Source organism: Actinomadura sp. ATCC 39365 (assembly GCF_054392275.1).
The window spans coordinates 714,831-770,567 of sequence record NZ_CP184335.1 but is presented as its reverse complement, the minus strand read 5'-3'; the positions used below and the strand labels follow the sequence as shown (position 1 = coordinate 770,567).

The window sequence follows — 55,737 nt, the reverse complement described above, 5'->3', positions numbered from 1 at the left end:
GGCGTGACCAGGCCGGTCAGGGGGATGAGGTTCGTCACGCCGCCGACGATGATGAACACCTGCCAGGCCAGGATGAACGACAGGCCGCCCGCCAGCAGCTTCGAGAACGGGTCGCGGGCCACGAGCGAGGTGCGCAGGCCGCGCTCGACCAGCAGCGCGTAGAGCATGAGCAGCGCCATCAGGCCGGTCAGCCCGAGCTCCTCGCCGGTCGCGGCGAAGATGAAGTCGGAGAAGCTCAGCGGGATCAGGTCGGGGTGGCCCTGGCCGAGCCCGGTGCCGAGGATGCCGCCCGCGCCGAACCCGAACAGCCCCTGCATGATCTGGTAGCTCTTGCTGCACATCGGGTCGCCCGGCGGGTCCTCCAGGCAGACGGGGGCGGTGCCGTAGTAGACCGGGTTGCTCGGGTCGAGCCAGGCGTCGAAACGCGCGCCCACGTGGTCGAAGACCTGCCCGGCGAGGAAGGCGCCGCCGACGAACAGCAGGATGCCGATGAGCACCCACGAGGTGCGCTGGGTGGCGATGTAGAGCATCGCGATGAACGTGCCGAACAGCAGCAGCGAGGTGCCCAGGTCTTTTTCGAAGACCAGCACCAGCAGGCTGAGGCCCCAGGTGACCAGGACCGGGCCGAGGTCTCGGGCCCGCGGCAGGTCGATGAAGAGCAGCCGCCGCCCGGCCAGCGCCAGCACGTCACGCTTGGCCACCAGGTAGCCGGCGAAGAAGACCACCAGCGCCAGCTTGGCGAACTCGCCCGGCTGGATGGAGAAGCCGCCGATGCGGATCCAGATCTTGGCGCCCTGGACCTCGCTGAGCGAGCCGGGCAGCAGCGCCGGGATCGCCAGCAGCACCAGGCCCACCGCGCCCGCCGTGTACGTCAGGCGTTGCAGCATGCGGTGGTCGCGCAGCACGATCAGCGTGATCGAGAACATCACGACGCCGACGCCGGTCCACATGATCTGGTTGGTCGTGGAGGCGCCGCCCATGTCGGCCGACTCCAGCCGGTAGATCATCACCAGCCCGAGGCCGTTGATCAGCGTCACCAGCGGCAGGATCAGCGGGTCGGCCCATGGCGCGAACTTGGCCAGCACCAGGTAGGCCGCCAGCATCAGGCCGCCCAGGCCCAGCCCGTAGGCCAGCATGCCGGCGGGCACCTTGCCGTCGACGGCCAGGCCGACGTTGGCGTAGGCGCCCATGATGATCAGCACCGCCATGGCGAGCAGGACCAGCTGGGCCACCCGCCGTTTGGCCGGCATCGGGACGGGGGTCGCGAGCATTTCTGCCATTTATTGCGATTTCGTCTTGGTGGCGGAGGGAGTCGGGGACGTGGCCGTGGTGGAGCTCGTGTCGCCCGCGTCGCCCTTGTCGTCCTGGGAGAACTTCAATCCGTTTATCTTCGTCACGCCTTCGTTGACGTCGGTGACGGGTATGCCGCTCTTGATCAGGGCCTGGTCCGCCGGGGACAGCTTGGAGAGCGGACGGCCGGTGCGCTTCTCCACGTGGAAGAACTCGATCGGCCCCACCTCCTGCTTGATCCCCTGGAAGATGACCACTTCGTCGCCCCTGGCACCGACGAAGAACTGGTCCTGGGTCCACTGCCATCCGAGGTAACCGCCGGCGCCCAAGGCGACGGCGCCCACCCCGAGCACGGTGACCAGCACGGGCCACACACGACGGCGCCGCCCCGACCGCCGGGTCGCCTGCGCGACCGGCTCATCGAAGTCGTCACCGTCGGCGATCGCCGGCTGGGGTGCGGTCACCGCGCTCACTCGCCCCGGCTGGGTCTCCGGGGCGCCTCCTCGCAGCCTGGTCATCCCCGCGGCGCCGACGACCGCCGCCTCCACGGGAACTTCCTGGCCGTCGCTGATCTCCAGCACGTCGGCGAGCACGCACGTGATGTTGTCGGGCCCGCCGCCCCGGTTCGCCAGATCGATGAGCTGGCGGACCACCTCTTCGGGGTCGTCGATGTTGGTCAGCGTGGCGTGCAGCGTCTCGGCGCTCACCACGCCCGACAGGCCGTCAGAACAGAGCAGGTAGCGGTCGCCCACCTGCGCCTCGCGCAGCGTGAGGTCGGGATCGACCTCGCCGCTGCCGTCGAGCGCGCGCAGCAGGATCGATCGTTGGGGGTGCGTGGCCGCCTCTTCGGGCGTGATGCGCCCGTCGTCGACGAGCTGCTGCACCAGGGTGTGGTCATGGGTGATCTGGTAGAGCTCGCCGCGTCTCAGGAGGTAGGCGCGCGAGTCGCCCACGTGCACCAGGGCGACCTGGGTGCCGTTCCAGAGCATGGCGGTGAGCGTCGTGCCCATGCCTTTGAGGCTGGGATCCCGCCCGACCATCTCGTGCAGCCGGCGATTGGCGTCGCGCACCGCTGCCTCGATGGCGTTGAGCAGGTCACCCCCCTGTTGGGCCTCTTCCAGAGAGGCCATGGCGGCGATGGCGACAGAACTCGCCACCTCGCCGTGTGCGTGCCCGCCCATGCCGTCGGCGACGGCCAGCAGGCGGCCGCTAGCGTACGCCGAGTCCTCGTTCCCTTCGCGGAGGAGGCCGACGTCCGAGCGGGCGGCGTAGCGGAGTGCGATGGTCATTTGCGCAATTCAATGACTGTCTTGCCGACGCGGATCGGAACACCGAGCGGCACCGGGGTCGGACGGGTGACTTTCGAGCGGTCGAGATACGTGCCGTTGGTCGAACCGAGATCTTCCACGATCCACTGACCGTCCTGAGGGAAGAGCCGGGCATGCCGGCTGGATGCGTAGTCGTCGCTGACTACCAGCGTGGCGTCGTTCGCCCGGCCAATGGTGATGGGCGTCTCCGTGAGGTTAATGGTGGTGCCCTGCAATGGGCCACCGGTAACGATGAGCTGGCGTGGCTCGCCCTTCTTGCTCTTGGGCTTGGCCACCGGTTTGGCGGGCTTCACGGCTTTGCGCGGGCCCGCGGGAGCCGTGCGTGAACCGAACAAGTCAGTCCGGATCACGCCGACTGCGGCAATGACGAAAAACCACAGCACCGCCAGGAAGGCGAGCCGGATCAGCAGCAGCGTGAGCTCGGACATGGACCGTCTGTCTACCCCTAATCGCGCCGGAACACCAGAGTCGTGCGTCCCAGCGTCACTCGCGTGCCGTTCTGGAGCTCGATTCTGCGTACCGGCTGGCCGTTGACGAAGGTGCCGTTCGTCGAACCGAGATCGACGAGCGCCACGAGCTGGCCCTCGACGCGCAGCTCCGCATGGTGCCGCGAGACTCCCGGATCGACAAGACGAAGATCGCAGTCGGTGCCCCTGCCTAGCAAGGTCACCGGAGTGGTGAGCTCGTAGGAGCGGTCGCCCTGCGGGTCGTCCTGGGTGGAGACGAGCAGCCTGGGCCGCCCGTTGAAGGCCCCGGGCCTGGACGGGGGCAGGTCGCTCGCCGGCTGGCGGATCTCGTCCTGCTCGACCGTTGCGCCGCGGATGACGCCGGACCGGATGCGGAACAGGCCCACAGCCAGGTCTCCGGCGGTCTCGAAGCGCACCCGGACCGGTCCCACGAAGGAGTAGCCCTGTTCCTTGGCGTACTCCCTGGCGAGGTTGGCCAGCTCGTGGCTGATGCTGTCGGCGTAGACCTCAAGCCGTTCGCTGTCGGTCGTGGACAGTTCCACCACGAAGTCGTTGGGCACGAGCGTCCGGCCTTGTGCGACGATCGCCGCCCGCTCGTCCATCTCCCGCTGAACCGCGCTGGCGACCTCGACCGGCTGAAGGTCAGATTTGAACGCCCGCGCAAAGGCCCCCTCAACCAAGCCTTCGAGCCTTCGCTCGAAGCGCTGAAGGACTCCCACCGGGTACCTCCCTTCTTCCCTGCATATGATCGCGGCCCCAGACGCTTCCGGCGCCCGGTTTCCGCTCGTCCCACGTGGCGGCGTCGTGACGCTCGTTGCCAGTCGCGCCCAGCTCCTCCGCTCCCGTGTCTTATGCGATCGTATCCGGGTTCAGTACCAGTGGCTGTTCCGTGCTACTGTTTCTCCGCACCCACAAACGGGCGGGTGGCGGAACGGCAGACGCGCACGGTTCAGGTCCGTGTGTCCGAAAGGACGTGAGGGTTCAAATCCCTCCTCGCCCACTTGGTGACTAGGGGACCCGAGGAAGCCGACCTTAACAGGTCGGCTTCCTCGGGTCCCCTCGTCATATCTGCCCGGGGGATAACCCCCGGACCCCCAGGGGGACAAGCGTTCGGGGGATTCTCCCCCGGACCCCCATCCATGGTGGTGGCTCATCTCCTGGGGCTGGCCCCCTGGTTCCTGGGTCTGGCCCACAGTTTCGTACGGGGTCCTGGTGCGCAAGGGTCCTGGGATTTCTTTCTTGTGACGTGGCTCCTGGACTTTAGGCCGGGGAGCTTGCAGAGAACTTTCTGGTGGCTTGCGTGATTTAGGTCACATTGGTTTGGTGGGCGGGTTCGGGTGATCCTGAGGGCTACGGCAAACTGTGGCCGCTGGGTTTCTGTTCAGGGGGTTGCCGCACATGGATGACTCGATGGTTCAGCTGCTCACGCCCTCTGGTGAGCGCGTGGAGCATCCGGAATATCCGCTGGTCGTCTCGGATGATGAGATCCGGGATCTTTATCGGGATCTCGTGGCCGTCCGGCGGATCGACTCCGAGGCCGTCGCGCTCGCGCGGCAGGGCGAGCTGGGGCTGTGGACGTCCCTGCTCGGGCAGGAGGCCGCGCAGGTGGGCTCCGGGCGCGCCATCGGGGATCTGGACGCCGTCTTCCCCTCCTACCGGGAGCACGGGGTCGCCTACTGCCGGGGGATGGACCCCCTCGACGTGGTCGCCATGTGGCGCGGCGTCAACCACGGCGGCTGGGACCCGTCCCGGCACAACTTCTTCCTGTACACGATCGTCATCGGGACGCAGGCGCTGCACGCCACCGGTTACGCGATGGGCATGCAGCGCGACGGCGTCATCGGCACCGACAAGGCCGGGGCGACCATCGTCTACTTCGGCGACGGCGCCACCTCCCAGGGCGACGTGAACGAGGCCTTCGTCTTCGCGGGGGCCTGCCACGCGCCGATCGTGTTCTTCTGCCAGAACAACCAGTGGGCCATCTCCGAGCCCCAGGAACGGCAGTCGCGGATCCCGCTGTACCGCCGGGCCGAGGGCTTCGGGTTCCCCGGCGTCCGGGTCGACGGGAACGACGTGCTGGCCTGCCTCGCGGTGACCCGCAAGGCGCTGGCCGACGCCCGGTCAGGGCAGGGGCCCACGCTCATCGAGGCGTTCACGTACCGGATGGGGGCGCACACCACCTCCGACGACCCCACCCGCTACCGGGCCAAGGACGACGTCGAGGCGTGGCGGCGGCGCGACCCCATCGAGCGGGTCAGGGCGTACCTGACCGCGGCCGGCACCGGCGACGACTTCTTCCTGGAGGTCGAGGCCGACGCCGCCAAGGTCGGGGCCGAGCTGCGCAGGCGCCTTCTCGAACTCCCCGACCCCGCCCCTTCGGCGATCTTCGAACACGTCTACGCCGAGCCGCACGCGCTGATCGAGGCCGAGCGGGCCCAGCACGCCGCCTACCTCGACGGGTTCGCCGCCGGGGAGTAGGCGCGCGAGGCGGCCTTGGTGTCCAGGAGCTCGCCCAGCAGGTCCGTGAGGCTCACCATGCCGATGACCGCGCCGCCCTGGCCGGTGACCAGCGCCAGGTGCGCGCGGGCCTCCTGAAGGGCCGTCACGGCCTCGGGGACCTGCGTGACGCACGCGAGCCTCGGCAGCGGCCTGGCGAGCTCACCGGCCGTACGCGTGGGCTGCAGGAGGGCGTCACGGGCGTGCAGGACGCCCTCGATCCCGGCCGGACCGCCCACCAGCAGCCGCAGGTGTCCGCTGCCCGCCGCCCTGGCCCTGATCTGGGCCGAGCCGGCGGCCGGGGGCACCTTCACGGCCCGGTCGATCGGCACCATCAGGCGCTCGATGCCCTCGGCCTGCAGCCGCAGCGCGCGGGTGAGCAGGTCGTGCTCCTCCCGGTCGAGCAGGCCCATCCGGCCCGACTCGCCCACCAGCATGGCGAGCTGCCGGGGCGTCCTGGTGGTGGCCAGCTCGTCACGCGGCTGCACGCCGAACAGGCGCAGTATCAGGTTGGTCAGCCCGTTGAGCGACGACAGCAGCGGGCGCATGAGCTGCGTGAACCCGCGGAACGGCAGCGTCAGCACCAGCGCCGCCCGCTCGGGGTGCGTCAGCGCCCACGACTTGGGCGCCATCTCGCCCACCACCATGTGCAGGAACGTCACCAGCGCCAGCGCGATCGTCAGCGCGATCGGCATGCGCAGCGACTCCGGCACGCCGACGGCGGCGAAGACCGGCTCCAGGAAGTGCTCGATGGCCGGCTCGGTGACCTGGCCGAGGCCCAGCGTGCACAGCGTGATGCCGAGCTGCGCGCCGGCCAGCATGAGCGAGAGCTGACGCCCGCCGCCCACGGCCGACTTGGCCGCGACCCGGACCAGGCGGTTGCCGCCCGACGCCATCTCCTCCAGGCGGTGCCGCCTGGCGGAGACGAACGCGAACTCGGCGGCCACGAACAACGCGTTGAAGAACAGCAGCGCGAGGCTGACCAGGATCATCGTCATCGGGACGCCTCCGCGTGCTGCACGGGCGCGAGCCGCACCCATTCGGGCACCCGGCGGTTGAGCGACATGACGGTCAGCTCGGCCAGGTGCTCGGCCGCGTCGTCGGCGAACGGGTCGGCGTCCCCCTCGATCGGGACGGTCACCACGTCGCCGGGGTCGGGCATCCGGCCCAGCCGGGCCAGCACCAGGCCGGCGAGGGTGTCGTAGTCGTCGCTCTCCGGCAGTGCGACGCCGGTGGCGCGCTCGACCTCGTCCAGCCTGAGCCAGCCGGGCACCTCCCAGACGCCGCCGGGCTGCTCGACGGCGCCCGCCGGCTCGGGGTCGTTCTCGTCGACGAGCTCGCCGACCAGCTCCTCGGCCAGGTCCTCGACGGTGAGCACGCCGGCCAGGCCGCCGTACTCGTCGATGACGCAGACGATGTCGTCGTTGGCCGCGCGCATCCGGTCGAGGACGGCGGGCAGCGGCAACGAGTCGGGCACCAGCAGCGCGGGGCGGGTGATGCTGCCGACCAGGCCCTCGTCCAGGCCGGACTCCAGCAGCTCGCGCACGCCCGTCACGCCCACCACGTCGCCGTCGTCACCGACGACGGGGTAGCGGGAGTGGCCGCGTTCGCGCATGACCTCCAGCAGGTCGGAGATGGGCTGGGAGTCGCGCAGCGCCACCACACGGGGGCGCGGCACCATGATCTCCTCGGCGCTGTGGTCGCCGAACTCCAGGGCGCGCTCCAGCAGCTCCGACAACCTCGGGGGCAGCTCGCCCGCCTGGGTCGACTCCTCGATGATCCGGGAGAGCTCCTCGGGGGTGGCCCCGTGCTCGACCTCCTCGACCGGCTCGATGCCGACGCGGCGGAGCAGCCCGGTGGCGGCTGAGTCGAACAGCTTGACCACCGGCCCCACGACCGTCAGGTAGACCAGCGTGGACCCGGCCAGGAACTTGGCCACCGTCTCGGGCCTGGCGATGCCGAGGTTCTTCGGCGCCAGCTCGCCGAGCACCATCTGCACCACGGTCGCCACGAACACGCCGGCGGCCACGGACAGCCCCGTGATCGCGGCGTCGGGCAGGCCCGTGGTGTCGAGCCAGGGCCGTACCAGGACGGAGATGGCGGGCTCGGCCAGGAAGCCGACGAGCAGTGCCGTGACGGTGATGCCGAGCTGGGCGCCCGAGAGCATGAACGAGAGCCGGGAGGTCACCTGGAGCGCCTTTTCGGCCTGGGTGTCACCGGCGGCGGCCTGCTCGCGCAGGAGGCCCCGGTCGGCGGCGACGAAGGCGAACTCCTGGGCGACGAAGTACCCGGTGGCGGCGGTGAGGAGGAAAAGGGCCAGCAGGCCGAGATAGGCGCTCACCTGAGTGAGCCCTCAGAGGAACCCGTGCCGAGGCACGGGCCAAGACTCCACGAGTCCGGAGCGGACACGATCATCCCTTCGATAGAGGTCGTCCATAACGCTAACGACGCAGTCCGCGTCTATGTTTCCGCAGTGACTCTCCGCTAGTTGTGTGTACTTATCCGTGGGAGAAACTTGGTGAGATGTCTTCACTGCCAGGGGGTTGGACGTAGCGTCTATGGCATACCGAAGGGAAGAAGGCGAAGTGTCTGAGGACGACCGTACGCGGGCCATGCGCTCGCCGGGCGACGGCCGCCCGCTGCCACCGAGGCCCGGCGACGGGCCGCGCTCCGGTGGCGCACCCGCCCACCGGGTCCCGCCAGGCGTGCCGAACGCGGCCACGTCCAAGCTGCCCGCCTACTCCGACGAGCAGCAGTCGCCGCCGCCTCCGCCACCTCCCCGATCGGGAAAGGTCTACGGACGCGAGCGTGCCGGGAACAGCCCGGTCAAACCGCTCAGGGCGGCGGGCGACCCCGCGCCGAAGGAGCCGCGCGGGCCCAGGGGGCCGCGGGTGCGCGGCCGGACCGTCCTGAAGATCGTCGCGGGCCTGGTCGCGCTGCTCCTGGTGGCGGCCGTGGGCCTGTTCTTCTGGATCAACTCCCGGCTGGCGGGCATCGACGGGGTGCTCGACGAGTACAAGGGCCGGCCCGCCGACACTCCCGGCACCAACTGGCTGCTGGTCGGCTCCGACAGCCGCAAGGGCCTGACCGCGGCCGAGCGCAAGAAGCTGGCCACCGGGCGCGCGGTCGGGCAGCGCACCGACTCGATGATGCTGCTGCACATCTCCGACAACGGCGACAAGCCCACCCTGGTCAGCCTTCCGCGTGACTCGGCGGTGACCATTCCGGGGCGCGGGCGCGACAAGCTCAACGCGGCGTACGCGTCCGGCGGGCCGAAGCTGCTGGTCCGCACGGTCGAGACCGTCACCGGCGTGCACATCGACAACTACATGGAGATCGGCTTCGCCGGCTTCGTGGACATCGTGGACGCGATCGGCGGCGTCGAGATCAACGTCCGGGCCGACGTCGACGACCCCAAGGCCGGGCTCAAGCTCAAGAAGGGCACGCAGGTGCTCAACGGCTCCCAGGCCCTCGGCTACGTACGCACCCGCAAGGGCGGCGCGCTGCCGGACTTCGAGCGCACCAAACGGCAGCGGCAGTTCCTCGGCGCGGTGGTGAAGAAGGCCGCCAGCCCGGGCGTGCTGATCAACCCGTTCACGTCGATCCCGCTGGCCATGAGCGCCACGGACGCGGTCGAGGTCGACTCCAGCACCGGCGCGTTCGACATGCTCTCGCTGGGGCTGGCGATGGGCGACAGCCCGGTCACGACCGTGGTGCCGTTCGGCGGGAACGAGATCGTCGCCGGCGGCGGCGCGGCGATCAAGTGGGACCGGCTCAAGGCGCTGGCCCTCTTCGACGCGCTGAAGGCCGACAAGCCGGTGCCGAAGGAGATCGTGGACGCCGGTTGACCTGCCCCGCGAGGCGCGAGCCTCGCGGGGGCGGCCCTGCCCGGCTGGCCCCGCCCGGCTCAGCTCGTGGCGGCGACGATCGCGGCGGTGGAGGCGGTGACGGCGACGGCCGCGGTGATGGCGGTGATCGTCTTGGCGACCGCCTGACCGGCCCACTCGCCCTCGGCGATCTCCTTGACGCGCTCGCGGTCGGCGCCGGGGAAGGCTTTGCGGTCGAGCTTGGCCGCGTGCATGATCGCGATCAGCGTGGCGGTGCGCTCGTCGGGGTCGGCGCCCGCGAGGACGGACGTCACGCGTTCGCGCACGTCGGCCTCCACCTGGGGGTCCGACTCCGGCCAGCGGGTGGTCGGGAAGATGCCCAGCACCCGGCCGCGCTCCTCGGCCAGCACACCCGCCTCGGCGAGCCTGGTGAGCAGGCGCCTGCGCAGCTTGTCCGTCTGCAGCCGCTGCACCCACCACGCGGGCTTCCTGGCTTTGCCGTCCTCGGCCATGCGGGCGAGGGCGGCGTCGAGCTCCGCGTCGCCCAGCGGGGTGGGGTCCTTGACCGTCACCTTGTCGTCGGCCAGCTCGACGCGGCCCGCGGCGGCCAGCTCGGCGAGGATCGCGCCGCCGAGCGCGGGGTTGAGCTGGACGCCCCCGATGAGCTGCTTGCCCTCTTCCTCGTCGTGGGCGAGGAGGAGGAGTTCTTCGGCAATCGTCACGGTCATGCCCCGACACTAACCTCCCAGCATGAGCATTTCGGAAAGACTTCACGCGATCGGCCGGCCGCTGCTCCAGGCGCAGCTCGACCACCCCACGGTGGCCGGCATCGGGCGGGGCGACCTGCCGGAGCCGGTCTTCCGCTCCTGGCTGGAGCAGGACTACCTGTACCTGCTGGACTATGTGCGGGTGTTCTCCAGGCTGGCCTGGCAGGCGCCGGACGGGCATCTGGGGGACCTGGTAGATCTGGCGCATGCGACGTACCACGACGAACTGCGGCTGCATCGGTCGTTGTCGGCGGAGTTCGGGGCCGATCTGGACAACGCGGTGAAGGGGCCGGCGTGTGCGGCGTACACGGCGTTCCTGCTGGAGGCGGCGGGGTCGTACGGGGAGGGGTTGGCGGCGCTCTATCCGTGCATGTGGGGATATTCGAGTCTTGGGAAGATCCTTGCCGAGAATCCGCCCGCCGAGCCGCGGTACCGGGCCTGGGTGGACACCTACGCAGACCCGGCGTTCGCGGCGCTGACCGTACGGATCGGGCAGATGATCGACGAGGCCGACCCCGACCCCGTACGGGCGGAGGCGCTGTTCGCCGAGGGCATGGCACACGAGCTCGCCTTCTGGGACGTGCCGTAGTCGCGTGCCGGCCCGGTGCGCGCCATACCCTGGTGGCATGCCGGAACTTCCCGAGGTGGAGTCGCTCACGAACTTCCTGCGCGAGCGGGCGGTCGGCCGTTCGATCGCCGGCGTCGACGTCGTCGGCTTCCAGGCGCTCAAGACGTTCGACCCGCCGGTCACCGCGCTCGGCGGGCTCACCGTCACGGGCGTGTCGAGGCACGGCAAGTTCCTCGACCTCGACTGCGACGGCCTGCACCTGATCATCCATCTGGCCCGCGCCGGCTGGCTGCGCTGGCGCGACGACCTGACCGGCGCGCGGCCGGTGCGGCCGGGCAAGGGGCCGCTGGCCGTACGCGTACGGCTGGCGCCCGACGACGACGGCCTGGCCCCCGGGTTCGAGCTGACCGAGGCAGGCACGCAGAAACGGCTGGCCGTCTACGTCACCGACAAGCCGGAGGACGTGCCCGGCGTCGCCGCCCTGGGCCCCGACCCGCTCGACGACGCCTTCACCGTCGAGGCGCTCAAACGCATCGTGGGCGGCAACCGCACCCAGATCAAGGGGCTGCTGCGCGACCAGAAGGTGATCGCGGGCATCGGCAACGCCTACTCCGACGAGGTGCTGCACGCGGCGAAGATGTCGCCGTTCAAGATCGCGGCGACGCTGACCGACGCGCAGATCGCCGACCTGCACGAGGCCATCGTGACGACGTTGCGCGACGCCGTCGAACGGGCGCACGGGCTGGCCGCCAAAGACCTCAAGGCGGAGAAGAAGTCCGGGCTGCGCGTGCACAACCGGGCGGGCCAGCCGTGCGACGTGTGCGGCGACACGATCCGCGAGGTGTCCTTCGCCGACTCCGCGCTCCAGTACTGCCCGACCTGCCAGACGGGCGGCAAGCCGCTGGCCGACCGGCGGATGTCGCGCCTGCTCAAGTAGGGTCCCGGGCGCGGGATGATGGAGGCATGACCGTTCCTGAGATCGAGGCCACCGCCGTTCCCGACGACGCCTACCTGCTCGACGTCCGCGAGCAGGACGAATGGCTCGCCGGCCACGCCCCCGAGGCCGTGCACATCCCCATGTCGCAGATCCAGGGCCGGGTCGAGGAGGTGCCCGCCGACCGCACCGTCTACGTGGTGTGCCGGGTCGGCGGCCGGTCGATGCAGGTCGCGGCGTGGCTCAACCAGCTCGGGCGCGACGCCGTCAACGTGGGCGGCGGCATGCAGTCGTGGGAGTTCGCGCGCCGTCCGATGGTGAGCGAGACCGGGCAGGAGCCTTTCGTGGCCTGAATGCCCCACTGTGGCGGTTCTGCCGCCATTAAGGCATGATGAGGGCGCCAACTGCATAGTCGCGGGAGCTCGGGGTGCCGGGCTGAGAGGGCAGCAACACAGCCGCTGCCGACCGCCTGAACCTGTCCGGATAATGCCGGCGTAGGGAGTGTGCGATGACGCATGTCGTCGACGAAGTTCCGCTGACCCTTGACGGCGCGCCCCCCAAGACCCTCGGCGTCCTCGACCAGGGCGCGCTCTGGGCCAACCTCGGTGTCAGCCTTCTCGGCTTCTCCGGTGCGCTCGTCCTGATCGACCCCCTGGGCGGCGCGCCGCTCAGCCTCGTGGCCGCGCTCACGGCCGCCGTGGTCGGCAGCCTCATCGGCACGGCCATGGTGGGCCTGTCGGCCATCCCCGGCACGCAGACCGGGCGGCCGGCGATGGTGCTGCTGCGCGGGCTGTTCGGGGCGAAGATGTCGTACGTCCCGTCCGTGCTGAACATCGTGCAGATGCTCGGCTGGGGGGCCTTCGAGCTCTGGGTGATCGCCAAGGCCGCGAACGCGATCTTCGGCAGCGTCCCGTACCAGGTGTGGGTGGTGGCGGCGGGGGTGCTGACCACCGCGCTCGCCGTCTGGCCGCTCGGGTCGATCAGGCTGCTGCGCCGGTACGTGACCGTCGGCGTGATCCTGTCGCTGATCTGGTTCACCGTGTCGTTCCTGGGCGAGGCGCCGACGTACACGGGCGGGTCGTGGACGGCCTTCGCCCCGGCCGTCGACTACGTCATCGCCCTGTCGGTGTCGTGGGTGCCGATGGCCGCCGACTTCGCCAGGCACTCGCGTTCCAGCCGGGCCGCCTTCACCGGGGTCGTCGGCGGCTACACCGTCGCCCAGGTGGCCTGCCTGGCCCTCGGCGTGTACGCGGTGGCCATCGCGGGCGCCCGGGCGGTCCAGGCCGACGGCATGGTCGTGTTCCAGCCGTTCGTCGCGGCGCCGCTGGGCGCGCTGTTCTTCGGCATCCTGGTGCTGCGCGAGACCGACCAGTCCTTCGCCAACGTCTACTCCACCACCGTCTCGCTGCAGAACCTCATGCCGAACGTCGACCGCCGGATCGTCTCGACCGCGATCGGCGTGCTCACCACCGCGATCGCCCTGGTCGTGGACGTCACCTCCTACGGCGCGTTCCTCGGGGTGATCGGCGCGGTGTTCGTGCCGATGTTCGCGGTGCTGGCCGTCGACTACTTCGTGCTCGGCGGCGCCGCCCGCTGGAACACCGCCGAGGACGCGCCCTCGCGCTGGCTGATGCTGCTGCCGTGGGCGCTGGGCTTCGCCGCCTACTGGTTCACCACCTCGACGCCCACGGTCGCCGGCTGGGACGGCTTCTGGGCCTCCGCCCGCGACGCCGTCGGCTTCACGAGGGAGCCGTGGATGAACGGTGCGCTCGGCGGCGCGCTGGTGGCGGCCCTGGTGACGCTGCTCATCGGCGTGCTCGGCCGACGCCGGTCAGCGGCCCGCTGAGGCCCGGCGTTCGACGTTGAGCAGGTGCTGCTTGGCGGCCACGCCTCCGGCGTAGTCGCCGAGCTCGCCGTCCTCACGGACCACCCGATGACAGGGCACGATCACGCACACGGGGTTGGCGCCGACCGCGTTGCCGACCGCGCGAAGGGCGCGCGGCCGTCCGATGCTCGCGCCGATCTCCTCGTACGTCGTGGTCGTGCCGTAGGGCACGGCCATGGTCTTCTGCAGCACGGTACGGGCGAACGGCGTGGCCAGCGCGAGGTCCACCGGCGTGGCGAAGGTGCGCAGGCGGCCGGAGAAGTACGCGTCGAGCTCCCGGCGCACCGGGTCGAGGCGGCGGGCGTCGGGCCCGATGAACGTGCCGACCTCCTTGGCCACCCGCTCGAACACGGTGTTCTCGGCCTCGAAACTGCAGGCCGCGATGCCCTTGCCGGTCACCGCGAGCACCAGCCTGCCCACCGCGCCGTCGTAGGTGCCGAACGCGATGTCCGGTGGCCCCTCGCCCTTGTAGGTGCTGGAGGTCACTCTCAGCAGGGCATCGAGGTCGCTGCTCGACATGCCTCTCACCCGTTTCAGCCACCGGAATCTTCGTGAGCGCAGCGTATCGGACGGATCGCCCGTCAGACCCACCACGCCACGTGCACTATGGAGGTGTGGGGTACGCATGGGTCGGTAGTGACGAGGAGATCGCTCGTGCCGTGCTCGCCGGCTCCCCCAACGCCGTGGTGGCGCTCGACCGCGACCAGAGCGTGCTGGTCTGGAACCCGGCGGCCGAGCATCTGTTCGGCTGGACGGCGGCCGAGATGCTGGGGCGCCGGGCGCCGATCGTCCCCGACGAGCTGGCCGCCGAGCACAACGCGGTGCTGGAGCGCGTACGCACCGGGGGGCAGGTGTCGCTGCGCACCAAGCGCGTCCACAAGGACGGCAGGTCGCTCGACCTGCGGGTGGACATCAACGCCCTGCGCATGGGCAACTCCGTGGTCGGCTACGTCCTGGCCCACCATCCCGCGCGGGCCGACGAGGTCGCCGGGCTGCGCATGGAACGCCGGGCCAGGCTGGTGCGCCGGCTCACCGACGTGGTCGGCGACATCAACTCCGAGCTGGAGCTGCCGGCCGTGCTCGACCGCATCTCGGCCAGCCTCACCGAGCTGACGGGCGCGGACGCGGGCGGGTTCGTGCTGATCGAGGGGGAGCGGCTGCGGCTGGTCAGCACGTACCGGCTGCCGGAGACGCTCAGGGGCACCACCACCGGCCTGCGGACGAGCCTGGTGGACAAACTCTTACGTACGGGCAAGACCGTCATGCTGGAGTCCCAGGGGCTCGGCGACCTGGTGTGGGCCAGGCTCAACGGGCTGCACACGATCGCGCTCGGCCTGGCCGCGGTCGGCGGCCGTCCTTACGGCGCCCTCTACGCGCTGTTCGCCGGTCCCGCACCCGGCCACCTGGAGCTGGAGCTGCTCGAACTGCTGGCCGGGCACGCCGGCATCGCGGTCGGCAACGCGGTGGCCTACCAGGAGGCGGTGCGGCAGCGGGCGCACGAGCGGGCCGTGTTCGACGCCAGCGCCGACGGCATCGCCGTGCTGGACGACGCCGGCCGGGTCGTGCGCTGGAACCCCGCCGCGGCCGAGCTGACCGCCTTCCCCGCCGACGCGGTGATCGGCGGCCCGCCGCCGTTCCCGCTGCCCAGCCCCGGCGAGAAGCTCACGTTCCAGATGGAGAACGGGCGCTGGCTGGACGTGGTGAGCGCGCGGATCGAGGAGACCGGCGAGATCGTCATCGACTTCCGCGACGTCACCCAGGCCAAGGAGCTGGAGGAGGCCAAAGACCTCTTCCTGGCCACGACCAGCCACGAGCTGCGTACGCCGATCACGATCGTGCGCGGGTTCGCCGGCACCCTGGACGCGCGCTGGGACAAGATGAGCGACGCGGAACGGCGCTCGGCCGTGCACACGATCGCCGAGCGGGCCGGATCGTTGGGGCAGCTCATGGACCACCTGCTGCTGGGGGCCAGGGCGGGCGCGGACGAGCTGGCCGTGCGGATCGAGGCGTTCGACCTCGCGGCCCGGATCCACGCGGCCACGCTCGGCCTTCCCGTGTTGTCCGACCGCCACCGCGTCGAGGTGCGCATCCCGGACGGATTGCCACCGGTGCTGGGTGACGCCCTGGCAACCGACATCGTTTTGGGGCAATTGCTGGAGAACGCGTTTAAATATTCCCCAATGGGTGGATTGATCTGTGTTGAAGCTTGGCCTGAGGACGACGGCGTGGTCGTAGTGGTGGATGACGAGGGGGTCGGAATCGCACCGCCTGACCGCGAACGGATCTTTGAGCGCTTCGTCCAGGTGGACAGCGGGGACCGGAGACGCTTTGGTGGAGTGGGGCTCGGCCTCTACATCGTGCGCAGTCTGGCCAGGGCGCAGGGGGGAGAAGTGAGTGCTCAATCGAGGCCCGGAGGGGGTACGAGAATGCGCCTGATCCTGAGACGTGCTTCCCCTATCCGATCCGACACACCGATGCGGTAACGAGGTGGTCACAGTTGAGCTGATCTATCGTCCAATGTGTACAAGCTGTGATCGAGATGCGGTTTCTGCGATTGGCTAACGGGGCATTTCGGTCGTACCGGGGAGTGTTCCCGCGGGGGGCACAGGGAACGGGGAGGTGGGTGTGTCAAGCGTGGTGCTGCTGCCGTACGCGCCGTCCAGCGTCGCCGTCGCCCGCCAGCGTCTGAGCACTGACCTGCAGGATTGTGGGGTCTACACCGCCGCGATCGACGATGCGGTGCTCGTGGTGAGCGAGTTGCTGAGCAACGCGCTGCGGCACGCGCATCCGCTGCCTTCAGGCATGGTGAGGGTCGCCTGGATGCGTAGCGACGATCACATAGAGGTGGCGGTCAGTGACGGGGGTGCGGCGACAGAGCCGCGGGCGGGACGCCCGACCCTGTCTTCGCTCGGGGGCCGGGGGCTGGGGATCGTCGAATACGTGGCCGAGAGCTGGGGGGTTCGTCACGACGGTGACACGACGACGGTGTGGGCCATCCTGCCCGCACCCAACGGGGCGGCGGTGAACGGGCAGGTCGCGGCCCTGAAGGAGGCCGGTTAGGCGGTTCTGGCCGCCAGTACGGCCCGTTCGGTGACGGCCCATGCCGTGGACACCAGGAGGTACAGGCCGGCCGCCAGGGGGAGCACGAGCACGGCCAGCGCGGAGCCGTACGGCAACAGCGGCATGACCTTGCGCAGCAGCTCCGGCTGCTCCTCCGACACCTTGATCGAGCGTGCCGACAGCCATGCCAGCAGCACGAGCCCCGCGATCACGATGACAAAGACCGAAACCGGCCAACTGATCAGACCGAAATTGGCCACCACGCCCGCGAGCTGCTGGCCCAGCGGTGCCCCGAACAGAGTGTGACCGGCCAGTGCCGTCGGATGCGTGGCCACCCTGAACATCAGCCACATGAACGGCAATTGCGCCAGCATCGGCAAGATCCCCGCGAACGGGGACGTGCCCTCCCGGGCGTACAGCGCGGTCAGCTCCTTGGACAACCGCTCGGGATCGCGCCCGTGGCGCTTGCGCAGCTCCTGCAGCTTCGGCGCGAGCCGCTGCCGGACCTGGCCGGCCCGCGCCTGGCGGACGTTGAGCGGCAGCAGGACCAGACGTACGGCGAGGGTGAACAGCACGATGGCGAGCGCGGCGTGGCCGCCGGACACGCCGATGACGAACGTGACAAGTGAATCGATCATGAGCCCTTCAGACATGACGACGGACCAGGGCTCACACATGACGATGAGCCCCGCTTTGACGGGAAGCGGGGCTCGCCTAAGGCGCTCGTGGACGCGGGCGTCCGGCCGCGTCGGGATCGCGCAGCCGCTGGAAGGCGGTGCGGCGCGCGTAGGTCAGCGGGAAGCCGGGAGACTCACCGCCGAGGGTGGGCAGCAACGTGGCCGCCCACGTGGCCAGCAGGAGGATCGCCATCATGGTGATCCCCACCAGCCACGGATCGAACAGGAACGACGTCACTGCGACGAACGGGACTTACCGACGACGGTGACCGCGATGAAGACGACCAGGGCGACGACCCCGACGATCAGGACCAGCTTGAACAGACCCGCCAGCAGGGGCAGGAGGAAGTTGAACAGCACGAAGAGACCGAGAAGGGTCCCTAAAACGAGCATCACGACTCTACTCATGAGGCCACCGTACGTCCTCGGGGCATGATCCGCGAGGCTTACGAACCTGTGACGTACATGTCCCCCACGTGGGGCTCAGCCGTACGGTGAGACGGTGAACACCCGCATCCTGGTGGTCGACGACGATCCGACCGTGTCCGAGGTCGTGGCGCGCTATCTGGAGCGCGACGGGCACGAGGTGGAGTGCGTGGGCGACGGCGCCGAGGCGCTGCGCAGGGCCCTGGCCGACCCGCCCGACCTCATGGTGCTCGACCTGATGCTGCCCAGGATCGACGGGCTCCAGGTGTGCAGGAAGCTCAGGGAGCGGTGGCCGGTCCCGGTGATCATGCTGACCGCGCTCGGCGAGGAGATCGACCGGGTGGTGGGCCTGGAGACCGGGGCCGACGACTACGTGACGAAGCCGTTCAGCCCACGGGAGCTGGCGTTGCGCGTGCAGTCGGTGCTGCGCCGGGCGCGGGGGGCGTCCGTCACGGCCGGCACCGGCGTGCTGCGCGACGGCGACCTCGTCGTGGACGTCGGCGCCCACGAGGTGCGGCTCGGCGGCACGCAGGTGATGCTGACGGCCAGGGAGTTCGACCTGCTGGCCTACCTCATGCGCAACCCGCGGCAGGCGTTCAGCCGGTCGGCGCTGCTCGACCAGGTGTGGGGATGGTCGTTCGGCGACTCCTCGACCGTGACCGTGCACGTGCGGCGGTTGCGGGAGAAGGTCGAGGCGGACCCGACCGAGCCGCGGCGGATCGTCACCGTATGGGGTGTCGGCTACCGGTACGAGCCACAGGAGAGCGCGGGGTGACGCCTCCCGAGCCCTGCCTGGGCGGGACGTGCCCGCCGGCCATGGTGTCGGTGAGCGAGCTGCCCATGGTCGTGGCCGTCTCGGCGGGACTGGGGCTGCTGGTCGCCGCCGCCGGCGTATGGGCCATGGGACGGCTGCGGACCAGGTCGATCGGGGTGATGCTGGCCGTCGTCGTGGTGGTCGCCGTGGCGGCGACGCTGGCGGGCGTGGTCGCGATCACCATGAAGATGATCATCGAGGGGGCGGTCAAGGACTTCGTGCTCAGCGTGGTCGCGGTGGGCGGCCTGGTGGGGCTCGGGGTCGCGTTCGTGCTGGCCAGGCGGGTGGTGGGGGAGAGCAGGCGGCTGGTGGCGGCCGTGCGCGACGTGCCGTTCAGGGCGCCGCTGGGGTTGCCGGCCGAGCTCCAGGAGATCGCGAGCACCCTTGAGGAGGCGTACGCGCGGGAACGCGCGCTCGAAGGCGCCCGCCGGGAACTGGTCGCCTGGGTGAGCCACGATTTGCGTACGCCGCTCGCCGGCCTGCGGGCCATGGCCGAGGCCCTGGAGGACGGCGTGGTGGCCGATCCCGCGACGGTCGCGCGCTACCACGGCCAGATCAAGCTGGAGGTCGAACGGCTCTCGGCCATGGTGGACGACCTGTTCGAGCTGTCGCGCATCCACGCGGGCGCGTTGCGGCTGTCGCGGGCCAGGATCGGGCTCGCCGACCTCGTCGCGGACACGCTGGCCGGGGCCGAGCCGCTGGCCAGGGCCAAAGGGGTGGTGCTCACGGCGGAGGCGACGGGGGCCGTGCCCGTGGAGGCCGACGCGGCCGCGCTGGGCCGGGCCCTGCGGAACCTGGTCGTCAACGCCATCCGGCACACGCCGTCGGAGCGGGCCGTGGTGCTCCGGGCCGGGGTGGACGAGCAGGGGATGGCCTGCGTCTCGGTGGCCGACGGTTGCGGGGGGATTCCCGAGGAGGATCTGCCTCGGGTGTTCGAGGTGGCGTTCCGGGGGAGGCCGCGCGTACGCCCACCGCCGACGGCGGCGCCGGGCTCGGGCTGGCGATCGCCCAGGGGATCGTCGAGGCGCATGATGGGATGATCGGGGTGGTCAACGAAGGACCGGGGTGCCGGTTCGAGATCCGATTGCCCCTGGTGTCCGGAAGTTGACGTTCCCGCACGGTGTCCTGCCTCGATCTTCCGCTGTGGTCTCGCTCCTCGATCGTGGGTCGCCCGGGTCTGGCCGCCCGGGTCAGGCGGGTTCGGGGAGCGCGGTGTCGCGTTGCCCGAACGACTCCGACATCGCCCGGAACGTCGGGCAGGGCCAGCGCCACATGCAGCTCCGGCACCGCAGGATCGGGTTGGCGGTGTCGCTCGTGATGCCACCCGCGTCGCGCGGCTGGTGCAGGTCGAGCAGCCGCAGCCCGAGCTCGGCGAACCTGAGCAGGTCGGCGCGGGAGCCGGCCAGGAAGTCGAGGTCTTCGCTCGCCAGCCTGGTGCGGATCGGGACGTAGCCCTCGTGGTTCAGCAGACCGCGCAGGCGCGCTGCTTCGTCATGCCATGACGTGGCCTTTTCTGTGCGGATGAGGATGGTCTCCAGACGTTCCCGGAGCCCCTGACGCTGAGGATCTTCAGGTTTCTCTGCATTCATCGATACGAGGCCCATGGGGCGGGCCACAGCCCCTCCTTCTCCGTGAAGCGCTGCCGGTTCCGGTGTCACGCTGTCAAGCTTCGCGTACTCTCCGTTTTGATGGAGCCCAAACGGAGGACAAAAACCTGTCGTTCCCCTCTCGGCGTGACAACGTGACCGGAAGCCTCCGCGCCGCTAGCCTGCCCATGTGGAGCTCAAGGTCTCGACTCGATCACATGCCGGGTGCGCACTCGTTGCCATCACCGGAGAAATCGACCTCTATACGGCGCCTCACCTGCAGGCCGAGTTCACTCGGCTGCTGCAGGACGAGCCCAGCCGGGTGGTCATCGACATGTCCGCCGTGGATTTCTGCGACTCCACGGGGATGAACGTGCTGCTCTCGGCGCTCAAGCGCATGAAAGAGCGGGGAGGTGTGCTGGAGGTGGCCGCGCCGCGTCCGGCCGTCCGCAAGATCCTGCAGGTGACGGGGCTCGTCTCGGTGTTCACCGTGCATGACGAGCTGCCGCAGGAGTGCCTCATCACCGAGGGATCATGACGCAGGCTGACACGGCTGTCGTCATTCCCGCGGTGAACGAGGGCGATCGCATCGCCGCCACCGTCGCCGCGGCGTCCCGCCTGCCGGGTGTCGATCTCGTCGTGGTCGTCGACGACGGCTCGACGGACCGCACCGGCAAGGTGGCGCGGGCGGCGGGCGCGCGGGTGGTCCGCCACAGCCGCAACCGCGGCAAGGCCGCGGCCATGGAGACGGGCGCGGAGGCCGTACGCCTCCTCGACGAGGACCGTACCCCTCGCCACCTGCTCTTCCTCGACGCCGACCTGGGTGACACGGCGAGCGCCGCGGCGCCGCTGGTGGAGCCCGTGCGCGAGGGCAAGGCCGACATGACGATCGCGCTGTTCGGCACGCGGGTGAAGCTCGGCGGCCATGGGTTAGTCGTGCGCGTGTCCAAAGACGGCATCCGCCGCGCCACCGGCTTCGAGGCCGCCCAGCCGCTCAACGGCCAGCGTTGCCTGACCAGAGCCGCCTTCGAGGCCGCCCGGCCGCTGGCGCACGGGTTCGGCGTGGAGACGGCGCTCACGATCGACCTGCTGCGCAAGGGGTTCAGGGTCGTCGAGGTCGAGGTCGAGATGTCCCATCGGGCCACCGGCAACGACTGGCGGGCCCAGTTGCACCGCGCTCGGCAGTTGAGGGACGTGGCGCTGGCTCTGGCGAGCCGGGAGCCGGTGGTCGTCGAAAATCTTGGCAAACTCCGTCCTAAGCGGTGATTTCGGGCTCCGGGTTATCCACAGGCGTGGATGATCTGGGGCTGGGGCCGTGACGAGTGTGCTGGAATTTGCGGGTGACTTCGGAGAGACGCCGCAAACAGGCACAAGCCCCACCTTTCTGGGTGGCATCGCTGCGGCTTCCGTGGTCTGCCGCCGACCGGCGCCGGTTCTCGGCGGGCGGCGGCGGGGTCGGCGCGTGGGGTGGGCGGCCGGTGTTCGCCCGTGCCTCCGCGGCCGGTGGGCGGGCGGCGGCGCCTCGACCGGGGCGGCTGCTCGACGCCGTTCGAGCGCGGCTCGCGGTTCCCGGGCTGGTGATGATCGCGGTCTCGGTGCTCCTGACGATCACGATCGGGTTGCTCGGGCCTTCTCCCATGGTTCCCGCGCTGGGCGGGCCGGGGTGGCAGCCGCCGTACTGGCTGGATGCCCGTCCTGATCCTTATGCGGTGCTCGTCCTGGCCGCCGCGGCCCTGGTCATCGGCGGGGTCGGGCTGCTGGCGGCGCTGGCCGCCGGGCCGCGTCCCGGGCTGCGTGCCCGGCCCCTGGTGCTGCTCGGCTGTCTCGCCGCGGGGGTGCTCGCGTTCCTGCCTCCCTCGGGCTCCGGCGACCATCTCAACTACGCCGTGTACGGCCGGATGGTCACGCTGGGGCTGAGCCCCTACACGCACGGCGCCGACGACCTGCCGGGCGATCCCATCGCCGACGCGGTCGAGCGGCCGTGGCGCGAGGAACCCAGCGTCTACGGGCCCGTCGCCACCGCTCTCCAGGCGCTGGCGAGCTGGATCGGCGGCGACTCGCTCCGGTTGACCATCTTCGTGCTGGCGGTGTTCAACGCCGCCGCCTTCGTCGTCACGGCCCTGCTGATCGACCGCTTCACCAGGGACGACCCCGCCCGGCGGCTGCGGGCCGCGCTGTTGTGGGCGGCCAATCCGCTCCTGCTCTACCACCTGGTCGCGGGCATGCACGCCGACACCCTCGCCATCGCCTGCATGGTGGCCGCGCTGCTGGCCAGGGCACGTCCGGTCGCGTCGGGGGTGCTGCTCGGGCTCGGGGTGGCGACGAAGCTCAACGCGGGGCTGGTGGCGCTGGGGCCCGCGTGGGAGCTGCGCCGCCGTCCGGGGCGGCTCGCCGTCATGGCGGCCGGCGCGCTGGCCGTGGTGGTCGTCGGCTACGCGGTCGTCGGGCCGGAGGCGATCGCGCCGGTGACGACCACCAGCAAGGCGATCTCGCACGCCTCGTTCTGGAAGCTGGTGCAGGGGTGGCTCTGGGCCCTCGTGGGCACGGGGCGCGCTTACCGGGGTGAGATCCAGGTGGGCGCGCTGGTGGTGCTCGTGCTCGTCGCCTGGGCGTTGCTCCGGCTGGCGTCCCGGCGGTCCGCCGCCCGTCAGGGGCCGGGGGCCTCTGGTGGGCTGGGGGCGCCGGTCGTGGCGGCGGCGCTCGTCGTGGCCTACCTGTTCGCCACGCCGTACATCCTGCCCTGGTACGACGGGCTGGCGTTCGGCATGCTCGCCCTGGTGGGCGCCTCGGCCGTCGACGGGTTCATGGTCGCCCACCTGCTGGTCCTGTCCCTGGCCTACCTGCCCGCCCGGGTCGACGGGCAGCCGCCGGGCGTCGAATGGCTCAGCGGCGTCCTCAGGCCTCAGATCGCGTGGGCGCTGCTGGCGCTGACCGTCCTGCTGGTGGTGTGGGCGTGGCGAGCTGGAGGGCCCGTACGCAGGCCGCGAGCGTCAGCGGCACCGCCACCGTGAGCGCCATGGCCGGGATGGCGATGCCCGAGTCGTTCATCAGGAAGCCGACGAAGGCGCAGGTGAGCGTCCCGAGCAGGCCGGCCCTGAGCGGCGGGGCCAGCGTGTACGCCTGACCCAGCGCCGAGGCGCCCCACCGCGACGGGCGGGCCAGCACCAGGAACAGGAACGCCAGCGCGACCAGCGAGAGCAGGGTCAGCGGCCAGTTGCCCACGGTCACACCGATCATGGCCCCGAACTTGCGTCCGACGACCGTCCACGCCTGGCCGTCGATGATCTGCTGCACGAACGCGCCGAGGTGCGTGCGCCTGTCGGCCGGGCGCATCCAGTCGAAGACCGAGATGGCGGCGATCAGCGCGGCCGCGCCCACCCCCACGAGCAGGAGCTTCACCACCGACACCCGCCTGCCGGACAGCAGGATGAGGAAGACCGCCACCCCGATCACGAACGCCGGGACACCGCCGAAGTCCGCGCCCCACGAGGGTGATCCGTCCGCGAAGACGGCGAAGGCGCCGTACAGGCCGCACAGCGCCACGACCACCGTCCTGGAGACGCCCCTGCCGAGCAGCCACTGTGCCACCCCGGCCAGGCCGAGAACCGTGCCGGTGGCGTAGACGGCGAAGGCGATGTTGCTGAAGCCGTAGAAACGTCCTCCGGTGACGGGTTCGTAGCCGGTCACGGCGTTCACCTGGAGGGCTGAGCCGGTCATCACGTCGATGAGGAGGGCGAGCGAGGTGACGGCCGCGACCACGGTGAGCGGGCCGAGCACGTGCGCGCGCCACGGGCCGGCGAACGCGAGGGCGGTGACCAGGGCGGCGATGGCCAGGATCGTCACGATCACCGAGACCATCGGCATCGGCAGGCTCCACCACGGCACGAGCTGGGCCAGGAACGTGGAGACGGCGATGGCGCCGCTGACGGTCGCCACCACCTGGATGGCGGCCAGCAGCTTCGAGGCGTCGGCCGGGTCGCCGCCCGCAGCCGGGGTGGGGCGGTCGTTCGCCTCGGGGGCGCCCTTCACGGCGGCGGTCGCAGCGGGCGTGTGCTCGTCGGCGGCCGATGAGCCGGCGTCGGCGGGCGCGGGTGGGTCCTGCCGGACGCGGGAGGAGCGGCGGCGGCGGAGCGCCAGGGCGGCCAGGGCGTAGAAGAGGAGCTGCACGCTGACGAGGACGGTGAAGAAGGGCCCGCGTACGTCCCGGAGCACCTGGCTGGCCAGGTCGCCGTCGGCCAGTCGCGTCACCGTGGCGGCGGCCGGTGCGGGGGCGTTGCCGTCGGGCTGCCAGGCGCGGCCGACCACGTCGCGGGGGGCGGTCAGGCCCAGGAGCTGGATGGCGGTGGCGGTGAGGTCGGTGATGGTGACCAGGCCGTCCTGGCGGGTGGAGGAGGCGGTGAGGTGGCCCCCCTGCGGGTACGGCTGCCCGCTCGGGGACGGTCCCGTGGCGAGGGCCGCGTGGAGGTGGGCGTTCGGGCTGATGTCGGAGATGCCGGCGAGCAGGACGGTGGTGTTCGGGGGCACCTTGCCCATCAGGGCGGCGATCTGCTGGTCTGCCCTGGTTGCAGCGGCTTGGCGTTCGGCGGCCGGGAGGGAGGCCGGGATCGCGTGATCGTCGAGGGGGCCGCGAGCCCAGGCGGTGGCGAGGTCGGCGGCTTCGAAGACGATGAGGTTGTAGGGGGTCAGGTCGTTCAGGCCGTCAAGGCTGGGGGCGTATTTGGTGATTTTTCCTGCCTTGTCGGCGGCGGCGAGGGCGGCGCCGGGGCCGATCGCCGCCACCTTGCCCCCGCCGTCGGCCACCAACTGGCCGAGCGTGCCGAGCTGGGCCGCGTAGCCGGTGTCGGCCTGGAAGGCCACCAGCTCCCGCCACCCGGGGACGGTGGCGCCTTCCCCGGCGGGCTGAGGAGGCGCCGGGGCGGGGCAGCCCTGTCCGGGGGTGCCGGCGCGCTGGCCCGCGGAGACGGTCAGCCAGCCCGCCATGGGGCAGGTGACGCCACGGTCCTTGGGCGGGACGGCGCGGGTGGACAGTGACGCCGAGCTGCCCTGGGCGGCGAGCTTCCACAGGGTGGGCGTGCCCGCCTCACTGAAGTCACTCCACTGCAGACCGGGAACGCCCACCACGACGACCCGCCGCCCCGCCGGCCCACCTTGTCCTGAGACGCCGCTGCCCGCCGCCGCCACGGCACTCCCCTGCACGGCCTCGGCACCGCCCTGAACGGTCGCGGTTGCGCTGCCGTTCTGGGAAGCGGCGGCGGCTGTGGCGGGGAGGAGGAGGGTGGCGAGCAGGAGGCCGAGGAGCACCGTGACGAGATGGCGGCGCGCCCGAGGCGCTGCTGTCCGGAGCCGCTGCGGGGGCATCGCGAGGTGCTGCAGGGGCTTCGGGTGCTTCAGGGGTGTGGTGGCTGCGAGGTGCTGCAGCAGCCTGTAGGGCTGGAGGCGCTGTAGGGGCGTGAAAGTCCGGGACCGGGCAGGGGGGTGCGCTGTCGTTCCGGTGGCGCGTTGGCGCACCGGGCGGGAGCCGGTTTCGGGGGGAGGGCGCCTGGGGTCGTGGGGCGTACGCGACGCGCTTGGTGCTCGCCCCCGAGCGTGGCGTAAGGCATGTACGGAACCCCCAGTGTCTGCGCCCTCGATCAACAGCCACGGTAACGTGCCACATCGTGACAAGAGGCGAGGTGCGAGTGATCCGGCGGCAGTGGTGGGCGTGGGTGGTGGTGGCGCTCGTCGTCGCGGCGGCGGCCGCGCCTCTTGTGCACACGTGGCTGACCAACCCGGACGACCAACGGCTCGTCGACCTCGACGTCTACCGTACCGGCGGGCAGATGCTGCTCGACGGCCGTCCGGTGTACGACTTCTTCACCCCGGCGCCCCAGCTGCTGCCGTTCACCTATCCGCCCATCGCGGCGATGCTGGCCGTGGCGCTGGCCGAGATGTCCTGGGGCACCGCCCAATGGGTGTGGACGGCCGGCATCTTCGCGGCGCTGGCGGTCACCGTCTGGTTCGCCTTCCGTCAGGCGCTGCGGGCCTACGTGCCGTGGGTGTTCGGGCTGCTCATGGTGGCCTGCACGTACCTGATGCCGATCCGGGACCAGGTGCGGTTCGGGCAGGTGGACATCCTGCTGGTCGCCCTGTGCCTGGTGGACTGCCTGGCGCGGCGCCCATGGCTGCCCCGGGGGTTCCTGGTCGGGCTGGCCACGGCCGTCAAGCTGACGCCCGGCGTCTTCCTGATCTACTTCCTGGTCACCAGGCAGTGGCGGACGTTCTTCATGGCGGCGTTCGTGGCGGCCGTGCTGACAGTGCTGCCGTTCGTGGTGATCCCGCAGGACGCGTCCGCCTTCTGGTTCTCGGCGCTGCTCGATCCGGAGCGGCTGGGGGCGAACACCGCCACGACGAACCAGTCGATCCGGGGCATGTTGCTGCGGCTGTACATGCCGGAGTCGCTGACGTTCGTGATCTGGGCCGTGATCGTGGCGGCCGTGGCCTGGTACGGGTTCCGGGCGGCGCGGGCGGCGTACCAGGCGAAGGACGAGCTGACGGCGGTGGCGCTGACGTCGCTGATGGCGGTGCTGCTCTCGCCGGTCGCCTGGATCCACCATCTGGCCTGGGTGGTCGTGGTGCTCGGGGCGATCGTCGGCGACGGGCGCGATCCGGTCAGGCTGCGGGTGGCCGCGGGGGTCTGGCTGTTCTACGTGGTGCCCGTGCCCTGGTGGGGGGTCTCGCTGATCGCCGCCGGGATCCCGGGGGTGAGCCTGGTGCTGGGGAAGATCGTGCAGGACGGGTTCGGGCTCGGGGCGCTGGTTCTGGTCTGGCTGCTGGCATCGTGGTTGCCCAAACGGCGGCAACGGGCTTGACCGAAGTATTACCCTCTGTGGCGTGCTCGTTACCGCTTGGGTAGTCGTGGGCCTCGTGGCCGGGGTGAGTGGCGTGTTCATCGGCTACATGGGCCTCAGGCAGGCCAGGGCCGCCGTCGACGACTGTCTGCGCAGAGTGGCCAGGCAGACGAGCGAGGGCGCCGGCGACCTCAAGGCGATCAGAGACGTGGCCGTGTGTCGCTACGACGCGCTCGCCGAGATGAGCGGCCGACTCTCGTTCTCGGTGGCCATGATCAACGGGCTGGGCGACGGCATCGTGCTGACCTCGATCAACGGCACCAGCGAGACGCGCACGTACGTGCGTCCGGTGGTGGGCGGAAAGGGGCAGCAGCCGCTGTCGCCGGAGGAGGAGCAGGCGGTGCGGGCGGCCCGGCTCGGGCTGGGGCCGTCGGTCCCGCCGCGGGTCCTCAAGGGCTCACACTGAGTGTCCGTACGAGTGCCGTACGCGGTCGGCGAAAGGGCGGCGTGCTGCGACCACCTGCGGATACTCTGGATACATGCCCAGACTCGCCTATCTCGGCCCGGAAGGCACCTTCACCGAAGAGGCCCTGCGGCTCCTTGACCCCGCCGCCGAGCGCCTGCCCTGCGCCACGGTGAGCGCGGCGCTCAACGCCGCCCGTTCCGGTGACGCCGACGGCGCCGTCGTGCCGCTGGAGAACTCCATCGAGGGCGCGATCACCACGACGCTCGACGAGTTCGCCTGGGGCGAGCCGTTGATGATCACGGCCGAGCTGCTGCTGCCGGTCCAGTTCTCGCTGCTGGCCAGGCCCGACACAGAGATCGCGCACATCAAGCGGGTCTACACCCATCCCGCGGCCATCACGCAGTGCCGCGCCTACATCGCGCGAGAGCTGCCCGACGCCGTGGTGGTCGCCGCGCCTTCCACGGCGGCCGCGGCGCAGGAGGTCTCGCTGCCCGGCTCGCCGTACGACGCGGCCATCGCCGCGCGCATCGCCGGCGAGCACTACGGGCTGGTCGCGCTGGCCGGTGACATCGGCGACCGGTCCGACACGGTGACCAGGTTCGTCAAGGTGAGCCGTCCGGGGCCGCTGCCGGAGGCGACCGGGTCCGACCGCACCACGCTGGTCGTCTTCCTGGCCGACGACCATCCGGGCGCGCTGCTGGAGATGCTGACCGAGTTCTCCGTGCGCGGGGTCAACCTGACCCGCATCGAGTCCCGCCCGACGGGCGACGGCATCGGGCGCTATTTCTTCCACTTCGACTTCGAGGGGCACATCGCCGACGCGCGGGTGGGCGAGGCCGTCGCCGGGCTCCACCGCATCTGCGGCGAGGTGCGTTTCCTCGGCAGCTACCCCCGCGCCGACGGGGTCGCGCCGCAGATCAAGAGAGGCACGGCCGACACCCAGTTCGCCGAGGCCGCCGACTGGCTGGCCCGCGTCAGGTCCGGCCAGGTCTGACCGCCCCGGTGGCGGTCACGCGGGTCGTGGCGCCTCAGAAGGGCGTGCCGGGGAATCCGGGGGCGGGGTGGGGGCGGGCGCCGGTAGCCTTTCCTTGTGATTGACCTGCGTACCCTTCGTGAGGATCCCGACCGGCTACGGGCGTCGCAGCGTGCCCGCGGTGAGGACGACTCCGTCGTCGCAACGCTGCTCGACCTCGACGAGCGCCACCGATCCGCGCTGACCTCGTTCGAGTCGATGCGCGCTGAGCAAAAGAGCATGGGCAAGTCGGTCTCCAAGGCGCAGGGCGAGGAGAAGGCCGCGCTGCTCCAGCGGGCCAAAGACCTCGCGAGCCAGGTCAAGGCCGCCGAGGCCGAGGCTGAGAAGCTGGCCGCCGAGCTCGACCAGCTCATGCAGACGGTGCCGAACATCGTCGAGGAAGGCGCCCCTCCGGGCGGCGAGGACGACTATGTCGTCCTGGAGACGTTCGGGGAGCCGCGCCAGTTCGACTTCGAGCCCAAGGACCACCTGGAGCTGGGCGAGGCGCTCGGCGCGATCGACATGGAGCGCGGCGCCAAGGTGTCCGGCTCGCGGTTCTTCTTCCTCAAGGGCGTCGGCGCGCGCCTGCAGCTCGGCCTGCTCAACATGGCGATGCAGCAGGCGATCGAGGCCGGGTTCACGCCGATGATCACTCCGGTGCTGGTCAAGCCGGAGACCATGCAGGGCACCGGCTTCCACGTGGCCCACGACAAGGAGATCTACCGCCTGCCGGAGGACGACCTCTACCTCGTCGGCACCTCCGAGGTGGCGCTGGCCGGCTACCACGCCAACGAGATCGTGAGCGGCGACGAGCTGCCGCTGCGCTACGCGGGCTGGTCGTCGTGCTTCCGCCGCGAGGCGGGCTCGTACGGCAAGGACACCCGGGGCATCATCAGGGTCCACCAGTTCGACAAGGTGGAGATGTTCTCCTACGTCCGTCCCGAGGAGGCGCACGAGGAGCACCAGCGGCTGCTGGCCTGGGAGAAGGAGATGCTGGCCAAGATCGAGGTCCCCTACCGGATCATCGACACGGCGGCGGGCGACCTCGGCATGTCGGCGGCGCGCAAGTTCGACTGCGAGGCGTGGATCCCGACCCAGGGGCGCTACCGCGAGCTGACCTCGACCTCCAACTGCACCGAGTTCCAGTCGCGCAGGCTCGCCGTCCGTTATCGGGACAAAGACGGCAAGCCGCAGCATCTGGCCACGCTCAACGGCACGCTGGGCACCACCCGGTGGATCGTGGCGATCCTGGAGAACCACCAGCAGGCCGACGGCTCGGTGGTGGTTCCCAAGGCGCTGCGTCCCTACGTGGGGCTCGACGTGCTGGAGCCGTCCAAGTAGGAGTGGCGGCGGGCGTCGATCGCGATGACGGCGACGCCCGCGACCACGATCAGGCCGGTCAGGACGGCCGCGAGTGTGACGGCGGCCCCGTGGGTCTCGGGCGTGCCGTGTGCCCAGCCTTGGAAGGGCAGGTAGACGGCCGCGTAGACCAGCGGCGCGGCCACCACGCCGGTCGCCGCGCTCACCGGCTGCGGCTTTCCGGCACAGGCCAGTACGAAGCACACCAGCCCGGCCGCCAGCGCCACCGCCCAGCCGAACACGGCGGTGAGGTTGACGAACACCACCTCGCCGGCCTCGCTGTCCAGTGCGGCGAACACGGCCAGCGCCCCGATCATCCCTGAGATCGCGAACCCGGCCTGATACCTGCGCATCCTGGCGCCGACGCCGCCCAGCAGCATGCACACGGCCAGGAAGAGCGCGATGTTCCGCTCGGGGCCGAGGTCCACCTCGTCGGCCTGCACGGCGTCGAGGGTGTAGGACCAGCCGAGGCGGCGCCAGGCGCCTGACACGTCCCTGACCAGGATGCCGTCCACGCCGTTGGCGACGACCACGACATGCCCGCCGGGCCTTGCCTGGACCGCCAGGTCGTAGGACATGAGCATGCTCTGGTGCGCGCCGTACTTCCTGGTCAGCCGGAGGTGGGCGTCGGGGGACGGGGGCCAGGAGGGGCGCCAGGTCAGGCCGCCGTCGTCCGACTGGTCCACGCCCAGGTGGTTCTGGCGGACGCGGTAGCAGCGGGTCGCCTGGCCGGGCACGCACTGGGCGCTGATGGACGTCCGGGCTGAAGTGGGGGCGGTTCCGTCGGTCCAGGTCGTCCCGCCGTCGTCGGAGAGGCGGGAGCGCTGTTCCGCGCCGGTCGTCCCAACAACGATCTTGCCCGACTCGGTCACGTCGACGGACAGGGCCGCCGACGGGGGGACGGACGCTGCCGTGGCGGTCACGGCCAGGACGGCCAGCGGCACGGTGACCATGATCCGCCGGCGCGGGGAGTCGGTGCCGACGCTGCGCCGCCGTACCCACCAGGCCAGGGCGAGGGCGGGCAGGGCGATCAGGTCCGTGGGGTCGGCCAGGACGCGCGAGGGCCCGGCCACGAGGCTCCAGCCCTGGGAGGCGAGATCGGCCCCCGTCTCCGTGGTCTTCATGAACGTGAACAGCAGGCCGGTCAGGACGGTGGCCGCCAGGTCGGCGCGGCGTCCGAGGAGCAGTGCCATAAGGGCGGGGGCGACCACGAGTCCGGCCAGGTCGCTGAGCTTGCCGGTGAGGAGGCCGGGCCAGAGCGGCTTGAAGAGGTGGTCGTTGAGCAGGAGCAGGATGACCCCGGTGATGGTCACGGGGTGACATAACCACGCGTACCTCATATACGGGTGGATGGCGGGAGACGGAGGGAAGTTGGGCCCCGCCCGAGGCCGTGACTGATTTGTGAAACTCCCCTTTGTCCACAGGCCGCCATCCACCTGTGGACGAGCATCGGCGGACGCTTCAGGCGGCCCCTGACGCGCGAGTACATGTCCGGACATGGGGAGGGCCGAACGATGCCTGTCGGAGCCGCCACGGCCTCTTCAGGCTCTGTCGAGGGCCGAGTGAAGGTTCCGGGGCGAGAAGCAAAAAGACCGGAGTCCGCTGGAATGCGGACCCCGGCCTTACTTGCGAACTACAGGTCAGATAGCACGGACCTGGGAGGCCTGCGGCCCCTTCTGTCCCTGCGTGATCTCGAACTCGACCCGCTGGCCGTCTTCAAGGCTGCGGTAGCCGTTGCCGACGATCTCGGAGAAGTGCACGAACACGTCCGGCGCACCGCCGTCCGGGGCGATGAAGCCGAAGCCCTTCTCAGCGTTGAACCACTTGACGGTTCCCTGAGCCATAAAAGCTCTCCCTCAGGATGTGAATCTATGGGACCCACACCTCGTGGATCCCGGTGTGTCGTACAGCAAGCACCCGGGGTGGCTCAGACAAAGTCATGCTGGTTTTCACTACGGGATCAGCTAATACAACGCCATCACATCTAACACCATTCTGGCGCGTTGGTGTTCCCGTCCCTACGAAGATTTCTGTCAGGCGGCATCACCGGGCAAACTGGAACCTGTTATGCGAAGCCTTGCACCGCCGCGCCTAGTGGCCACCGACCTCGACGGCACCGCCCTGCGCGCCGACGGAACCGTGTCTCCCCGGACGGCTGCGGCCTTCGCGAAAGTCGAGGAATCCGGGGCCGCGCTCGTCTTCGTGACCGGACGGCCGCCCAGGTGGATGAGGGAGGTCGCGGGCGCCGTACGGCACCGTGGCCTGGCCGTATGCGCCAACGGCGCACTGATCTACGATCTCCATACCGAACGGATAGTGGAATCTCACCTCATCGACGTCCACGTACTCGGGGAAGTCGTCGCTCAGCTACGAGCGAACGTGTCCGGTCTCGCATTTTCGGTCGAGTATGAAGGTGGTTTTGCGCATGAGTCCGATTTCCGGCTCGGCGGTCTGGATCGCAAGGGTGTCGGAGTTGTCCGGATTGACCGTGACGCGCTGACCGCCCAGCCCTGCGCCAAGTTGCTCGCCCTCCATCCCGACATGGGCGCCGACGAGCTGCACGCGACCGTGCACGACCTGGTGGGGCACCTGGTGACCGCGACCCACTCCAGCCACGGCGGCCTGGTCGAGATGAGCGCCCAGGGCGTGACGAAGGCCACGGCCCTGGCCACGCTCGCCGGGCGGCACGAGATCAAGCCGGCCGAGGTGGTCGCCTTCGGCGACATGCCGAACGACCTGCCCATGCTGAGCTGGGCAGGCACGTCGTACGCCGTCGCGAACGCCCACCCCGACGTGCTGGCCGCGGTCGATCACGTGACCGCGTCCAACGACGAGGACGGCGTCGCTCAGGTGCTGGAGCGGCTCTACAGGTAGGGGCCCGACCCGCTCGGCGGCCGGTGGCCCTCGTCACCCTGCGGCACGCCGGGCAGCGCCCTGCGCATCTGCTCCAACTGGGCCCTCGCCGCCATCTGCTGGGCGAACAGGGTGGTCTGGATACCGTGGAACAAACCCTCCAACCAGCCCACGAGCTGGGCGTGCGCGATGCGCAGCTCGGCCTCGCTGGGGGGCGTGCCGTTGTCGTCGGTGAACGGGAGCGACAGCCGTTCCAGCTCGTCGACCAGTTCCGGCGCCAAACCGTCCTCGAGCTCCTTGATGGAGGACTCGTGGATCTCCTTCAAGCGCTTGCGGCTGGCCTCGTCGAGGGGGGCGGCGCGCACCTCCTCCAGAAGCTGCCTGATCATGCTGCCGATGCGCATCACCTTGGCGGGCTGCTCGACCAGGTTGGTGACCGAGCGCTCTTCATCACCGCTATCGCCCTGACCTTGGAAGTCGGGGCCCACCACCACGATGTGAGGGGTGTTGTTGTCCTCAGCATTCATAACACTCACCGTACTAGCAGGATCTTGCCGACGTGCTCTCCCGAATCCAACATTCGGTGTGCATCGGCTGCCTCTGCCATGGGCACCCTCGCGAACACCACGGGACGTACGGCCCCCGCCTCGACCAGCGGCCAGACGTTGTCCACGACGCTCCGGACGATGACGCCCTTCTCGTCGACCGGACGGGCGCGCAACGTTGTGCCGTGGACGGAGGCCCGCTTGGTCAGCAGCGCGCCGAGGTCGAGCTCGGCCCTTCCGCCGCCCTGGAGGCCGATGATCACCAGCCGGCCGCCGCTGCGCAGCGCCCGTACGTTGGCCGCCAGGTATTTGGCGCCCATGATGTCGAGGATGACGTCGGCCTCCACCCGGTCGGCGAAGTCCTCCTCGCGGTAGTTGACGACCTCGTCCGCGCCCAGCTTCCTGACCTGCTCGGCCTTCGCCTCGGACCCGACCGTGGCCGCCACCCGCGAGCCGAGCGCCTTGGCGAGCTGCACCGCGAACGTGCCGATGCCGCTGGCCCCGCCGTGCACCAGCAGGGTCTCGCCGCGCCGCAGCCGGCCGACCATGAACACGTTCGACCAGACCGTGCACGCCACCTCGGGCAGCCCCGCCGCCTCCGCCAGCGGCACGCCCTGCGGCGCCGGCAGGACCTGCTGCCAGGGCACCGCCACGCGCTCGGCGTAACCGCCGCCGGCGAGCAGCGCGCACACCTCGTCGCCGGCCTTGAACTGCTCGACGTCCGCACCCACCGCGGCCACCACGCCCGACACCTCCAGCCCGGGGTACAGCGGCGCGCCGGGAGGCGGGTCGTAGAAGCCCATCCGCTGGTGGACGTCGGCGCGGTTGACCGCCGAGGCCACCACGTCGATGAGCACGTCGCCGCGTCCGACGGCCGGATCGGGCACCTCGCGCCATTCCAGGACCTCGGGTCCACCCGGCTCGGTGATCTCAATGGCTCGCATGCGATCCACGGTAGCCGGGCAAAGAAGTTGTGGGTTGCCGGGCTGCGCGGGAAGGCGTGGCGTTAACCTGCAAAGTATTTGCTGCCCCTTTAGACCCACCCGAGGGGGAACACGGTGGCAAGACACGATCGAGAAGAATCTCTCGAGGAACAGCTGGCCTGGCTGGACGCGATCAAGGAGACGGAGGAGACGCCGGTCTCCGTCGGAGCCTCGTCCGCGTCGGCGGACGAGCCGGTCGCTTCGCCGTACCCCAAGGACCCTTGGCTGCTTGTGCCGACCCCGCACGACACGCCGACGCCGCCGCTGTTCCGCGCCGCTGTCGACTCCGTGTACGGCCACGCGGCGGCCGAGGACCTGCCCGAGGCCGAGAGCGAGGCGGGGGAGTGGCTGGACAGGGCCGCCACGCAGGACAGCGGCAGGGGGCAGGAGAGCGCGGCGAGCGAGCCGGCCGCGCCGCCGGTGAGCCTCGGCCGGTCCGAGGACCCCTTCCTGGCGCCGCTCAAGCCGTTGCCGCGGCCTGACGACACCGACAGCTACTCCTTGACGTTCACGCCGCCCGAGCGGGCGGAGAGCGGGGAGAAGGGCGCCGAGCAGGGCATTGAGCAGGGCCGGGAGCCGAGCCAGGAGCAGGGCGAGGAGCAGGTCCGGGAGCAGAACCGGCAGCAGGGCGAGGAGCAGGCGCGCGAGAGCGAGGAGCCGGGCTGGCCGTCGCTCGGCGACTGGTCGCGGCCCGCCGAGCAGTCGAACGAGACGCAGCCGATGATCACCGAGCTGCCCGAGGCGTTCGGCCTGCCGGCCCGCACCGAGCCGTCCAGTGCGTTCGACGTGCCGGCCCGTACCGAGCCGCCCAGGGCGTTCGACGAGCCCGTCACGGTCGAGCCCGCCGAGCCCGCCGCCGCCGAGCCGCCGCGCGGGTTCGAGGAGCCCGTCCGCGGAGAGGAGCCCGTACACAGCGAGCCCGTACGCAGCGAGCCCGTACGCAGGGAGCCCGTACGCAGCGAGCCCGTACGCAGCGAGCCCGTACACAGGGAGGCGGTCGAGGAGGCGCCGGCCGACGAGCGGCCCCGCTGGGACGAGCGGCCGCAGTGGTCCGACACCTCCTTCCGCGAGGGCCGCCCCCAGCGGCCCGACTTCGCGCACGGCGAGCCCGCCCCCGCCCCCCAGGAGGCCGCGCGGGACGAGCGCCCGCAGTGGAACGAGCGCCAGGAGTGGCGGCCGGCCGAGCGGGAGATCCCGCCGCCGCACGAGCGCCGGCGGCGTCCGGCGCCCATCCCCGTCTTCACCGCGCCGCAGCGCCCGCCGCTCACCGGCCGGCCGACCGCCGACAGCCTCGACCCGGAGTCGCTGCTGCGCGGCAGGCGCAACGCGCCCGCGAAGGGCTGGCGGCGTCTGGTCTACAAGGCGTCCGGCGGCTGGATCAAGCCGGGCGAGGCGCCGGAGGTGCGCCGTCGCCGCGAGCTGGTGACCAGGGCACGCACCCCCGTGACCACCGGCCACCACCGGGTGGCCGTGCTGAGCCTGAAGGGCGGCGTGGGCAAGACCACGACCACGGTCGGGCTCGGCGCCACGCTCGCGCAGATGCGCGGCGACCGCGTCATCGCGGTGGACGCCAACCCCGACCGGGGCACGCTGTCCGACAAGCTGGTGCTGGAGACCTCCGCCACCGTCCGCGACCTGCTCAACGAGCGCGACCAGGTCAAGCGGTACGTGGACATCAGGGCGTTCACCTCGCAGGCGCCCTCGCGGCTGGAGGTGCTGGCCTCGGACCGCGACCCGTCGGTGTCGGAGGCGTTCAGCGGCGCCGACTACCAGGCCGTCTCCCAGGTGCTGGAGAACTTCTACTCCATCTGCATCACCGACTGCGGCACCGGCCTGCTCCACTCCGCCATGGGCGGCGTGCTCGGGCTCGCCGACCAGATCGTGCTGGTCAGCAGCCCTTCCGTGGACGGCGCCAGGGCCGCCTCGGCCACCCTCGACTGGCTGGAGGCCCACCACTACGCCGACCTGGTGAAGAACGCGACCGTGGTGCTGTGCAGCGTCCGGCCGCGGTCGAAGTCGGCGGTGGACATCAGAAAGCTGGAGGCCCATTTCGCGGCCAGGTGCCGCGCGGTGATCAGGGTGCCGTACGACCCGCACCTGGAGGAGGGCGCGGAGATCGACCTCGACCGGCTCCAGGAGGCGACCAGGGAGGCCTACCTGCAGCTCGCCGCCAGCGTGGGCGACGGGTTCGCGGGTGTGCGCGAGTGAGCGGAGGGTGTGGGATTCGAACCCACGAGGCCATCGCTGACCTGGCCGCTTTCAAGGCGGCTGCACTCGTCCACTATGCGAACCCTCCTGTGCGGACACCACGATAGCGGCTGTGGTGGCAGGGGTGTACGTTCAGGAGGTGGCGGATCTGGGCGTCGAGGTGGAGCGTGGTCATGGCGACACGACGGTGCGCCTTGCCGGAGACCTCGACAAGCTCACGGCGCCCCTGCTGAAGCAGCGGCTGGCCGAGCTGTCCGCCGAAGGGCTCGTGGACCTCGCGATCGACGCCCACCATCTCGACTTCTGCGACTCCAGCGGCCTGTGGACGCTGGTGGAGCACCAGCGCGCGGTCGCCGGGCACGGCGGCTCGTTACGCCTGTTCGGCGTGCACGGCGTGCTGCGCCGGGTGCTCGACGTGACCGGGTTGAAGGCCGTCTTCGACGACGTGCTGCCCGTTTAGACGTGCTGCCCGTTTAGACGTGCTGCCCGTTTAGACGTGCTGCCGGTTCAGTCGTGCTGCCGGTTCAGAGGCGGTCCCGTCCGAGTTGGGACAGCAGCCAGCGGGGGCCCTCGATCTCGGCGCCCAGTTCGGCGACCCGTTCCCTGAGCCCGCGGTCGGCCGTGACGACGAGCACGCGCTCCCACGGCTTGGCCCGGGCCACGACGTCGACGATCGCGTCGTCGCCGCTGCCCGTGGCCGCGACGACCTGCAGCCCGGGGATCTCGGGGGTGCTTCGTGCCGCGCCCTCCACGACCGCGACCACCCGCGGGAACCACTGCGACAACACCGGGTGGAACAACCTGTGCTCCGCCACCTCGGTGAGCAGGCGGGTGGCCGCGCCCAGCCGGTCGTTCCACCAGCCGCGCTCGGCCCGCGCGCCGATGATGTTGGCGACGTCGAGCACGATCGTCTCGGGACGGATGGCGGCCTGGACGTGGTCCCAGGTCGCGGCGAAGCCGGGATGCAGCTTGCGGCCGGCCACCTCGGGCAGCGGCAGCCAGCGCAGGTCGGTGCTCTCGCTGTTGGCGGGCTTGGCCGGCACCAGCTCGGCGGACTCGGCGATCACCGTCTCGAAGGTCCAGCCGCCGTGGTCGTCGAGGTAGACGCCCTGGACGCGGAACCCGTCGCCGCCGAGTGAGGCCTCCTCGTGGGCCTCGCGCAGCGCGCTGGCGACGGCGTCCTCGTGGCTGTCGCGGGCGCCGCCGAGCAGCCCCCAGGTGCCGCCGTGGTGGCTCCACAAGGAGCGTTCCTGCATGAGCACGTGGGGCACGCCGAGCGGGTCATGGTGGACGAGGAGCAGGCCCGACGCTCCGTGGATGCCCCAATGTCTGTGTCCGAGCCCGCATTCGGCCCAGCCGTCGCCGTCCTTAGCCGCCATGAGGGATTGTCTCAGCCTCCGCCCTTACTGAAATGTTGCAGGTCCTTGGCGCCCGCCCAGTAGCCGCCCCACTCCCAGCCGACGTCGGCGAAGGCCCTTACGACCTTGTCTCCAGGGTTTACCACACCTTTACCCTTCATTGGGCGGTTGGTGTACCTCTTGGCATTTTGGTGTGCGGTGCCACCGCTTGCAGTGACATATGGGTTCTCGCGCGGATTGATGTCAATCGCTTGGCCGTACGCGTGGTTCGACCAATTGCTGGACCCGGTCGCGCGACGGCAGTTGAATGCCGAGGTGTTGTCGGCCTCGATGGAGGCGAAGTCGTCGCCTTTGTAGACGTCGACCAGCTTCATCTGCCGGATGGGCCAGCGCCAGTCGTACAGCTTGCGGAAGACGGTCTCGATGTCGTCGGTGACCGTCTTGCGGACGACCAGCTCGCCGGTGTGCGGCTTGTCGTCGAAGCCCCAGAAGGACATGGTGACCAGCCGCAGGTCCTGGTAGGAGACCGGGCAACCGGGCCGCCACGAGTACGGCAGCCGGTCGCGCGACACCTTCGTGACCTTCGAGGTGAACGGCGGCGGGGCGGCCGGGCTCGGCTCGCTCGTGGGCGAGGTCGTGGGCGACGTCGTCCCGGACGCGGGCGCCGAAGGCGCGGGCGTGGCGCCGGACGAGGCGACGGGCTCCTGCCCTGCGCACGAAACGGACGTGAGCACCACGAACGCGATGGCGGCGGTACGTTTCATCTGGCCACCATATGCGACGTCATGCCAGGTCAGGGGACTATCAGCACGGTACGGCGAGCCCGTTTCGCCAGGCCGACGGCCACCGAGCCGCCCAGGGCGTGCCAGGAGGAGCGCGACCTGCCGACCACGATGGCGTCGGCCCGGTAGGAGCCGGCGAGCGCCTCCAGCTCGCGGGCGGTGTCCCCGCGGGCGCTGACGAACTGCCAGGGCACGCCCACGCCCCTCAGCTCGTCCCGGAGGTCGTCGGTGAGGTCGGCCGCGCTGTCCGGGATGATCGGGGAGCCGGCGAAGAACCACAACGTGGTGCTGTTGATCGGCTCCACGAACACGACGAGCAGCGCGGCGGCGTCCCGCCGGGCCAGGCCGGCCGCGTACGCGAGCGCGTTGCGGCTGGGGTCCGACCCGTCGAAGCCGACGACCAGCAGCCCGGCGCCGTCCTTGCCGATCTCGAACTGCCCCGCCGGGAGCCGGCCCTCCAGTGGCTCCCAGCCGGGGTCTGTGCTACCGCCGAACACGGCACGACTCGCGTCAGAGGTCCGCGTGCTTGCCGCGGCGGGCCAGCTCGCGCAGTGAGTCGGCGGCGTAGATCACCAGGGCGACGAACGAGACGGCGGCGAGCCCGCCGCCGACCCACAGGTCGTTGACGGTCGCGTCGGCGTACGCCGCGCCCCGGGGCTGGTAGCCGACCGCGAACGGCGCGGCGACCAGCCACAGTCCGGTCAGGAACAGCAGCACGAGGGCGGAAATGCCCAGCTTGGCCTTCATCGGGACTCCTCCAGACCTACCAGGGTGGTCTTGCCGTTCTGACGGTGCTCACCGCCGCGGCTCGGGTTGTGCATGTCCTCGCGCAACGCCTCCACGAGCGGGGCGAGCAGGCTCGCCAGCTCGGCGGAGGACGCCTGCGGCGCGGCGGGCACGGGCTCGGGCTCCGGCTCCACGCGCTGCTTGACGGTCACCAGCCCACGGATCACGAGCTCTTCGTAGATGGCCAGGACGAAGCCGATGACGCCCACGAGACCGAAGACGGTCACGCCCAGGCCCGAGAAGAACTCGGTGGTGGTGGGGTCGGTCCAGTCGGCGTTCTGGGGCTGCGTGCCGAGGGCGAAGGGGGCGATCATCAGCCACAGGCCGGCCATGACCGCCAGGGCCGCCGCTACGGCGCCCACGAACTTGCGAATCATTGTGAGACTCCTCCGGATACGAGGTGTTGCTGCGCCGGCGTGGCCTGCGCGATGAGGGCGCGCGAGGTGGGCCGAAGCACGTTCTGTGCGACTGCCCAGGCGCGTTCGCGCTCGGGGCGGCCGTCGGGCGGCGCCATCCTGGCGACCGCGGAGAGCAGCGCGGACGGCTGGCCGTTCGACCGCTCGACGCGCTGGGCGATGAGCTCCAGGAGCAGCCCGGCCAGGACGAGGTCGTCCTTGCCGAGGGGCTTGGGGCCGGCCGGCATCGTGGTGCCGCGCAGCGGCAGCTCCTTCAGGAAGAGCGCCGCGAGGAACCCGAGCAGGGCGATCGGCACGCCGACCAGGAACACCGTCTCCAGGGCCCGGGTGAAGGACTCCAGGATGATGCCCTTGATCGGCTCGGGAAGGTGCTGGATGGCGGCGGGGCTGCCCAGCTTCTGCCCGGTGCCGGGCAGGTGGAGGCGGGCCTGGGCCACGAGGTCGGCGAACTCGCTCGCCTGCCGGTTGGTCAGGATCGCGCCGAAGCCCGCGACGCCCATCGCGCCGCCGAGCGAGCGGAAGAACGACACGCCGGCCGTGGTCGAGGCCATGTCGCGCAGCTCGGAGCCGTTCTGGGCGGCCAGGATGAGCATCTGCATGGACAGGCCGAGCCCGATGCCCAGCACGCCCACGTCGAAGCCGATGAGCCATTCGCTGGAGTCGACGTGCAGCCGGGAGAGCAGGAACAGGCCGACGGCCACGATCACCAGGCCCACGACCGGGAAGATCTTCCACTTGCCGGTGTTCGTGACGATCTTGCCGGAGATCACGCCCGCCAGGAACAGCGCCACCACCATGGGCAGCGTCATCAGACCCGAGTTCGTCGGGCTCAGGCCCTTGACGATCTGCAGGTACTGCGGCAGGTAGATCATCGCGCCGAACATGGCCATGCCGACGAACAGCGAGGCCGCGCTGGTGAGCACGAACGTGCGGTTCCTGAACAGCCGCGGGGGCAGGATCGGGTTGCGGGCCGTACGCTCGGCCAGCACCGCCAGGGCCAGCATGAGCACGGCGAACGCGGCCAGGAAGTAGGTCCAGAACGAGTTCCACTCGAACTCGTTGCCGCCCAGCGTCAGCAGCAGCATCAGCGAGGCCGCGCTGGCGGTGATGGTCGTCGCGCCCCAGATGTCGATCGAGGTGTTCCGCTTGACCTTGGGCAGCCGCAGCACCTTCTGCACCACCGCGAACGCGACGATGGCGAACGGCACCACGACGTAGAAGCACCAGCGCCAGCCGAGCCAGTCGGTGTCCACGATGAACCCGCCGAGCAGCGGCCCCGCGACGGTGGAGATCCCGAAGACGGCCCCCATGTAGCCGGAGTACCGGCCGCGCTCACGCGGCGAGACGATGTCTCCCAGGATCACCTGCGCAAGTGCCGACAAACCACCCACGCCCAGGCCCTGTACGGCACGTGCCGCGATGAGCTGTCCCATGTTCTGGGACAGACCGGCCACCAGTGAAGCCGCCACGAACAGACCGAGAGCGGTCTGGAAGAGCAGTTTCCGCCCGAACAAATCGGACAGCTTGCCCCACAACGGTGTCGAGACCGTCATCGTCAGCATGGTGGCGCTGGCCACCCATGAGTACTGGTCCTGACCGCCGAGTTCCCCCACGATCGTCGGCAACGCGGTGCCCACCACGGAAGTGGAGATCATCGACGTCAGCATGGCGAGCATGAGCCCGGACATGACTTCGAGGATCTCGCGGTGGGTGTACTGCCTTCGGGCGGGGGGCGCGGCCTGTGCCTGGGCTACCAAGACACCACATCCCCTTCATACGCACTTGTCCAATGTTGAGTATACGCATGTTTACTAGCCGCGCGGCAAGTGACTTTATTCCTGAGTAGAGTTCGGGACATGGACGCCCCGACGACGGACGCCCGGCCCCGCGGGCGCGAGGCCACCCGGCAGCGCATCCTTGACGCGGCACGCGTGCTGTTCGGCGAGCACGGCTACGAGCAGGTCACCGTCCGCATGATCGCCGCGGCCGCGGAGGCCAACATCGCCCTGGTCGGCCGCTATTTCGGCTCCAAGGCCGGGCTTTTCGGCGCGGTGCTCGAAGGCGAGCCCACGTTCGTCGCCCTGCTGGCCGGCGATCGCGGGAGCCTGCCGCGGCGCCTGGCCGAATACGCGGCCGAGCGCATGCACCACGACCCCGAGAGCCCGGTCCTGCGCACCCTCGAACGTTCGGCCGCCCATCCGGAGATCCAGGACGTCGTGCGCGAGCGCCTGCGCACGTCCATCCTCGATCCGCTGGCCGCGCAGCTCGACGGTCCCGGCGTGCAGGCGCGGGCCAGGATGGCGACGGCGGTCTTCCTGGGCATCGGCGCGATGCGCCGCCGGCTGGGCCCGGAGCAGCCCACGGCGGCCGACGTCGACCGGTTGACCGCGGTGTTCGAAGCGTGCCTGGCGGAGTGAAACTTTCATCGCCCTGACCGGCCGTGGCCTGGGGAAAGCCGGTTCGCAACGGTCGGATGTCTTTCTGCGGCCGGGCGGGCTCCCTACGATCCGGAGAGAGTCGTGGGAGCGCTCCCACTCCCACTCTACGGACGGAGTAACCTCATGTCTCGCAGCAGGCCCGCGCTCGCGGCGCTCCTCGCCGCCACCGCCATGGCCGCGGCGGGGGCGGTCGTCCTCGCCACGTCCACCGCCCAGGCCGCCGACTCCGCTTTCTACGTGGATCCCCAGACGAACGCCGCCAAATGGGTCGCCGCCAACCCGGGCGACAGCCGTACGCCGGTGATCAGGGACCGGATCGCCGGCGTGCCCCAGGGCAGGTGGTTCGCCAGCTACAACCCCGCGACCGTGCGGAGCCAGGTGGACTCCTACGTGGGGGCCGCCGCCGCGGCGGGCAAGATCCCGATCGTCGTCGTGTACGACATGCCCAACCGCGACTGCGGCGGCGCGAGCGCGGGCGGCGCGCCCGACCACGCGTCCTACCGGGCCTGGATCGACCAGATCGCGGCCGGTCTGGGCGGGCGGGCGGCGACCGTCGTCCTCGAACCGGACGCGCTGGCCATCATGACGAACTGCATGAACTCCGCGCAGCAGGCCGAGGTGAAGGCGTCCATGGCGTACGCGGGCAAGAAGTTCAAGGCGACGTCGTCGCAGGTCAAGGTGTACTTCGACATCGGCCATGACGCCTGGTTGTCGCCGTCGGAGGCCGCGTCCAGGCTCAACGGCGCCGACGTCGGGGGCAGCGCCGACGGCATCGCGCTCAACACCTCCAACTACCGCGCGACGCCGGGACTGGTGTCGTACGCCAAGAGCGTCATCGCGGCGACCGGCGTGTCCAGGTTGAAGGCGGTCATCGACACCAGCCGCAACGGCAACGGCCCGGCGGGCAGCGAGTGGTGCGACCCCGCCGGCCGGGCCACGGGCATCTGGAGCACCACGAACACGGGTGACGCGGCGATCGACGCGTACCTGTGGGTCAAGCCGCCGGGCGAGGCCGACGGCTGCATCGCGGCGGCCGGGCAGTTCGTGCCGCAGCGGGCGTACGACCTGGCCATGGCCGCACCCTCGCCCACCGCGAGCCCCACGGTGACCCCGACGGTGACCCCGACCGTCACCCCCACCGTGACGCCCACCGTCACCCCCACCACCGGCCCGGCCGGTTGCTCGGCCGCCTACAAGGTGACCAGCCAGTGGCAGGGCGGCTTCCAGGGCGAGGTCACCGTGAAGAACACCGGCTCGGCGCCGACCGCCGGCTGGAAGGTCCAGTGGACGTTCCCCGGCGGCCAGACGATCAGCCAGCTCTGGAACGGCAACCTGTCCGGCAACGCCACCGTGACGAACCTGAGCTGGAACGGCGCCCTGACCGGCGGTGCGACGACCACGTTCGGCTTCCTCGCCAGCGGTAACGCCGCGACCAGCACCCCGCCCGCCCTCACCTGCACCGCGTCCTGACGCCTCCCGGGCGCCCCTCGCGCGGGGGCGCCCGGGAAATAAGCGGAGAGCCGTTACGGTTGCACTGCCCGATTGCCACCGTCCAGGCGAAAGGGCTCGTTCCCCATGACTGTTCCACTCTCCATCCTTGATCTGGCGCACATCGGCGACGGAGAGACGGCGAGCGAGAGTCTGGCCGCCAGCGTGGGCCTGGCCCAGCGGGCCGAAGAACTGGGATACCACCGCATCTGGTACGCCGAGCACCACAACATGCCGAGCATCGCCTCCTCGGCCACCAGCGTGCTCATCGCCCACGTAGCCGCTCACACCAGGACGATCCGCCTCGGAGCGGGCGGCATCATGCTGCCCAACCACTCCCCGCTGACCATCGCCGAGCAGTTCGGCACCCTGGAGACCCTCCACCCCGGACGCATCGACCTCGGCCTCGGCCGCGCCCCCGGCAGCGACCAGCCGACCATGCGCGCCCTGAGGCGCACCCCCGGCGCCGCCGACACCTTCCCCCAGGACGTGCTCGAACTGCAGGGATTCCTCACCGGCGAGTCGCGCATCCCCGGTGTGGACGCCACGCCGGGCAAGGGCACGAACGTGCCGCTGTACATCCTCGGCTCGTCGTTGTTCGGCGCCCAGCTCGCCGCCGCGCTCGGGCTGCCGTACGCGTTCGCCTCGCACTTCGCGCCCGACGCGCTGGAGGAGGCCGTGGCGCTCTACCGGCGTGAGTTCAAGCCGTCCGAGCAGCTCGCCGAGCCGTACGTGATCGCCGGGGTGAACGTGATCGCCGCCGACACCGGCGAGGAGGCGCAGGAGCAGCTGCTGACGGCCAAGCGGTACCGGGTGAGCCGGTTCCTCGGCCGCGGGCGCACGTTCACGCCGGAGGAGGCCGACATGGTGCTCGAATCGCCGGCCGGGCAGCAGATCCTGCGGATGATGCAGTACTCGGCCGTCGGCACGCCCGCCGAGGTGGACGACTACCTCGCCCGCTTCGCCGCGCACGCGCAGGCCGACGAGCTGATCGTCGTCTCCTCGGCGCCCGACAGGAAGGCGTGGCTGCGCTCCATCGAGCTGCTGGCCGCCACCCACGGCCTCACCCCCGACGCCTCCTAGTCGGCCGAGCGCTGCGGCCGCAGCAGGTGGGGCCCGGTCAGGTCGGACGGCGGCGCCGGTGACAGGCCCGCGTCCACCAGCTGCGAGCGCAACACGAGCACCGTGCGTTCCAGGGCCCGGATCTGGGCCTGCAACCGGCGGATCTGGTCGCGCATCGCCACCGAGCTGCTCTGCTCGTTGACCAGCTCCGCGCCGAGCTGGCTGGCCTGGCCCTGCATCCGGGTCATCTGCTTCTCCATCTGCGCCAGGGCGTCCTCGTAGATCGTCTTCGCGCGGATGAAGGCCTCGGCGTCCACCTTCGAACGCTCGACCTCGGCCTGGTGCTCGACCTGCAGCAACGCGCTCTGCTGGGACTTCTTGCTGGCGTCCGTCGCCGAGCGGAAGGCGAGGTAGGCCACGCCGAGCGGCACGATGCCGACGCCCAGCTGGACCAGGATGTCACTCAGACCGGACATGGCGGCCCCCCAATGGACGGATCACCCCTGTGTAGGTGACGCCGTCGTCGCTGTGCCAGGCGTTGACCGTCAGTGCGATCGGGAACTCGCCGCCGTCGCGATGGAGGCCGACCAGCGGGATGATCCGGCCGGCCAGCTCGGAGTGGCCGTCGGAGAGCACCCGGGCGAGCCCGTCGGTGTGCGGGTCGCGGAAGCGTGGCGGCATCAGGATCGTCAGCGACCTGCCGACCGCCTCGTCGGTGTCCCAGCCGAACAGGGCCTCGGCCTGCGGGTTCCACGACTGGATCGTGCCCGAGGCGTCGGCCACGATGACGGCCGTCGAGGACGCCGCGCGGCCGCCCGGCAGGCGGCCCAGCACGACCGCCTCGGGCCAGGTGGCGATCAGCGCGATCCAGCCCCCGAAGGCCAGCCAGACCGCTCCGCCGACCCAGCCGCGCGGGTTGTCGCCGGTGAAGGTCGAGATCAGATAGATCAGCCCGTACGTGAGGAGCAGCGCGGTCGCGGCGGCGAAGGCCACCCGGTCGGACCGCATGAACGCCTGCGCCAGGCAGAGCATGCCGAGCGCGCACCAGACCGCCGCCCAGGCGGGCAACGGCGCGATGACGGCCAGTGACGCGTAGCCGGGCGTGCCGCGCTGGTTGCCCGGCACGAACGCCAGCGAGGCCGCGATGGCCAGGCTCAGCAGGCCCACGAACGTCAAGGAGGCGCCCCGCCTCCCGACGCGGCGGAGGACGCGGGTGAGGGTACGGCGAAGCGGGGGCGTACCGACAACGTGTCCATTACTCACAGTCGCCAGATTAATGCATTTAGTTATCGTCCGATGAGATTATCTGGCTGGTCTGCCCGGCGTGGCGCCCGTGCGGGAAACACCGGGGAAACGCCGTGACCGGTTGCATGCCTTTCCTGGACCTGTCCGAGAAGAGGTGTGCATGAGTGGAGCCGGATCCGCGCGGCCGTCGCGGCGGACGACGCTGGGCCTGCTGGGGGCCGTGCCCCTGGCGGCCGGTGGCGGATTGACGCCTGCCGAGGGTGGAGTGGCCGCCTATGACCGTCATCTCCGTTCGCTGGCCGAGCAGGACAAGTTCTCCGGGACGGCGCTGCTGGCCCGTCGCGGGCGTCCGGTGCTGGCCCGTTCGTACGGGATGGCCGACAAGGAACGGTCGATCCGCAATCGGACCGACACCGTCTACTGCCTGGCCTCGGCGTCCAAGCCGTTCACCGGGCTGGCGGTCGTCCAGCTCGCCCAGCAGGGCAGGCTCAGGTTCTACGAGAAGCTGGGCACGTACCTGGACGGCTTTCCCGACGAGGTCGCCAGGCACGTCACCGTGCACCAGCTGCTCACCCACAGCTCCGGGCTGCCGGACTTCACCGTCCAGGACCCGGACGACGTCAAGCTGGTCACCCACAGCGTCGAGGAGCAGACCCGGTTCGTCAGGACGCGGACCCGCCTGCTCAGGCCCGCCTACACCCCCGGCACCGACAAGACCTACAGCAGCTCCGGCTACGAGATCCTCGGCGAGCTCGCCGCCACCCTCTCGGGGCTGCCCTTCCACGAGTACGTCCGCCGCAACATCTTCGTCCCCGCCGGGATGACCCGCTCCGCCTACTACACCCGGACGGACTGGCTCAACGACGCACGCATCGCCCATCCGTACATCTACCAGTCGGACGGCACGCGGGTGGACGGCGTCCGCCACCTGGAGGCGGGGGCCGTGCTGAACGGCGGGCCGGGCACCAACGCCGCCCGCGCCTTCATCGGCTCCGGCGGCGGCAGCGGCTTCTCCACGGCCCCCGACCTGGTGCGGTTCGCGCTCGCGCTGCAACGCGACAAGCTGCTGAACCACGCCTACACCCAGCTCTACCTGAGCCCCAAGGTCTCCGGCCCGCCCCTGGCCGGCCCCGGCCCGGCGCCCGTGGCGGAGGCGTTCCAGGCGTACGGGCCGGTCGCCGGGATCACGGGCGACCAGCGGCACATCGGCCACGGGGGCGGCATCGCCGGCGGCAACACCAACTGGTCGATCTACCTCGACAGCGACTGGGTGGGGGTCATCCTGTGCAACTACGACCTCGACATCCAGGCCGTCATCCGCCAGGAGCGGCAGGCCGTCCTGGGCGCCTGACCGCCGTCGCCGGTAGCGTCGGACGCATGGATGTCGAGGTGGCGGTTGTGCGTGAGGTGGACCAGGAGCTGGTGGACGCCTTCGGGCTGCTGCTGCCCCAGCTCTCGGCGTCCGCCGGGCCGCCGGACCGGGCGGCGCTCGAACGCGTCGTGCGCAGCGAGGCGAACACCGTGCTGACCGCCCGCCTGGACGGCCGGATCGTCGGGACGTTGACGCTGGTGCTGTTCCCGGTGGCGACCGGGATGCGCGCCCGCATCGAGGACGTGGTGGTCGACGTCCCGGCCAGAGGGCGCGGGGTGGCCGCCGAGCTGACCCGGCACGCCCTGCGCCTGGCGGAACGGGCGGGCGCCCGTACCGTCGACCTCACCTCCCGCCCCGACCGCGCGGCCGCCAACCGCCTCTACGAGCGCCTCGGGTTCCGGGCCAGGAACTCGACGGTCTACCGCTTCGGCTCCGAGCGCTAGACGAGTAAGTCCTAAGTCGTTCGGAGTGCAGGCACGACGAAGGGTGTCGAGGATCGATGTGTGACGAACGACCTCAACACCCTTCTGACCGCACTGTACGTGAAGATCGACGACTGGCTGGGCGAATCACCCCGGCCAGGACGACCACCCCGACTGACCGACGCCGAACTGCTGACCTTGGCAGTCGCCCAGGTCCTGCTCGGCGTGCACTCCCAGACCCGCTGGCTGCGCTACGTCCCCGCACACCTGCCCGGCGCCTTTCCGTACCTGCCCGGCCAGTCCGGCTACAACAAGCGCCTGCACAAGGCCCTCCCCCTGCTCAAAAGAGCGATCCGAGCCCTGGCCCGTGACACCGACCTGTGGGACGACCCGCTCTGGGTGACCGACTCCACCCCGGTCGAGTGTGGCCGTTCCCGCCCCACAGCCCGCCGTTCCGAACTGGCGGGGTGGGCCGGCTACGGCTACTGCCGCTCCCACTCACGCTGGTTCTGGGGCCTGCGCCTGCACCTGATCTGCACCCCGGCCGGACTGCCCATCACCTGGGCCCTGGCCACCCCCAACATCGACGAACGCCAGGTGCTCATGGCCGTCATCGAACACGACCCGGATCTCGTGACCGAACGCCCCGGCCTGCTCATCATCGCCGACAAGGGATACATCTCCGCCGAGCTGGACGCCTTCCTGGCCGAACGGGGGGTGCGGCTGTTACGCCCGTCCTACCGCAACCGCACACCCCGCCCCGGCGAGGAACTCCTCAAGCCCATCCGCCAGCTCATCGAGTCCGTCAACGACACCCTCAAGGGCCAACTCGACCTGGAGCTTCACGGCGCCAGAACCGCCATCGGCGTCGGCGCCCGCATCGCCCAGCGCATCCTGGCCCTGACCGCCGCCATCTGGCACAACCGCGCCACCGGCCAGCCCGTCACCCGATCCCTGATCGCCTACGACCACTGACTCGACTTAGGACTTACTCGTCTAGCCGGCCCCGCACGCGGTCAGGAGGCGGGCCAGGGTCTGGCCGGGGGTCTCCCCGTCGGTGTGCAGGACGGTCGTGGCCAGGGCGCGGTTGCCCGGGTCGCGCACCCACTCCGCGAGGAAGTCGTGGCCGTCGGCGCTCGTCCAGTCGGTGCTCTTCGTGGCCAGACTGCGCCGCCGCAGGACCTCGACGGCTCGCCCCTCCTCGGCGCAGGGCAGCACCAGCACCACGTGCTCGACGGGCGCGAGAGCGGCCTGGACCCGCAGGAACAGCTCCGGCCGCGTGTAGTGGCTGTGGCCGGCCCCGAGGGCGACGATCGTGTCCGGGTGGTCGGCCACCACGCGTTCCACGGCATGGACGCGGGCCGGTTCCCACTCCCGTTCGGCCGCGACCCGGCCGACGGCCCGGATCCGGGAGCGCAGCCGGTCCATGTCCCAGCCCGTCTCGGCGTAGTAGTCGGCGCCGATCGCGTCGATGTCGACGAAGCTCCGGCCCGTCGCCGCGGCCATGCCCGCACCGAGGGTGCTCTTGCCCGCTGCGGCGGGACCGATGAGGATCATCCACGGCGCTTCACGCATCCGTACATTCTCCTCGGCAACCGGTGAAACCTTGTCGAGGGCACCATGAAACCGGCGTCCCCGATAGTGGAGCCATGAGCATCACAGAACTCGGGCACACCGGGGTCGGCCCACCCCCAGAGCGGCCACCGAGGCGGCCGTCCGCGCCGAAGGGCTGGTGAAGACGTTCGGCGCACACCGGGCCGTGGACGGGATCGACCTGGACGTACGCACCGGCGAGATCTTCGGCGTCCTCGGCCCCAACGGCGCCGGCAAGACCACCACCCTCCGGATGCTGGCCACCCTCCTGAAGATCGACGCCGGCCGCGCCGAGATCTTCGGGGTCGACGTGGCCGCCAACCCGCACGTGATCCGCCAGCTCGTCGGCGTCACGGGCCAGTACGCCTCGGTCGACGAGAACCTGACCGCCCGCGAGAACCTCTGGCTGTTCAGCCGCCTCCAGGGCATCGCCAAGCCGCGCGCCCGGCGCATCGCCACCGAGCTGCTGGGCCAGTTCGGCCTGGAGGACGCGGCCGACAAGCCGATCTCGCAGTTCTCCGGCGGCATGCGCAGGCGCCTGGACCTGGCGGTCAGCCTGATCACCCGGCCCCCGCTGATCTTCCTGGACGAGCCAACCACCGGCCTCGACCCCCGCACCCGCGGCCAGATGTGGGACGCCATCCGCGACCTGGTCTCCGACGGCTGCACCGTGCTGCTGACCACCCAGTACCTGGACGAGGCCGACCAGCTCGCCGACCGCATCGCCGTCATCGACCACGGCCGCAAGGTCGCCGAGGGCACGCCCGACCAGCTGAAGAGCGCGGTCGGCAACTCGACCCTGCAGCTGCTGCTCGCCGAGCCGGACGAGGTGCCCGCCGCCGTGGAGATCGTGCGGCGCGTGCTCGGCTCCGACCCGGTGCTCAGCCCGGAGCAGGGCCGCCTCAACGTCGCGCTCGACCAGGCCGACCTGGCCGCCGAGGTGCTGATCGCCCTGCGCACCGCCGGGGTGTCGATCTCCTCGGTGAGCGTGGCCAAGCCCAGCCTGGACGAGGTGTTCCTGGTCCTGACCGGCCACGGGACGGACGGCGACGCCGCAACCGGCACGGAGGAGAACCGATGAGCACCATGATCGCCCCCACCCGCGAGACGGTACGGGCCGCCGACCGTGTGGAGGCCGCCCGGCGGCGCGTGACCCTGGCGGAGACCGTCGGCCAGACCCTGTCGATGGCCTGGCGGGCGCTGAAGAAGATGCGCCGCAACCCGGAGCAGTTCTTCGACGTGGCGCTGCAACCGCTGCTGTTCACGGCGATGTTCGCCTTCATCTTCGGCGGCGCCATCGCCGGCGACGTGCAGAGCTACCTCCCGCTGATGATCCCCGGCATCCTCGCCCAGACGGTGCTGACGACGTGCATGGCGACGGGCACGCAGCTGCGCGAGGACATGGAGAAGGGCGTCTTCGACCGGTTCAAGTCGTTGCCGATCGCCCGGATCGCGCCGCTCGCCGGCCCGATGGTGGCCGACCTGCTGCGTTACACGATCGCGGCCACGCTCACCTTCGGCATGGGCCTGGTGATGGGGTACCGGCCGGGCGGCGGCGTGGGCGGCGTGCTGGCCGCGATCCTGCTGGCGATCTTCACGGGCTGGTCGCTGGCGTGGATCTTCACCTGGGTCGGCACGATCGCCCGCAGCGCCCAGGCCGTGCAGGGCATCTCGATGATGATCCTGTTCCCGCTGACGTTCCTGTCGAACGCGTTCGTGCCCGTCGAGACCCTGCCGGGATGGCTGGCCGCGTTCGTCCGGGTCAATCCGGTCTCACACCTGGTCACGGCCACCCGGGACCTCGCCAACAACGCCCTCGTCAGCGGCGAGGTGGCCTGGACCCTCCTGGCGTGCGCGGTCGTCATGGCGATCTTCGCGCCCCTGTCGGTGCGCAGCTACAAGCGGCACATGTGAGCGCCGCCGGTCACGCCCGAAGACCTGGTCGACGTGCCGCCTGGCCTCGTCGAGCAGGTCAGGGCCGCGCCGGTCGCCGTACCCGGCCCGGACGGCGGCGAGCAGGCCCGGCGCGGCCCGTTCCGCGTGCGGCTCGATCAGCTCGAAGTGCATGCTCGGCATCGTGCTGTTGTACGCGAACCGTTCGGCCAGTACCAGCAGCCTGATCGCGTCGCCCGTCTCCAGGGCCTGCCGCAGCAGCCCCCACGTCCCGAGCGCGAACAACATCGCGCCGCACACCGGGAAGTCGAGGACGGGGTTCGTCACGATCAGCAGGTCGTAGCCCTGCGCGGCGGCGAACAGCTCCGCGCCGTACCGGACCTCCCGCGGCCCGGCATGGTGGGCGTACGCCGTCAGCGCGATCGACTCCGCGACGACCGACCAGGACGTGGCCCCCTCGTACGGCACCCCCTGCGGACGCAGGTCGCGCGCCCGCTCGACCGCCCTGCGGTAGTGCACCAGCGCCGCGGCCGTCTCCCCGCGGGCGAGGGCGATCTCGGCCGCGCAGAGCGAGTCGATCGCCGCGCCGCCGAGCACGGTGTCGCCCTCGCTGATCCCGTTGATGCCGGCGAGCTCGGCCTCGGCGGCGTCGAGATCGCCGTCGGCCAGCGCCGAGATCAGCAGGACCGAGCGGAGCTGGGCCTCGTCGTCGGCGGCGCCGAGCCGGCGCAGAACCGGCAGGGCGGTCCGCGCGTGGCCGACCGCCCGCCCGCGGTCGCCGAGCTGCATCCGCAGCTGTGCCAGGACGGTGTGCGCGATCGCGCCGAGCCACGGGCCCTCACTGTCGCGGAGCAGCGACAGGGTCTGCTCGGCGGCCTCGATCGCCTGGTGCACCTCCCCGACGTTCTCCAGGACATGGATGCTCGCCTGCGCCGCGGCCAGCGCCACGTCGCGGTCGGCGCTCCGGCGCAGCTCCAGGAGCTGGCGGTGGGCGTCGTCGCGGTCCCACGCGAGCGCCACCACGGTCATGGCCCTCAGACGGGGATCGGTCTCGCCGGTCTGCGGCAGCTCCTGGAGGAGCAGGCGCAGGGGATCGTGGACGCGGTCGGTCACGGCGATGGCGTTCATCAGCGTGATCAGCAGGGCGATCCTGGTCACCTCGACGAGCCGCGGTGGCGGCACCCAGCCCTTGATCGCCTGGCCGATCGCCTCCCGGTGGACGAAGATCCGGGTGTGGTCGCCGCGGATGGACCACAGCGAGCCCACACCGGCCAGCAACTGGACCGTGGCGGCCGGGTCGGCCTCGCCGAGTGCCTGCCGGAGCAGGTCGGCGAGGTTGCCCTCCTCCGCGCGCAGCGCGTCGACCGACTCGTACTGCGCCGGGCCGAACACCGTGTAGGCGTGTTCGAGGGCGTACGCCGTCGCCCACTCCCGCTGCGCCGCGCGTGCCGCCGCCTCCTCGCCGGCCTCCTTCAGCCGCAGCCGCCCGAACTCCCTGACGGTCTCCAGCATCCGGTAGCGCAGGCCGTACGCCGTCTCGCGGACGCCGAGGATCGACTGCTCGGTGAGCGCGTCCACGATGGCCAGGGCGTCCGGGCCGAGTACGTGCTCGGCCGCGGCCAGCGTGAAGCCGTCGCCGAACAGCGCCAACCAGCGCCAGGCCCGCCGTTCGGGCTCGGCCAGCAGGTTCCACGACCAGTCGATCACCGCGAGCAGCGTCTGGTGGCGGTCGGGGGCCGTCCGGTTGCCGCCGCGCAGCAGGGCGAACCGGTCCGCCAGCCGCCGCGCGATCTCCTCGACCGACATCACCCGTACCTTGGCCGCGGCCAGCTCGATCGCGAGCGGCAGCCCGTCGAGGCGGGCGACGACCTCCCCGACCGCCTCCTCGCCGATCCGCACCCCGGGGCGGGCGGCCGTGGCGCGCTGGCGGAACAGCTCCGCCGCGTCCGCGGCGAGCAGCTCGCCGAGCAGGTAGACGCGTTCGGCGGGGATCGACAGCGGGGCGCGCGAGGTGGTCAGCACCCGCAGGTCGCGGGTCGTCACGGTCAGGAACGCCACCAGGTCGGCGACGGCCTCGATCACGTGCTCGCAGTTGTCCAGGATGAGCAGCGCCGGAGCCTGGTCGAGATGCTGGGCGATGCGGGCGCGCACGTCGGCGCGCTGCCCGGCGGTCAGGATCCGGCGCCCGCTGACCGAGTCGCGGACCCCGAGCGCCGACCCCACCTCGCCCACCACGCCCTCCGGCGAGGAGACGCCGACCAGCTCGATGAAGTGGACGACGGGCTGCGCGGCGTTCCGGCCCGCCACATGGGCCAGCCGCGTCTTGCCCAGGCCGCCGGGGCCGACGACGGAGACCACCCGGTTGGTCTGCAACAGGGCGTGGACGGCGCGGATGTCGTCCTCGCGGCCGAGCAGCGAGGAGCCGTCGAACTGGAGGCCGACGCGCACCGGCCGGTCCGCGGCGAGGAGTTCGGCGTACACGCGGGCCAGCTCGGGGCCGGGTTCGGTACCCAGCCGGGCGATCAGGCCTGAGCGGTGGCGTTCGTAGCGCTCCAGCGCGGCGGCGGCGCCGCGGACGGCGGCCTCGCTGCGCAGCAGGCAGGCCAGCAGCTCCTCGTCCTGCGGCCGTTGGGCCGCGGCCTCCTCCAGCAGCGGCAGCGCGGCCTCGTGCGCGCCGCCGCGGCCGGCCGCGATCGCCGCCACCCGCCGGGCCTCGGCCGCCTGCCGCGCCGCGGCGGCGCGCAGGTCGGCCAGCGCGCCCGTGGCGCCGTCGGGGCCGCCGGCCACGACCAGGTCCAGGGCCTCCTCGGCACGGCGCCGCGCGAGCGCCGCGTCGTCCTGGCCCAGCGCGGCCCGCGCCTGCTCCATCAGCGTCCCGAGCAGCAGGACGTCGACCTGGCCCGCGGGCAGCCCGAGCCGGTAACCGCGCGGGACGCGCACGACGACGTCGGGGCCGGTCGCGGCCCTGGTCCGGGAGACGACCACCTGTAGCGCCTTGGTCGGGTTGGCCGGCGCCCCGTCGGGCCACAACTCCTCGACCAGCCGCTCGTCGCCGACGCCCGCGCGCCCGTGCAGGGCGAGCACGGCCAGCAGGGTGTGCGCGCGGTCGCCCACGACGCGCGCGCCGTGCCAGCGGACGCCGTCGAGGAGGACCAGTGCGGGAGACACATCCTCAGCTTACGGACGATTCACCGGCCCGCGCCGCCTCCCACGCACACCCCTGATTACGATGAGGCGTGGCTCGGCTGCGGAGCGTCCCCATGGCGGACGGCGAGGTGGAGGTGCTGATCGTCGGCGGCGGGCCGGTCGGGCTCACCGCACGGGCGCTGCTGGAACGCTGGGGCGTCCGGGTCCTGCTGGTCGAACGGCACCGCGAGCCGTCGCCCTTCCCACGGGCCCGGCTGGTCAACGTACGTTCGATGGAGATCTACCGCGGGCTCGGGCTCGCCGCCGGGATCACCGCCCACGCGTTCGCCCCCGAGTACGGCCGCATCCGATTCCGCGACACCCTGCGGAGCCGCGACTTCGCCACGGCGGCGATGACCGGCATCGATGCGCCGGTGCCCGAGAGCCCCGTGACCGGCGTGGTCACCTCGCAGGACCGCCTGGAACCCGTCCTGCTCGCCGGGGCGACGTCGCCGGCCCGCTTCGGCGTCGAGCTCGCCGGCCTGACCGAGGAGGCGGACGGCGTCGTGGCCGTCCTGCTCGACGGCCCCCGGCGCGGCGAGCGCCTACGGCTCCGCGCCCGTCACGTCCTCGCCGCCGACGGCGCGAACTCCACCGTCCGGCACCTGCTGGGCATCGGCGTCACCGGCCCGGGGAGGATGGGCGGTTTCACCACCGTCGTGTTCGACGCCGACCTCCGCCGCTGGTGCGCCCACCAGCCCGCCGGGGTCTACTTCACCGCGCACGGCCTGTTCGCGCCGCTGTATCCCGAAGGAGGCTGGGCCTGGTTCGTCCCCACCCCTGACGACGGCCCGCACGCCGACTGGCCCGCCCTCCTGTCGCGCGCCCTCGGCGGCGTACCGGCCGACGTCGTACGGATCCAGCACTGGGAGACGAACGCGTTCGTCGCCGAGCGTTTCCGCCACCGCCGGATCCTGCTGGCCGGCGACGCCGCGCACGCGATGCCCATCGTCGGCGGCCTGGGCATGAACACCGGTATCGCCGACGTGCACAACCTGTGCTGGAAGCTGGCGGGCGTCCTGCGCGGGTGGGCCGCTCCCGGCCTGCTGGAGACGTACGAGGAGGAGCGGCGGCCCGTCGCCTGCCGGACGCTGCGCCAGGCGGTGGCCAACACCGAGCTCATGCTCGGCGTGCAGAACCGGCGCCGTGCCCAGCTCCAGCTGGGCCGGGCAGCGCCGGACCACGTCGAGCTGCCCTGGTCGGAGCGCTACTTCGCGCAGCTCGGCCTGGTGCTCGGCGTCACGTACCGTTCCGGCGCCGTCCTCGCGGGCGAAGGGCCCGCGCCGGAGCCGCCGGGCGCGGACTACGTGCCCAGCGC

General features: G+C 71.1%; 55 protein-coding genes, 2 tRNA genes, 1 pseudogene and 1 riboswitch (2 of these 59 running past the window's edge). Of the genes and pseudogenes, 30 read left to right on the top strand and 28 right to left on the bottom strand.

The annotated features are described in order from the left end of the window. The 4 genes in view from ACNF49_RS04165 to ACNF49_RS04150 are tightly spaced (at most 17 nt apart) and all read right to left on the bottom strand, a layout consistent with a single transcriptional unit that may run on beyond the window. A protein-coding gene (locus ACNF49_RS04165; RefSeq protein WP_357982941.1) for an FtsW/RodA/SpoVE family cell cycle protein crosses the window boundary here: on the bottom strand, positions 1-1,280 show its 5' portion. 139 nt of this gene lie to the left of the window's left edge; only the first 1,280 of its 1,419 coding nucleotides appear in the window; it begins with the start codon at positions 1,278-1,280; its stop codon lies beyond the left edge, outside the window. Then, positions 1,281-2,579, bottom strand: coding sequence for a Stp1/IreP family PP2C-type Ser/Thr phosphatase (locus ACNF49_RS04160; RefSeq protein WP_357982944.1), 1,299 nt, complete (start codon positions 2,577-2,579; stop codon positions 1,281-1,283). It lies immediately after the preceding gene. Beyond that, a complete protein-coding gene (locus ACNF49_RS04155; RefSeq protein ID WP_357693136.1) occupies positions 2,576-3,046 on the bottom strand; it encodes an FHA domain-containing protein FhaB/FipA in 471 nt (156 codons plus the stop codon). The genes ACNF49_RS04160 and ACNF49_RS04155 overlap by 4 nt, the downstream gene beginning before the upstream one ends. A 17-nt stretch (positions 3,047-3,063) precedes the next feature. Next, positions 3,064-3,804 carry an FHA domain-containing protein gene (locus ACNF49_RS04150; RefSeq protein ID WP_125640997.1) on the bottom strand — a complete coding sequence of 247 codons (741 nt, stop codon included), beginning with the start codon at positions 3,802-3,804 and terminating at the stop codon, positions 3,064-3,066. Between the two features lie 198 nt (positions 3,805-4,002). On the opposite strand from ACNF49_RS04150, the gene ACNF49_RS04145 reads away from it, so the two are divergent. Next, a tRNA-Leu gene (locus ACNF49_RS04145) sits at positions 4,003-4,085 on the top strand. Positions 4,086-4,495: 410 nt separating this feature from the next. Beyond that, positions 4,496-5,563 carry a pyruvate dehydrogenase (acetyl-transferring) E1 component subunit alpha gene (pdhA, locus tag ACNF49_RS04140; RefSeq protein WP_482942844.1) on the top strand — a complete coding sequence of 356 codons (1,068 nt, stop codon included), beginning with the start codon at positions 4,496-4,498 and terminating at the stop codon, positions 5,561-5,563. Here the strand turns inward: pdhA and ACNF49_RS04135 are convergent. Together ACNF49_RS04135 and ACNF49_RS04130 are read right to left on the bottom strand one after the other, a co-directional pair. Then, positions 5,533-6,579, bottom strand: coding sequence for a hemolysin family protein (locus ACNF49_RS04135; protein WP_357982951.1), 1,047 nt, complete (start codon positions 6,577-6,579; stop codon positions 5,533-5,535). The two genes, pdhA and ACNF49_RS04135, sit on opposite strands and share 31 nt — an antisense overlap. Then, complete coding sequence (locus ACNF49_RS04130; RefSeq protein WP_357982954.1) at positions 6,576-7,922, bottom strand: hemolysin family protein; 1,347 nt, start codon at positions 7,920-7,922, stop codon at positions 6,576-6,578. Before ACNF49_RS04130 ends, ACNF49_RS04135 begins: the two co-directional genes overlap by 4 nt. A gap of 244 nt (positions 7,923-8,166) precedes the next feature. On the opposite strand from ACNF49_RS04130, the gene ACNF49_RS04125 reads away from it, so the two are divergent. Continuing rightward, positions 8,167-9,429, top strand: a complete 1,263-nt coding sequence (locus tag ACNF49_RS04125; protein ID WP_357982957.1) for an LCP family protein — start codon at positions 8,167-8,169, stop codon at positions 9,427-9,429. Positions 9,430-9,488: 59 nt separating this feature from the next. On the opposite strand, the gene ACNF49_RS04120 is transcribed toward ACNF49_RS04125, so the two are convergent. Then, positions 9,489-10,136, bottom strand: coding sequence for a GOLPH3/VPS74 family protein (locus ACNF49_RS04120; protein WP_357982960.1), 648 nt, complete (start codon positions 10,134-10,136; stop codon positions 9,489-9,491). 22 nt (positions 10,137-10,158) lie between these two features. On the opposite strand from ACNF49_RS04120, the gene ACNF49_RS04115 reads away from it, so the two are divergent. The 4 genes from ACNF49_RS04115 (at position 10,159) to ACNF49_RS04100 (ending at position 13,523) form a co-directional block, all read left to right on the top strand. After that, positions 10,159-10,764, top strand: a complete 606-nt coding sequence (locus tag ACNF49_RS04115; RefSeq protein WP_357982963.1) for a TenA family protein — start codon at positions 10,159-10,161, stop codon at positions 10,762-10,764. A gap of 37 nt (positions 10,765-10,801) precedes the next feature. Beyond that, entirely contained in the window at positions 10,802-11,680 is an 879-nt protein-coding gene (locus ACNF49_RS04110) for an Fpg/Nei family DNA glycosylase (protein WP_352363289.1), read from the top strand. Positions 11,681-11,706: 26 nt separating this feature from the next. Further along, positions 11,707-12,030, top strand: a complete 324-nt coding sequence (locus tag ACNF49_RS04105) for a rhodanese-like domain-containing protein (RefSeq protein ID WP_357982967.1) — start codon at positions 11,707-11,709, stop codon at positions 12,028-12,030. A gap of 51 nt (positions 12,031-12,081) precedes the next feature. After that, positions 12,082-12,195, top strand: a riboswitch (TPP riboswitch). After that, positions 12,186-13,523 (top strand): purine-cytosine permease family protein, encoded by a 1,338-nt coding sequence (locus ACNF49_RS04100; protein WP_482942843.1) that lies wholly within the window; start codon positions 12,186-12,188, stop codon positions 13,521-13,523. It overlaps the preceding riboswitch by 10 nt. Here ACNF49_RS04100 and ACNF49_RS04095 read toward each other — a convergent pair. After that, positions 13,509-14,081 carry a methylated-DNA--[protein]-cysteine S-methyltransferase gene (locus tag ACNF49_RS04095; RefSeq protein WP_357982973.1) on the bottom strand — a complete coding sequence of 191 codons (573 nt, stop codon included), beginning with the start codon at positions 14,079-14,081 and terminating at the stop codon, positions 13,509-13,511. The genes ACNF49_RS04100 and ACNF49_RS04095 overlap by 15 nt on opposite strands. A 95-nt stretch (positions 14,082-14,176) precedes the next feature. On the opposite strand from ACNF49_RS04095, the gene ACNF49_RS04090 reads away from it, so the two are divergent. Together ACNF49_RS04090 and ACNF49_RS04085 are read left to right on the top strand one after the other, a co-directional pair. Then, a complete protein-coding gene (locus ACNF49_RS04090; RefSeq protein WP_357982976.1) occupies positions 14,177-16,045 on the top strand; it encodes an ATP-binding protein in 1,869 nt (622 codons plus the stop codon). A gap of 151 nt (positions 16,046-16,196) precedes the next feature. Next, positions 16,197-16,622, top strand: a complete 426-nt coding sequence (locus ACNF49_RS04085; RefSeq protein ID WP_352363279.1) for an ATP-binding protein — start codon at positions 16,197-16,199, stop codon at positions 16,620-16,622. Here the strand turns inward: ACNF49_RS04085 and ACNF49_RS04080 are convergent. The 3 genes from ACNF49_RS04080 to ACNF49_RS04070 form a co-directional block, all read right to left on the bottom strand. Further along, on the bottom strand, positions 16,619-17,260 hold the full coding sequence (locus tag ACNF49_RS04080; protein ID WP_357982979.1) for a YidC/Oxa1 family membrane protein insertase: 642 nt from the start codon (positions 17,258-17,260) through the stop codon (positions 16,619-16,621). The genes ACNF49_RS04085 and ACNF49_RS04080 overlap by 4 nt on opposite strands. A 76-nt stretch (positions 17,261-17,336) precedes the next feature. Beyond that, positions 17,337-17,537, bottom strand: a complete 201-nt coding sequence (locus tag ACNF49_RS04075; RefSeq protein WP_357982982.1) for a DUF6412 domain-containing protein — start codon at positions 17,535-17,537, stop codon at positions 17,337-17,339. Beyond that, entirely contained in the window at positions 17,534-17,707 is a 174-nt protein-coding gene (locus ACNF49_RS04070; RefSeq protein WP_352318261.1) for a hypothetical protein, read from the bottom strand. The genes ACNF49_RS04075 and ACNF49_RS04070 overlap by 4 nt, the downstream gene beginning before the upstream one ends. Before the next feature lie 94 nt (positions 17,708-17,801). On the opposite strand from ACNF49_RS04070, the gene ACNF49_RS04065 reads away from it, so the two are divergent. After that, complete coding sequence (locus tag ACNF49_RS04065; protein WP_357982988.1) at positions 17,802-18,500, top strand: response regulator transcription factor; 699 nt, start codon at positions 17,802-17,804, stop codon at positions 18,498-18,500. Continuing rightward, a complete protein-coding gene (locus tag ACNF49_RS04060; protein WP_482942841.1) occupies positions 18,497-19,579 on the top strand; it encodes a sensor histidine kinase in 1,083 nt (360 codons plus the stop codon). The genes ACNF49_RS04065 and ACNF49_RS04060 overlap by 4 nt, the downstream gene beginning before the upstream one ends. Before the next feature lie 150 nt (positions 19,580-19,729). Here the strand turns inward: ACNF49_RS04060 and ACNF49_RS04055 are convergent, their stop codons facing one another. Next, on the bottom strand, positions 19,730-20,128 hold the full coding sequence (locus ACNF49_RS04055; protein WP_357982994.1) for a hypothetical protein: 399 nt from the start codon (positions 20,126-20,128) through the stop codon (positions 19,730-19,732). Between the two features lie 187 nt (positions 20,129-20,315). Here ACNF49_RS04055 and ACNF49_RS04050 point away from each other — a divergent pair, with 187 nt between their 5' ends. The 3 genes from ACNF49_RS04050 (at position 20,316) to mptB (ending at position 23,136) form a co-directional block, all read left to right on the top strand. Then, positions 20,316-20,663, top strand: coding sequence for an STAS domain-containing protein (locus ACNF49_RS04050; RefSeq protein WP_357982997.1), 348 nt, complete (start codon positions 20,316-20,318; stop codon positions 20,661-20,663). Continuing rightward, the gene (locus ACNF49_RS04045; RefSeq protein ID WP_482942840.1) at positions 20,660-21,391 is read left to right on the top strand and encodes a glycosyltransferase family 2 protein; all 732 of its coding nucleotides are present in this window, start codon (positions 20,660-20,662) and stop codon (positions 21,389-21,391) included. The genes ACNF49_RS04050 and ACNF49_RS04045 overlap by 4 nt, the downstream gene beginning before the upstream one ends. 122 nt (positions 21,392-21,513) lie before the next feature. Next, on the top strand, positions 21,514-23,136 hold the full coding sequence (mptB, locus tag ACNF49_RS04040) for a polyprenol phosphomannose-dependent alpha 1,6 mannosyltransferase MptB (protein ID WP_482942839.1): 1,623 nt from the start codon (positions 21,514-21,516) through the stop codon (positions 23,134-23,136). Here mptB and ACNF49_RS04035 read toward each other — a convergent pair. After that, positions 23,021-25,426: a hypothetical protein gene (locus ACNF49_RS04035; RefSeq protein ID WP_482942838.1), complete on the bottom strand. Its 2,406-nt coding sequence runs from the start codon at positions 25,424-25,426 to the stop codon at positions 23,021-23,023. The genes mptB and ACNF49_RS04035 overlap by 116 nt on opposite strands. Positions 25,427-25,782: 356 nt before the next feature. Between ACNF49_RS04035 and ACNF49_RS04030 the strand changes: the two genes are divergently transcribed. The 4 genes from ACNF49_RS04030 to serS all read left to right on the top strand — a co-directional run bounded on the left by ACNF49_RS04030 (position 25,783) and on the right by serS (position 29,771). Beyond that, on the top strand, positions 25,783-26,973 hold the full coding sequence (locus ACNF49_RS04030; RefSeq protein ID WP_482942837.1) for a glycosyltransferase 87 family protein: 1,191 nt from the start codon (positions 25,783-25,785) through the stop codon (positions 26,971-26,973). 22 nt (positions 26,974-26,995) lie between these two features. Beyond that, positions 26,996-27,418, top strand: a complete 423-nt coding sequence (locus tag ACNF49_RS04025; protein ID WP_357983012.1) for a DUF4446 family protein — start codon at positions 26,996-26,998, stop codon at positions 27,416-27,418. Between the two features lie 73 nt (positions 27,419-27,491). Then, complete coding sequence (gene pheA, locus ACNF49_RS04020) at positions 27,492-28,412, top strand: prephenate dehydratase (RefSeq protein WP_357983015.1); 921 nt, start codon at positions 27,492-27,494, stop codon at positions 28,410-28,412. A 96-nt stretch (positions 28,413-28,508) separates the two neighbouring features. After that, on the top strand, positions 28,509-29,771 hold the full coding sequence (gene serS, locus ACNF49_RS04015; RefSeq protein WP_357983018.1) for a serine--tRNA ligase: 1,263 nt from the start codon (positions 28,509-28,511) through the stop codon (positions 29,769-29,771). Here the strand turns inward: serS and ACNF49_RS04010 are convergent. Both ACNF49_RS04010 and ACNF49_RS04005 read right to left on the bottom strand, forming a co-directional pair. Beyond that, complete coding sequence (locus tag ACNF49_RS04010; protein ID WP_482942836.1) at positions 29,735-31,102, bottom strand: hypothetical protein; 1,368 nt, start codon at positions 31,100-31,102, stop codon at positions 29,735-29,737. The two genes, serS and ACNF49_RS04010, sit on opposite strands and share 37 nt — an antisense overlap. 327 nt (positions 31,103-31,429) lie before the next feature. Further along, positions 31,430-31,633 (bottom strand): cold-shock protein, encoded by a 204-nt coding sequence (locus tag ACNF49_RS04005; RefSeq protein WP_043619750.1) that lies wholly within the window; start codon positions 31,631-31,633, stop codon positions 31,430-31,432. 250 nt (positions 31,634-31,883) lie between these two features. On the opposite strand from ACNF49_RS04005, the gene ACNF49_RS04000 reads away from it, so the two are divergent. Next, positions 31,884-32,663 (top strand): HAD family hydrolase, encoded by a 780-nt coding sequence (locus ACNF49_RS04000; protein ID WP_357983024.1) that lies wholly within the window; start codon positions 31,884-31,886, stop codon positions 32,661-32,663. Here ACNF49_RS04000 and ACNF49_RS03995 read toward each other — a convergent pair. Together ACNF49_RS03995 and ACNF49_RS03990 are read right to left on the bottom strand one after the other, a co-directional pair. After that, positions 32,654-33,169: a bacterial proteasome activator family protein gene (locus ACNF49_RS03995; RefSeq protein ID WP_125641062.1), complete on the bottom strand. Its 516-nt coding sequence runs from the start codon at positions 33,167-33,169 to the stop codon at positions 32,654-32,656. The genes ACNF49_RS04000 and ACNF49_RS03995 overlap by 10 nt on opposite strands. A 5-nt stretch (positions 33,170-33,174) precedes the next feature. Next, on the bottom strand, positions 33,175-34,131 hold the full coding sequence (locus ACNF49_RS03990; protein WP_482942835.1) for an NAD(P)H-quinone oxidoreductase: 957 nt from the start codon (positions 34,129-34,131) through the stop codon (positions 33,175-33,177). A gap of 114 nt (positions 34,132-34,245) precedes the next feature. Between ACNF49_RS03990 and ACNF49_RS03985 the strand changes: the two genes are divergently transcribed. Beyond that, a complete protein-coding gene (locus tag ACNF49_RS03985; protein ID WP_482942834.1) occupies positions 34,246-36,378 on the top strand; it encodes a MinD/ParA family ATP-binding protein in 2,133 nt (710 codons plus the stop codon). A 1-nt stretch (position 36,379) separates the two neighbouring features. Here ACNF49_RS03985 and ACNF49_RS03980 read toward each other — a convergent pair. Further along, a tRNA-Ser gene (locus ACNF49_RS03980) sits at positions 36,380-36,466 on the bottom strand. 36 nt (positions 36,467-36,502) lie between these two features. On the opposite strand from ACNF49_RS03980, the gene ACNF49_RS03975 reads away from it, so the two are divergent. Next, on the top strand, positions 36,503-36,838 hold the full coding sequence (locus tag ACNF49_RS03975) for an STAS domain-containing protein (protein ID WP_482942833.1): 336 nt from the start codon (positions 36,503-36,505) through the stop codon (positions 36,836-36,838). Between the two features lie 64 nt (positions 36,839-36,902). Here the strand turns inward: ACNF49_RS03975 and ACNF49_RS03970 are convergent, their stop codons facing one another. Genes ACNF49_RS03970 through ACNF49_RS03945 form a run of 6 tightly spaced genes read right to left on the bottom strand, consistent with a single transcriptional unit; the run spans position 36,903 to position 41,477 of the window. Next, positions 36,903-37,757 (bottom strand): NUDIX hydrolase, encoded by an 855-nt coding sequence (locus tag ACNF49_RS03970; protein WP_482942832.1) that lies wholly within the window; start codon positions 37,755-37,757, stop codon positions 36,903-36,905. A gap of 11 nt (positions 37,758-37,768) precedes the next feature. Further along, positions 37,769-38,500: a M15 family metallopeptidase gene (locus ACNF49_RS03965; protein WP_357983040.1), complete on the bottom strand. Its 732-nt coding sequence runs from the start codon at positions 38,498-38,500 to the stop codon at positions 37,769-37,771. A 29-nt stretch (positions 38,501-38,529) separates the two neighbouring features. Next, entirely contained in the window at positions 38,530-39,015 is a 486-nt protein-coding gene (locus ACNF49_RS03960; RefSeq protein WP_482942831.1) for a universal stress protein, read from the bottom strand. A 13-nt stretch (positions 39,016-39,028) separates the two neighbouring features. Beyond that, positions 39,029-39,265 carry a hypothetical protein gene (locus ACNF49_RS03955; RefSeq protein ID WP_357983046.1) on the bottom strand — a complete coding sequence of 79 codons (237 nt, stop codon included), beginning with the start codon at positions 39,263-39,265 and terminating at the stop codon, positions 39,029-39,031. Then, positions 39,262-39,681, bottom strand: a complete 420-nt coding sequence (locus ACNF49_RS03950; RefSeq protein ID WP_357983049.1) for a hypothetical protein — start codon at positions 39,679-39,681, stop codon at positions 39,262-39,264. Before ACNF49_RS03950 ends, ACNF49_RS03955 begins: the two co-directional genes overlap by 4 nt. Then, the gene (locus ACNF49_RS03945; protein ID WP_498702054.1) at positions 39,678-41,477 is read right to left on the bottom strand and encodes an MDR family MFS transporter; all 1,800 of its coding nucleotides are present in this window, start codon (positions 41,475-41,477) and stop codon (positions 39,678-39,680) included. Before ACNF49_RS03945 ends, ACNF49_RS03950 begins: the two co-directional genes overlap by 4 nt. A 99-nt stretch (positions 41,478-41,576) precedes the next feature. Here ACNF49_RS03945 and ACNF49_RS03940 point away from each other — a divergent pair, with 99 nt between their 5' ends. From ACNF49_RS03940 to ACNF49_RS03930, 3 genes are all read left to right on the top strand, one after another. Next, positions 41,577-42,137 (top strand): TetR/AcrR family transcriptional regulator, encoded by a 561-nt coding sequence (locus tag ACNF49_RS03940; protein ID WP_482942829.1) that lies wholly within the window; start codon positions 41,577-41,579, stop codon positions 42,135-42,137. Positions 42,138-42,281: 144 nt separating this feature from the next. Beyond that, positions 42,282-43,628, top strand: a complete 1,347-nt coding sequence (locus ACNF49_RS03935; protein ID WP_482942828.1) for a glycoside hydrolase family 6 protein — start codon at positions 42,282-42,284, stop codon at positions 43,626-43,628. Positions 43,629-43,733: 105 nt separating this feature from the next. Next, entirely contained in the window at positions 43,734-44,729 is a 996-nt protein-coding gene (locus ACNF49_RS03930; protein WP_482942827.1) for an LLM class flavin-dependent oxidoreductase, read from the top strand. Here ACNF49_RS03930 and ACNF49_RS03925 read toward each other — a convergent pair. Both ACNF49_RS03925 and ACNF49_RS03920 read right to left on the bottom strand, forming a co-directional pair. After that, a complete protein-coding gene (locus ACNF49_RS03925; protein ID WP_357983064.1) occupies positions 44,726-45,184 on the bottom strand; it encodes a hypothetical protein in 459 nt (152 codons plus the stop codon). The two genes, ACNF49_RS03930 and ACNF49_RS03925, sit on opposite strands and share 4 nt — an antisense overlap. Continuing rightward, a complete protein-coding gene (locus tag ACNF49_RS03920) occupies positions 45,168-45,875 on the bottom strand; it encodes a PAS domain S-box protein (RefSeq protein ID WP_357983209.1) in 708 nt (235 codons plus the stop codon). The genes ACNF49_RS03925 and ACNF49_RS03920 overlap by 17 nt, the downstream gene beginning before the upstream one ends. Positions 45,876-46,113: 238 nt before the next feature. On the opposite strand from ACNF49_RS03920, the gene ACNF49_RS03915 reads away from it, so the two are divergent. Genes ACNF49_RS03915 through ACNF49_RS03905 form a run of 3 tightly spaced genes read left to right on the top strand, consistent with a single transcriptional unit; the run spans position 46,114 to position 48,722 of the window. Next, positions 46,114-47,304 (top strand): serine hydrolase domain-containing protein, encoded by a 1,191-nt coding sequence (locus tag ACNF49_RS03915; protein ID WP_482942826.1) that lies wholly within the window; start codon positions 46,114-46,116, stop codon positions 47,302-47,304. A gap of 26 nt (positions 47,305-47,330) precedes the next feature. Continuing rightward, a complete protein-coding gene (locus ACNF49_RS03910; RefSeq protein WP_482942825.1) occupies positions 47,331-47,768 on the top strand; it encodes a GNAT family N-acetyltransferase in 438 nt (145 codons plus the stop codon). 60 nt (positions 47,769-47,828) lie between these two features. Continuing rightward, positions 47,829-48,722 carry an IS982 family transposase gene (locus tag ACNF49_RS03905; RefSeq protein ID WP_482941599.1) on the top strand — a complete coding sequence of 298 codons (894 nt, stop codon included), beginning with the start codon at positions 47,829-47,831 and terminating at the stop codon, positions 48,720-48,722. Between the two features lie 21 nt (positions 48,723-48,743). Here the strand turns inward: ACNF49_RS03905 and ACNF49_RS03900 are convergent, their stop codons facing one another. Further along, positions 48,744-49,322 (bottom strand): hypothetical protein, encoded by a 579-nt coding sequence (locus ACNF49_RS03900; protein WP_482942824.1) that lies wholly within the window; start codon positions 49,320-49,322, stop codon positions 48,744-48,746. A gap of 157 nt (positions 49,323-49,479) precedes the next feature. On the opposite strand from ACNF49_RS03900, the gene ACNF49_RS03895 reads away from it, so the two are divergent. Together ACNF49_RS03895 and ACNF49_RS03890 are read left to right on the top strand one after the other, a co-directional pair. Continuing rightward, the gene (locus ACNF49_RS03895; RefSeq protein ID WP_482942823.1) at positions 49,480-50,421 is read left to right on the top strand and encodes an ATP-binding cassette domain-containing protein; all 942 of its coding nucleotides are present in this window, start codon (positions 49,480-49,482) and stop codon (positions 50,419-50,421) included. Then, positions 50,418-51,254, top strand: a complete 837-nt coding sequence (locus ACNF49_RS03890) for an ABC transporter permease (protein WP_357983079.1) — start codon at positions 50,418-50,420, stop codon at positions 51,252-51,254. Before ACNF49_RS03895 ends, ACNF49_RS03890 begins: the two co-directional genes overlap by 4 nt. 2,034 nt (positions 51,255-53,288) lie before the next feature. Here the strand turns inward: ACNF49_RS03890 and ACNF49_RS03885 are convergent. Further along, a pseudogene (locus tag ACNF49_RS03885) lies at positions 53,289-54,173 on the bottom strand (BTAD domain-containing putative transcriptional regulator); the annotation flags it as partial. A gap of 320 nt (positions 54,174-54,493) precedes the next feature. On the opposite strand from ACNF49_RS03885, the gene ACNF49_RS03880 reads away from it, so the two are divergent. Further along, positions 54,494-55,737, top strand: the 5' portion of a protein-coding gene (locus ACNF49_RS03880) for an FAD-dependent monooxygenase (RefSeq protein WP_482942822.1). 307 nt of this gene lie beyond the right edge of the window; only the first 1,244 of its 1,551 coding nucleotides appear in the window; its start codon is at positions 54,494-54,496; its stop codon lies beyond the right edge, outside the window.

Excerpts from the sequence above, each read along its gene's own strand:
- ACNF49_RS03890 (WP_357983079.1), top strand. The coding sequence starts at position 50,418 with ATGAGCACCATGATCGCCCCCACCCGCGAGACGGTACGGGCCGCCGAC.
- ACNF49_RS03925 (WP_357983064.1), bottom strand. The coding sequence starts at position 45,184 with ATGTCCGGTCTGAGTGACATCCTGGTCCAGCTGGGCGTCGGCATCGTG.
- ACNF49_RS04120 (WP_357982960.1), bottom strand. The coding sequence starts at position 10,136 with ATGACCGTGACGATTGCCGAAGAACTCCTCCTCCTCGCCCACGACGAG.
- ACNF49_RS03910 (WP_482942825.1), top strand. The coding sequence starts at position 47,331 with ATGGATGTCGAGGTGGCGGTTGTGCGTGAGGTGGACCAGGAGCTGGTG.
- ACNF49_RS04100 (WP_482942843.1), top strand. The coding sequence starts at position 12,186 with ATGACGCATGTCGTCGACGAAGTTCCGCTGACCCTTGACGGCGCGCCC.
- ACNF49_RS03950 (WP_357983049.1), bottom strand. The coding sequence starts at position 39,681 with ATGATTCGCAAGTTCGTGGGCGCCGTAGCGGCGGCCCTGGCGGTCATG.
- ACNF49_RS04160 (WP_357982944.1), bottom strand. The coding sequence starts at position 2,579 with ATGACCATCGCACTCCGCTACGCCGCCCGCTCGGACGTCGGCCTCCTC.
- ACNF49_RS03990 (WP_482942835.1), bottom strand. The coding sequence starts at position 34,131 with ATGCGAGCCATTGAGATCACCGAGCCGGGTGGACCCGAGGTCCTGGAA.
- ACNF49_RS03900 (WP_482942824.1), bottom strand. The coding sequence starts at position 49,322 with ATGCGTGAAGCGCCGTGGATGATCCTCATCGGTCCCGCCGCAGCGGGC.
- ACNF49_RS03935 (WP_482942828.1), top strand. The coding sequence starts at position 42,282 with ATGTCTCGCAGCAGGCCCGCGCTCGCGGCGCTCCTCGCCGCCACCGCC.
- ACNF49_RS03940 (WP_482942829.1), top strand. The coding sequence starts at position 41,577 with ATGGACGCCCCGACGACGGACGCCCGGCCCCGCGGGCGCGAGGCCACC.
- ACNF49_RS04105 (WP_357982967.1), top strand. The coding sequence starts at position 11,707 with ATGACCGTTCCTGAGATCGAGGCCACCGCCGTTCCCGACGACGCCTAC.
- ACNF49_RS03955 (WP_357983046.1), bottom strand. The coding sequence starts at position 39,265 with ATGAAGGCCAAGCTGGGCATTTCCGCCCTCGTGCTGCTGTTCCTGACC.
- ACNF49_RS03995 (WP_125641062.1), bottom strand. The coding sequence starts at position 33,169 with ATGAATGCTGAGGACAACAACACCCCTCACATCGTGGTGGTGGGCCCC.
- ACNF49_RS04055 (WP_357982994.1), bottom strand. The coding sequence starts at position 20,128 with ATGAATGCAGAGAAACCTGAAGATCCTCAGCGTCAGGGGCTCCGGGAA.
- ACNF49_RS03930 (WP_482942827.1), top strand. The coding sequence starts at position 43,734 with ATGACTGTTCCACTCTCCATCCTTGATCTGGCGCACATCGGCGACGGA.
- ACNF49_RS04070 (WP_352318261.1), bottom strand. The coding sequence starts at position 17,707 with ATGAGTAGAGTCGTGATGCTCGTTTTAGGGACCCTTCTCGGTCTCTTC.
- ACNF49_RS04005 (WP_043619750.1), bottom strand. The coding sequence starts at position 31,633 with ATGGCTCAGGGAACCGTCAAGTGGTTCAACGCTGAGAAGGGCTTCGGC.
- pdhA (WP_482942844.1), top strand. The coding sequence starts at position 4,496 with ATGGTTCAGCTGCTCACGCCCTCTGGTGAGCGCGTGGAGCATCCGGAA.
- ACNF49_RS04095 (WP_357982973.1), bottom strand. The coding sequence starts at position 14,081 with ATGTCGAGCAGCGACCTCGATGCCCTGCTGAGAGTGACCTCCAGCACC.
- ACNF49_RS03965 (WP_357983040.1), bottom strand. The coding sequence starts at position 38,500 with ATGAAACGTACCGCCGCCATCGCGTTCGTGGTGCTCACGTCCGTTTCG.
- ACNF49_RS03970 (WP_482942832.1), bottom strand. The coding sequence starts at position 37,757 with ATGGCGGCTAAGGACGGCGACGGCTGGGCCGAATGCGGGCTCGGACAC.
- ACNF49_RS04045 (WP_482942840.1), top strand. The coding sequence starts at position 20,660 with ATGACGCAGGCTGACACGGCTGTCGTCATTCCCGCGGTGAACGAGGGC.
- ACNF49_RS03915 (WP_482942826.1), top strand. The coding sequence starts at position 46,114 with ATGAGTGGAGCCGGATCCGCGCGGCCGTCGCGGCGGACGACGCTGGGC.
- ACNF49_RS04080 (WP_357982979.1), bottom strand. The coding sequence starts at position 17,260 with ATGATCGATTCACTTGTCACGTTCGTCATCGGCGTGTCCGGCGGCCAC.
- ACNF49_RS04115 (WP_357982963.1), top strand. The coding sequence starts at position 10,159 with ATGAGCATTTCGGAAAGACTTCACGCGATCGGCCGGCCGCTGCTCCAG.
- ACNF49_RS04110 (WP_352363289.1), top strand. The coding sequence starts at position 10,802 with ATGCCGGAACTTCCCGAGGTGGAGTCGCTCACGAACTTCCTGCGCGAG.
- pheA (WP_357983015.1), top strand. The coding sequence starts at position 27,492 with ATGCCCAGACTCGCCTATCTCGGCCCGGAAGGCACCTTCACCGAAGAG.
- ACNF49_RS04135 (WP_357982951.1), bottom strand. The coding sequence starts at position 6,579 with ATGACGATGATCCTGGTCAGCCTCGCGCTGCTGTTCTTCAACGCGTTG.
- ACNF49_RS04155 (WP_357693136.1), bottom strand. The coding sequence starts at position 3,046 with ATGTCCGAGCTCACGCTGCTGCTGATCCGGCTCGCCTTCCTGGCGGTG.